General features: G+C 72.0%; 54 protein-coding genes and 1 tRNA gene (2 of these 55 cut by a window edge). 41 read left to right on the forward strand and 14 right to left on the reverse strand.

Translation table 11 applies throughout. The annotated features are described in order from the left end of the window. A protein-coding gene (locus ACIQGZ_RS09280; RefSeq protein WP_402600405.1) for an RICIN domain-containing protein crosses the window boundary here: on the forward strand, positions 1–338 show its end. It extends 1,582 nt beyond the left edge of the window; 338 of the gene's 1,920 nt are visible here — the last part of the coding sequence; its start codon lies off the left edge, out of view; the stop codon is at positions 336–338. Between the two features lie 215 nt (positions 339–553). Further along, positions 554–1,204, forward strand: coding sequence for an HD domain-containing protein (locus ACIQGZ_RS09285; protein WP_402600407.1), 651 nt, complete (start codon positions 554–556; stop codon positions 1,202–1,204). 294 nt (positions 1,205–1,498) lie between these two features. On the opposite strand, the gene ACIQGZ_RS09290 is transcribed toward ACIQGZ_RS09285, so the two are convergent. The 3 genes from ACIQGZ_RS09290 to ACIQGZ_RS09300 all read right to left on the reverse strand — a co-directional run bounded on the left by ACIQGZ_RS09290 (position 1,499) and on the right by ACIQGZ_RS09300 (position 4,598). Further along, positions 1,499–1,765 (reverse strand): hypothetical protein, encoded by a 267-nt coding sequence (locus ACIQGZ_RS09290; protein ID WP_402600408.1) that lies wholly within the window; start codon positions 1,763–1,765, stop codon positions 1,499–1,501. Positions 1,766–1,943: 178 nt separating this feature from the next. After that, positions 1,944–2,999 carry a type III polyketide synthase gene (locus ACIQGZ_RS09295; RefSeq protein WP_402600409.1) on the reverse strand — a complete coding sequence of 352 codons (1,056 nt, stop codon included), beginning with the start codon at positions 2,997–2,999 and terminating at the stop codon, positions 1,944–1,946. Positions 3,000–3,392: 393 nt separating this feature from the next. Beyond that, the gene (locus ACIQGZ_RS09300) at positions 3,393–4,598 is read right to left on the reverse strand and encodes a cytochrome P450 (RefSeq protein ID WP_402600410.1); all 1,206 of its coding nucleotides are present in this window, start codon (positions 4,596–4,598) and stop codon (positions 3,393–3,395) included. Positions 4,599–4,912: 314 nt separating this feature from the next. Here ACIQGZ_RS09300 and ACIQGZ_RS09305 point away from each other — a divergent pair, with 314 nt between their 5' ends. The 18 genes from ACIQGZ_RS09305 to ACIQGZ_RS09390 all read left to right on the forward strand — a co-directional run bounded on the left by ACIQGZ_RS09305 (position 4,913) and on the right by ACIQGZ_RS09390 (position 26,609). Then, complete coding sequence (locus tag ACIQGZ_RS09305; RefSeq protein WP_402600411.1) at positions 4,913–5,470, forward strand: amino acid synthesis family protein; 558 nt, start codon at positions 4,913–4,915, stop codon at positions 5,468–5,470. 126 nt (positions 5,471–5,596) lie between these two features. Further along, positions 5,597–6,952: an aminotransferase class III-fold pyridoxal phosphate-dependent enzyme gene (locus ACIQGZ_RS09310; protein WP_402600412.1), complete on the forward strand. Its 1,356-nt coding sequence runs from the start codon at positions 5,597–5,599 to the stop codon at positions 6,950–6,952. Positions 6,953–6,983: 31 nt separating this feature from the next. After that, entirely contained in the window at positions 6,984–8,402 is a 1,419-nt protein-coding gene (gene hydA / locus ACIQGZ_RS09315; RefSeq protein WP_402600413.1) for a dihydropyrimidinase, read from the forward strand. 63 nt (positions 8,403–8,465) lie between these two features. Then, the gene (locus ACIQGZ_RS09320; RefSeq protein ID WP_402600414.1) at positions 8,466–9,473 is read left to right on the forward strand and encodes an LLM class flavin-dependent oxidoreductase; all 1,008 of its coding nucleotides are present in this window, start codon (positions 8,466–8,468) and stop codon (positions 9,471–9,473) included. A gap of 4 nt (positions 9,474–9,477) precedes the next feature. Further along, positions 9,478–10,212 carry an NADPH-dependent F420 reductase gene (gene npdG / locus ACIQGZ_RS09325; protein ID WP_402600415.1) on the forward strand — a complete coding sequence of 245 codons (735 nt, stop codon included), beginning with the start codon at positions 9,478–9,480 and terminating at the stop codon, positions 10,210–10,212. Further along, positions 10,209–11,042 carry a carbon-nitrogen hydrolase family protein gene (locus ACIQGZ_RS09330; protein ID WP_402600417.1) on the forward strand — a complete coding sequence of 278 codons (834 nt, stop codon included), beginning with the start codon at positions 10,209–10,211 and terminating at the stop codon, positions 11,040–11,042. Before npdG ends, ACIQGZ_RS09330 begins: the two co-directional genes overlap by 4 nt. After that, positions 11,039–11,761 carry an NTP transferase domain-containing protein gene (locus ACIQGZ_RS09335; RefSeq protein ID WP_402600419.1) on the forward strand — a complete coding sequence of 241 codons (723 nt, stop codon included), beginning with the start codon at positions 11,039–11,041 and terminating at the stop codon, positions 11,759–11,761. Before ACIQGZ_RS09330 ends, ACIQGZ_RS09335 begins: the two co-directional genes overlap by 4 nt. A gap of 53 nt (positions 11,762–11,814) precedes the next feature. Continuing rightward, positions 11,815–14,388 carry a bifunctional FO biosynthesis protein CofGH gene (locus tag ACIQGZ_RS09340; protein ID WP_402600737.1) on the forward strand — a complete coding sequence of 858 codons (2,574 nt, stop codon included), beginning with the start codon at positions 11,815–11,817 and terminating at the stop codon, positions 14,386–14,388. A gap of 421 nt (positions 14,389–14,809) precedes the next feature. Further along, entirely contained in the window at positions 14,810–15,757 is a 948-nt protein-coding gene (locus ACIQGZ_RS09345) for an ABC transporter permease (protein WP_402600420.1), read from the forward strand. Positions 15,758–15,807: 50 nt separating this feature from the next. Beyond that, positions 15,808–16,602, forward strand: a complete 795-nt coding sequence (locus ACIQGZ_RS09350) for an ABC transporter ATP-binding protein (RefSeq protein ID WP_402600421.1) — start codon at positions 15,808–15,810, stop codon at positions 16,600–16,602. Next, positions 16,599–17,444 carry an ABC transporter permease gene (locus tag ACIQGZ_RS09355; RefSeq protein WP_402600422.1) on the forward strand — a complete coding sequence of 282 codons (846 nt, stop codon included), beginning with the start codon at positions 16,599–16,601 and terminating at the stop codon, positions 17,442–17,444. The genes ACIQGZ_RS09350 and ACIQGZ_RS09355 overlap by 4 nt, the downstream gene beginning before the upstream one ends. A gap of 121 nt (positions 17,445–17,565) precedes the next feature. Further along, on the forward strand, positions 17,566–18,741 hold the full coding sequence (locus tag ACIQGZ_RS09360; RefSeq protein ID WP_402600424.1) for an ABC transporter substrate-binding protein: 1,176 nt from the start codon (positions 17,566–17,568) through the stop codon (positions 18,739–18,741). A gap of 128 nt (positions 18,742–18,869) precedes the next feature. Continuing rightward, the gene (locus ACIQGZ_RS09365) at positions 18,870–19,661 is read left to right on the forward strand and encodes an IclR family transcriptional regulator (RefSeq protein WP_402600426.1); all 792 of its coding nucleotides are present in this window, start codon (positions 18,870–18,872) and stop codon (positions 19,659–19,661) included. A gap of 65 nt (positions 19,662–19,726) precedes the next feature. Further along, positions 19,727–21,211 carry an NAD-dependent succinate-semialdehyde dehydrogenase gene (locus ACIQGZ_RS09370; RefSeq protein ID WP_402600428.1) on the forward strand — a complete coding sequence of 495 codons (1,485 nt, stop codon included), beginning with the start codon at positions 19,727–19,729 and terminating at the stop codon, positions 21,209–21,211. Then, positions 21,208–22,056, forward strand: a complete 849-nt coding sequence (locus ACIQGZ_RS09375) for a nitrilase family protein (protein WP_402600430.1) — start codon at positions 21,208–21,210, stop codon at positions 22,054–22,056. The genes ACIQGZ_RS09370 and ACIQGZ_RS09375 overlap by 4 nt, the downstream gene beginning before the upstream one ends. A gap of 148 nt (positions 22,057–22,204) precedes the next feature. Continuing rightward, positions 22,205–23,740 (forward strand): NCS1 family nucleobase:cation symporter-1, encoded by a 1,536-nt coding sequence (locus tag ACIQGZ_RS09380; RefSeq protein ID WP_402600432.1) that lies wholly within the window; start codon positions 22,205–22,207, stop codon positions 23,738–23,740. Positions 23,741–23,916: 176 nt separating this feature from the next. Next, positions 23,917–25,038 carry a Zn-dependent alcohol dehydrogenase gene (locus ACIQGZ_RS09385; RefSeq protein ID WP_402600433.1) on the forward strand — a complete coding sequence of 374 codons (1,122 nt, stop codon included), beginning with the start codon at positions 23,917–23,919 and terminating at the stop codon, positions 25,036–25,038. 101 nt (positions 25,039–25,139) lie between these two features. Further along, on the forward strand, positions 25,140–26,609 hold the full coding sequence (locus ACIQGZ_RS09390; RefSeq protein ID WP_402600434.1) for an aldehyde dehydrogenase: 1,470 nt from the start codon (positions 25,140–25,142) through the stop codon (positions 26,607–26,609). A gap of 48 nt (positions 26,610–26,657) precedes the next feature. On the opposite strand, the gene ACIQGZ_RS09395 is transcribed toward ACIQGZ_RS09390, so the two are convergent. Next, entirely contained in the window at positions 26,658–27,683 is a 1,026-nt protein-coding gene (locus ACIQGZ_RS09395) for an alpha/beta hydrolase (protein WP_402600436.1), read from the reverse strand. A gap of 1 nt (position 27,684) precedes the next feature. After that, positions 27,685–28,683: a class I SAM-dependent methyltransferase gene (locus tag ACIQGZ_RS09400; RefSeq protein ID WP_402600438.1), complete on the reverse strand. Its 999-nt coding sequence runs from the start codon at positions 28,681–28,683 to the stop codon at positions 27,685–27,687. 224 nt (positions 28,684–28,907) lie between these two features. Between ACIQGZ_RS09400 and ACIQGZ_RS09405 the strand changes: the two genes are divergently transcribed. From ACIQGZ_RS09405 to ACIQGZ_RS09445, 9 genes are all read left to right on the forward strand, one after another. Continuing rightward, positions 28,908–29,708: a class I SAM-dependent DNA methyltransferase gene (locus ACIQGZ_RS09405; RefSeq protein WP_402600439.1), complete on the forward strand. Its 801-nt coding sequence runs from the start codon at positions 28,908–28,910 to the stop codon at positions 29,706–29,708. A gap of 100 nt (positions 29,709–29,808) precedes the next feature. After that, complete coding sequence (locus tag ACIQGZ_RS09410; RefSeq protein ID WP_402600441.1) at positions 29,809–30,609, forward strand: class I SAM-dependent DNA methyltransferase; 801 nt, start codon at positions 29,809–29,811, stop codon at positions 30,607–30,609. 58 nt (positions 30,610–30,667) lie between these two features. Continuing rightward, positions 30,668–32,344 carry a carbamoyltransferase N-terminal domain-containing protein gene (locus tag ACIQGZ_RS09415; RefSeq protein ID WP_402600442.1) on the forward strand — a complete coding sequence of 559 codons (1,677 nt, stop codon included), beginning with the start codon at positions 30,668–30,670 and terminating at the stop codon, positions 32,342–32,344. Positions 32,345–32,424: 80 nt separating this feature from the next. After that, the gene (locus tag ACIQGZ_RS09420; RefSeq protein ID WP_402600443.1) at positions 32,425–33,126 is read left to right on the forward strand and encodes a GNAT family N-acetyltransferase; all 702 of its coding nucleotides are present in this window, start codon (positions 32,425–32,427) and stop codon (positions 33,124–33,126) included. After that, positions 33,123–34,355: a hypothetical protein gene (locus tag ACIQGZ_RS09425; RefSeq protein ID WP_402600445.1), complete on the forward strand. Its 1,233-nt coding sequence runs from the start codon at positions 33,123–33,125 to the stop codon at positions 34,353–34,355. Before ACIQGZ_RS09420 ends, ACIQGZ_RS09425 begins: the two co-directional genes overlap by 4 nt. Beyond that, the gene (locus tag ACIQGZ_RS09430; protein ID WP_402600738.1) at positions 34,345–35,796 is read left to right on the forward strand and encodes a pyridoxal-dependent decarboxylase; all 1,452 of its coding nucleotides are present in this window, start codon (positions 34,345–34,347) and stop codon (positions 35,794–35,796) included. Before ACIQGZ_RS09425 ends, ACIQGZ_RS09430 begins: the two co-directional genes overlap by 11 nt. A 152-nt stretch (positions 35,797–35,948) precedes the next feature. After that, on the forward strand, positions 35,949–36,023 hold the full coding sequence (locus ACIQGZ_RS09435) for a putative leader peptide (protein WP_402600740.1): 75 nt from the start codon (positions 35,949–35,951) through the stop codon (positions 36,021–36,023). A gap of 133 nt (positions 36,024–36,156) precedes the next feature. Then, positions 36,157–37,182, forward strand: coding sequence for an isopenicillin N synthase family dioxygenase (locus ACIQGZ_RS09440; RefSeq protein WP_402600446.1), 1,026 nt, complete (start codon positions 36,157–36,159; stop codon positions 37,180–37,182). A 127-nt stretch (positions 37,183–37,309) separates the two neighbouring features. Further along, positions 37,310–39,013, forward strand: coding sequence for an alpha-keto acid decarboxylase family protein (locus tag ACIQGZ_RS09445; protein ID WP_402600448.1), 1,704 nt, complete (start codon positions 37,310–37,312; stop codon positions 39,011–39,013). A 321-nt stretch (positions 39,014–39,334) separates the two neighbouring features. Here ACIQGZ_RS09445 and ACIQGZ_RS09450 read toward each other — a convergent pair whose 3' ends face one another. Beyond that, positions 39,335–39,709, reverse strand: coding sequence for a hypothetical protein (locus ACIQGZ_RS09450; RefSeq protein ID WP_402600450.1), 375 nt, complete (start codon positions 39,707–39,709; stop codon positions 39,335–39,337). A gap of 122 nt (positions 39,710–39,831) precedes the next feature. Then, positions 39,832–40,227, reverse strand: a complete 396-nt coding sequence (locus ACIQGZ_RS09455) for a hypothetical protein (RefSeq protein ID WP_402600452.1) — start codon at positions 40,225–40,227, stop codon at positions 39,832–39,834. 820 nt (positions 40,228–41,047) lie between these two features. On the opposite strand from ACIQGZ_RS09455, the gene ACIQGZ_RS09460 reads away from it, so the two are divergent. The 5 genes from ACIQGZ_RS09460 (at position 41,048) to ACIQGZ_RS09480 (ending at position 43,859) form a co-directional block, all read left to right on the forward strand. Next, positions 41,048–41,257, forward strand: coding sequence for a hypothetical protein (locus ACIQGZ_RS09460; protein ID WP_301487753.1), 210 nt, complete (start codon positions 41,048–41,050; stop codon positions 41,255–41,257). Next, the gene (locus tag ACIQGZ_RS09465) at positions 41,241–41,756 is read left to right on the forward strand and encodes a DUF6879 family protein (protein ID WP_402600453.1); all 516 of its coding nucleotides are present in this window, start codon (positions 41,241–41,243) and stop codon (positions 41,754–41,756) included. The genes ACIQGZ_RS09460 and ACIQGZ_RS09465 overlap by 17 nt, the downstream gene beginning before the upstream one ends. 167 nt (positions 41,757–41,923) lie before the next feature. Then, positions 41,924–42,232, forward strand: coding sequence for a Scr1 family TA system antitoxin-like transcriptional regulator (locus ACIQGZ_RS09470; RefSeq protein WP_402600454.1), 309 nt, complete (start codon positions 41,924–41,926; stop codon positions 42,230–42,232). 411 nt (positions 42,233–42,643) lie between these two features. Next, positions 42,644–42,781, forward strand: a complete 138-nt coding sequence (locus ACIQGZ_RS09475) for a hypothetical protein (protein ID WP_169435287.1) — start codon at positions 42,644–42,646, stop codon at positions 42,779–42,781. 223 nt (positions 42,782–43,004) lie between these two features. Continuing rightward, positions 43,005–43,859, forward strand: coding sequence for a hypothetical protein (locus ACIQGZ_RS09480; protein WP_402600455.1), 855 nt, complete (start codon positions 43,005–43,007; stop codon positions 43,857–43,859). A 75-nt stretch (positions 43,860–43,934) separates the two neighbouring features. On the opposite strand, the gene ACIQGZ_RS09485 is transcribed toward ACIQGZ_RS09480, so the two are convergent. Further along, the gene (locus tag ACIQGZ_RS09485) at positions 43,935–44,177 is read right to left on the reverse strand and encodes a recombinase family protein (RefSeq protein WP_402600457.1); all 243 of its coding nucleotides are present in this window, start codon (positions 44,175–44,177) and stop codon (positions 43,935–43,937) included. 167 nt (positions 44,178–44,344) lie between these two features. On the opposite strand from ACIQGZ_RS09485, the gene ACIQGZ_RS09490 reads away from it, so the two are divergent. Then, positions 44,345–44,740, forward strand: a complete 396-nt coding sequence (locus ACIQGZ_RS09490) for a hypothetical protein (protein ID WP_402600459.1) — start codon at positions 44,345–44,347, stop codon at positions 44,738–44,740. Positions 44,741–44,823: 83 nt separating this feature from the next. Here the strand turns inward: ACIQGZ_RS09490 and ACIQGZ_RS09495 are convergent. Next, positions 44,824–44,911: transfer RNA gene (locus tag ACIQGZ_RS09495), tRNA-Leu, on the reverse strand. Positions 44,912–45,153: 242 nt separating this feature from the next. Here ACIQGZ_RS09495 and ACIQGZ_RS09500 point away from each other — a divergent pair. The 3 genes from ACIQGZ_RS09500 (at position 45,154) to ACIQGZ_RS09510 (ending at position 47,908) form a co-directional block, all read left to right on the forward strand. After that, positions 45,154–46,476, forward strand: coding sequence for a M20/M25/M40 family metallo-hydrolase (locus tag ACIQGZ_RS09500; protein WP_402600461.1), 1,323 nt, complete (start codon positions 45,154–45,156; stop codon positions 46,474–46,476). Positions 46,477–46,667: 191 nt separating this feature from the next. After that, positions 46,668–46,910, forward strand: a complete 243-nt coding sequence (locus ACIQGZ_RS09505; RefSeq protein WP_402600462.1) for a chaplin — start codon at positions 46,668–46,670, stop codon at positions 46,908–46,910. 236 nt (positions 46,911–47,146) lie between these two features. Next, a complete protein-coding gene (locus ACIQGZ_RS09510) occupies positions 47,147–47,908 on the forward strand; it encodes a chaplin (protein ID WP_402600463.1) in 762 nt (253 codons plus the stop codon). A gap of 164 nt (positions 47,909–48,072) precedes the next feature. On the opposite strand, the gene ACIQGZ_RS09515 is transcribed toward ACIQGZ_RS09510, so the two are convergent. Continuing rightward, a complete protein-coding gene (locus ACIQGZ_RS09515) occupies positions 48,073–48,279 on the reverse strand; it encodes a DUF5703 family protein (protein ID WP_402600741.1) in 207 nt (68 codons plus the stop codon). Positions 48,280–48,529: 250 nt separating this feature from the next. On the opposite strand from ACIQGZ_RS09515, the gene ACIQGZ_RS09520 reads away from it, so the two are divergent. Then, positions 48,530–49,156 (forward strand): hypothetical protein, encoded by a 627-nt coding sequence (locus ACIQGZ_RS09520; RefSeq protein ID WP_402600464.1) that lies wholly within the window; start codon positions 48,530–48,532, stop codon positions 49,154–49,156. A 69-nt stretch (positions 49,157–49,225) separates the two neighbouring features. On the opposite strand, the gene ACIQGZ_RS09525 is transcribed toward ACIQGZ_RS09520, so the two are convergent. Next, a complete protein-coding gene (locus tag ACIQGZ_RS09525) occupies positions 49,226–51,256 on the reverse strand; it encodes an ATP-binding domain-containing protein (protein WP_402600465.1) in 2,031 nt (676 codons plus the stop codon). 42 nt (positions 51,257–51,298) lie between these two features. Continuing rightward, on the reverse strand, positions 51,299–52,279 hold the full coding sequence (locus tag ACIQGZ_RS09530; protein ID WP_402600466.1) for an aldo/keto reductase: 981 nt from the start codon (positions 52,277–52,279) through the stop codon (positions 51,299–51,301). A gap of 278 nt (positions 52,280–52,557) precedes the next feature. Between ACIQGZ_RS09530 and ACIQGZ_RS09535 the strand changes: the two genes are divergently transcribed. Then, positions 52,558–53,604 carry an LLM class F420-dependent oxidoreductase gene (locus ACIQGZ_RS09535; RefSeq protein WP_402600467.1) on the forward strand — a complete coding sequence of 349 codons (1,047 nt, stop codon included), beginning with the start codon at positions 52,558–52,560 and terminating at the stop codon, positions 53,602–53,604. A gap of 33 nt (positions 53,605–53,637) precedes the next feature. On the opposite strand, the gene ACIQGZ_RS09540 is transcribed toward ACIQGZ_RS09535, so the two are convergent. Further along, positions 53,638–54,267, reverse strand: coding sequence for a hypothetical protein (locus tag ACIQGZ_RS09540; RefSeq protein ID WP_402600743.1), 630 nt, complete (start codon positions 54,265–54,267; stop codon positions 53,638–53,640). Positions 54,268–54,368: 101 nt separating this feature from the next. Further along, positions 54,369–55,367: a magnesium/cobalt transporter CorA gene (corA, locus tag ACIQGZ_RS09545; RefSeq protein ID WP_402600468.1), complete on the reverse strand. Its 999-nt coding sequence runs from the start codon at positions 55,365–55,367 to the stop codon at positions 54,369–54,371. 103 nt (positions 55,368–55,470) lie between these two features. Between corA and ACIQGZ_RS09550 the strand changes: the two genes are divergently transcribed. Then, on the forward strand, positions 55,471–56,017 hold the 5' portion of the coding sequence (locus ACIQGZ_RS09550; RefSeq protein ID WP_402600469.1) for an MSMEG_4193 family putative phosphomutase. The gene runs 161 nt beyond the window's last position; only the first 547 of its 708 coding nucleotides appear in the window; the start codon lies at positions 55,471–55,473; its stop codon lies beyond the right edge, outside the window.

Genomic DNA, 56,017 nt, shown 5'->3' on the forward strand with positions numbered 1-56,017 from the left:
GCGGCACCGGCAGCAACCAGCAGTGGCAGTTCACCGCCACCGACAGCGGTTACTACCGCGTCACCAACCGCAACGCGGCCGCCACCGGCCAGGTCCTGGACGTCACCGACAACTCCACCGCCAACGGCGCCAAGATCCAGACCTGGCAGTGGGGCGGCGGCGCCAACCAGCAGTTCAAGCCCGTCCAGCAGGCCGACGGCAGCTACACCCTCACGGCCCGCAGCAGCGGCAAGTGCCTGGACGTGACCGACGTCTCCACCGCCGACGGCGCGCGCCTCCAGCAGTGGGACTGCACCGGCGGCCCCGCCCAGTCCTTCCGCCTCACCACCGCCGGCTGACCCGGCCGCCGCGCCCCACCACCGCCACCGCGCGCGGTCGGTGGGGCGTGCCTGCCCGGCAGCGGCAGCGGCGGCTCGTACCGTCGTACGGCGGGCGTGTCCGCAGCCATGGGCTTCCCTGTCGTCGCAGCGATGGCCGCACGGCGGCGTCCGGGTCAGTGTGGATGGAGACAGCAGGGCCGGGACAGGCCCTTCGCACCGAGGAGGCCGCCGTCATGGCCGTTCAGGGATCATCCTTCGCCGCCGGGGTGGCTGTGCCGGACACCAAGCTCGCCGCAGCGGCCACCGAGCTGGTCCGCGACACGACCGGCGAGCTGATCTACCACCACTCCCGGCGGGTCTTCTGGTTCGGCAGCCTGCAAGGCCGCCACCGGGACCTGAGCTTCGATCCGGAACTGCTCTACATCGGCGCGATGTTCCACGACCTGGGCCTGGGCGAGCGGTTCCACGGCAGCGGCCGACGCTTCGAGGTGGACAGCGCCGACGAGGCCCGCCGCTTCCTGCATGGCCATGGAGTGCCCGAGGACAGCATCCGCCGGGTGTGGACGGCCATCGCCCTGCACACCACCCCCGGCATCCCCGAGTTCATGGAACCGGAGGTCGCGCTGGTCACAGCCGGTGTCGAGTACGACGTCCTGGGCATCGGCTACCACGACATCAGCGACGGCGACCGCGCCGAGATCACCGCTCTGCACCCCCGTCCGGACTTCAAGCGCCGCATCCTGCAGGCTTTCACCGACGGCATCGCCCCCAAGCCGGAGACCACCTTCGGCAACGTCAAGGCAGACGTCCTACAGCACTTCACCCCCGGCTTCGTCCGTGGCGACTTTGTCGAGGTGGTCCGGAACTCCCCCTGGCCGGAGTGACCGACCCGCCCGGCGTGCCGGACGCACCGGTCCCGGCGACCACACGGATGCGAAACGGCCCACCGGAGCGGTGGGCACGGCGGGGCGACGCACTGCACAGCCGGCTCCGCTGCTTCTCCCCGCCAGCCGGCCTCGTGGGAACCGGTCTCGTAGTCGAAGGGCTGGTCCTGGTCCCACGCGTCACCGGTGACGGCTTGCCAGGCGTCCGGGGCCGCCTCCAGGAGGGCTTCGGCGAGCGCCTGGTCTCCCAGAACTCACTTTCCCGCCCGCCGGTGGCGCCGGGCTCGACCTGCTTCACGCTGATGCTCCGGCAGGCCGCTGAGCTGCCGACTTGCGTTCGAACAGGCTCACGGCCCAGGAGGTCAGCGCGATGAGGGCCGGCAGCCAGCGAAGTGGGAGGGCGGTGGCGTTGACGTGGGTGAGGGCAAGCGAGCAAACCGCGGAAGCTGCCAGCAGCCCCAGGGGGAGCCGGCGGCGCCAGGACGGCAAATGGTGCATCCGTCGTACGGACCAGGCCATCCAGGAAAAAAGCATGATGAGTAAGAAATCGAACACCGTCACTGAGGCTCCGCAGGATCGCAGCCGACCGGAAGCCGAGCGTATCGCCTGTAGCGGGTTCCCTCACTGGGCGTTTCGGCGGCGAGCGGGAGCGGGGCGGGTTTCGGAGACACGGGCCAGGCGGCGGCGGTGGTGGAGATCAGCTCGCGGCGGCCGCCCGGACCGGGTAAGTGTCCGCTGGTCAGCTGCCCGGCGCCGTCCAAGTGCCCAGGGACATTTCGGCGGTGATGCCGGGTCCGAAGCCGGCCAGCATGCCGTGGTGGCCGTCCACGGCCGTCTGCTCGTCGAACAGCCGGGCCAGGGCGTCGAGGACGACCGCGCTGGCGATGTTGCCGTACTCGGTGAGGGTGGCCCGACTGAACCGGAACGCCTCGGACGGCACATCGAGGAAGCGGCTCAGGTCGTCCAGGATGCGCGGACCGCCCGCGTGGATGATGTAGAAGTCCAGCTTGCTGACGTTCCACTGATGCGCCTCCGCCACGGTGCGCAGCGCCGGGCTGAGCGGTTCCATCGTGCCGGGCACCCGCTTGTCGAGCTGGAAGTGGAAGCCGGTGGAGCGGACGGCGTAGGAGATCCACTCCTCGGTGTGCGGGATGAGGTACGAGCTGTTGCGCTCCAGGCTCATCCCGGTGCCCCGCTTGCCCCGGACCACCGCGGCGGCGACCCCGTCACCGAAGAGGCCGTTGGACAGCAGCGAGCCGATGCCCAGGTCGGTGGGCTGGTAGCACAGGGAGCAGAACTCGCAGGCCACGATGAGGACGTTGGCGTCGGGGTAGGCCGTGCAGAAGTCGTGGGCCCGGTTCACGGCCGCCCCGCCCGCCGCGCAGCCGAGCTGGGCGATCGGCAGCTGCCGGGTGTCCGTCCGGAAGCCCAGGGTGTTGATGAGCCACGCGGTCAGCGACGGCATCATGAAGCCGGAGCAGGAGACGTAGATGATCAGGTCGATCTGCTGCGGCTCCAGCTCCGCGTGCTCCAGTGCCCGGAGCACCACGGCGGGCACGCGGGCCTTGGACTCCCGCTCGTAGACGATGCTGCGGGCGTCCAGGCCGGGGTGCTTCAGCACGGTGTCGATGGGCTGGATCAGGTGCCGCTTCTGCACTCCGGTGTGCTTGATCAGGCTGAGAGCCAGGTTCAGTTGCGGATGATCGCCGTGCAGCCTCCGCGCCAGTTCGAGGGTTTCCTCGTTGGTGATGACATGCTCGGGCACCGCTATGGCCGGTTTGCACAGAACTGCCATGGGATCTCTCCTAACGGAGGGCGGCCCCACATGTAGCCTCGCCGGTCCGGGACCCAAACGCTCACCCGTAGGCGGTAGGCACTGCGGACGCAGACATGCGGAGGGGGATTCCCCGAAAGGCCGGTCACAGATCATCACGGATCAGGGAGATTCCCGTTCTGGGACCGGACGGACCACTCGCGAGCTGCTCTTCTAGCCGACTTCATCAATTTACGGCAGGCGTGCCCGCAACGCATGTCGACCCCGGACGTCACTCGGCCCGCGTCACTTGTCCCGGACGTCACTCGGCCCGGACGCGTCCGCCACTGCTGCGGCGCGTCCGGGCCGGCGGGTTGCCCCGATTCACCAACTGACGGGGTTCACCAACTGACGGGGTTCACCGGCTGACGGGGTTCACCAGCTGACGGGCAGCGCCAGGGGATAGCGCCAGATCGATGTCGTGTTCCATTTGATGTCTTCGGCGGGCCGGGCCAGGGCGATCCCGGGGAAGCGGTCCAGGAGCGTCCCGATCGCGGTCTCGATCTCGGCCTGGGCGAGCGGTGCACCGAGGCAGTGGTGCGCGCCCCAGCCGAAGGTCATATGGGGAGGGCTGGTGCGGTCGAGATCCAGCTCGTCCGGGCGGTCGAACTTGCGGCCGTCCCGGTTGGCGGTCAGATACGAGACGTGCACGATGTCGCCCGCCGGGATCGTCACCCCGCTCAGCTCCACATCCTCGGTGGCCACCCGGGGGATGCCGACCCCCTTGCGGAACGGGATGAAGCGCAGCAGCTCATTGATGATCTGCGGGAGCTCCTCGCGGCGCTCACGCAGCGCGGTGTGCACCTCGGGCCGGGTCAGCAGGGTGTACGACAGGTTTCCCAGTTCATAGGTGGTCGTGTCCTGGCCGGTGATCAGCAGGACCATGGCCATGACCGCCAGTTCCCGGTCGTCCAGGATCTCATCGCCGTCACGGGCCGTCGCCAGCACGCTGATCAGGTCCTCGCCGGGGTCGGCCCGGCGCTGCGCCGTCAGGGCCGTGAAGTAGTTCCGCAGGTCGGCCTTGGCCTGTACTGCGGCGGCCCGGTTGTCGATACCGATGTCCATCATCGTCCGAGCGTGGGCGCGCAGCTGTCCCTGGTCGGCCGCCGGGATCTCCAGGACCTCGCAGATCGTGATCAGCGGCAGCGGCCCGGCCAGGTGTTCCATCAGGTCGGCCACGTCCCGCTGCTCCGCCATCCGGTCCAGCAGTTCATTCACGGCGGCTCGGATGCGCGGCCGCATCCGGTCGATCTGGTCCGGGGCGAAGCCCTTGGAGACCAGGCTGCGCAGCCGGCTGCTGGCGGGCGGGTCCATGACGTTGATCGCCTCGTCCTGGACGATCGGCTCGGGTGTCATCCGGGGGAAGTCCCGGCCGACGACGGCATGACGGCTGAAGCGCCGGTCGGTGGTCACCGTCCGTACATCGTCGTAGCCGGTGACCAGCCAGGCATCCCCCTCACCATGCGGCAGCCGGATCCGTGCGACCGGCTCCTCGGTCATCAGACGCCTGAGCACCGGATCGAACTCCAGAGCCTCGGCGTAGTCGAAAGGGCAGTTGTGGACGCTCGAACCGGTGGACATGCGGATCTCCGGGTCTGGAACTCTGAACGAGGCTGATCAGGGGGCGTACGTGCCGGACGGGGCACCGGTACCCGTCCCGTCGACCGTGCACACGGGAATGCTCCGTATGCCACCCCGGATTCATCCGCGCTGCTCGGCCCCTGGACGGCCCGGACGCCGCAGGCGTACCGGCGGCCGCCCCCCTCCGCCTTCGACGCCCGGGTCACCCGTACTGCTGCGTCCGGATCTCTTGACACCCCTGCCACCCGTGCTCAGGATATGAACCAACGGTTCGCTAAATGAACCGCTGGTTCGATCGTCCCCAGGGGAGAGCTGTGAGCATTCGCATCCGCAAGATCATCAAGCATGTGGACGAGACGCGGCTGGAGAACGGCCGCCCGGTCGACCCGGTCCACCGGGTGGCCTTCGTCGGGGCGGTGATCGAGAACCCCTACCCCAGCGGTTACGTCCAGGACCTGGTCACCCTCGCCGACGAGCTGGGCGAGGAGATCGGTCTGCTGGTCGGCCCCCCGTGCGTGGAACTGCTGGGCGGCGAGGTGGAGGCGTTCGGCAAGGCCGCCCTGGTCGGCATCGACGGCGAGGTCGAGCACGGGTCCGCGCTCATCCACAACCTGCGCTTCGGCAATGTCTTCCGCAACGCGGCCGGCGGTACCGAGCTGCTGCCCGCCGCCGAGAAGGTCGGCCTGCCGGGCAGCCCCATCGACATCCCCCTCAAGCACAAGCTCGACGCCAAGACCCGCTCCCACCACCAGACGGTGACGCTCCAGGTCGCCGATGTGCCCCGGCCCCGGGAGATCCTCGTCATCTGCGCCGCCGCCAACGCCGGCCGCCCGCTGGCCCGCCTCGCGACCTTCGGCGCCGAGACCAAGTAGGCGCCCGAGTCGGGCGGCCGTTGCCGGCCGCCGGACTCCGAGGCCCCAGACGACACAACAGGCCAGACGACGCAACAGGCCAGACGACGCAGCAGGCGAGACGACGCACACAGGGAGAGCAGTCCATTGACCGTCACCGACAGCGATACCTGGACCGGCCAGCGGGTCAGGGAGGCCGACCGGGAGTATGTGATCCACTCCTGGTCCGTGCAGGGAGCACTCGACCCGATCCCGGTCGCCGGAGGCGCCGGATCGTGGTTCTGGGACTACGAGGGCCGCAAGTACCTCGACTTCCAGTCCCAGCTGGTCAACCTCAACCTCGGCCACCAGCACCCCCGCCTGGTCGAGGCCATCCGCCAGCAGGCCGAGCAGCTCTGCTACATCGGCCCCGGCTTCGCCGAGCGCTCCCGCGCCGAGCTGGCCGAGATGCTGGCGGAGCTGACCCCGGGCGACCTGAAGATGACCTTCTTCACCACCGGCGGCGCCGCCGCCAACGAGAACGCGATCCGGCTGGCCCGCCATGTGACCGGCCGTCAGAAGGTCATCGCCCGCTACCGCTCGTACCACGGCGCCACCAACGGGGCGATCTCGCTGACCGGCGACCCACGCCGCTGGTCCGCCGAGCCCGGCATGCCGGGCGTGGTGCGCATGCTCGACCCGTACACCTACCGCTGCCCGGCCGGGCACCCCGACCCGTGCCCGGTCTGCACCGGCGGCCCCCACCTGGAGGAGATCCTCCGGTACGAGAACCCCGACACCGTCGCCGCCGTGATCATCGAGCCGGTCACCGGCACCAACGGCCTGATCTACCCGCCGGACGGCTATCTGCGCTCGCTGCGCGAGGTCTGCGACCGCTACGGCATCATGCTGATCTTCGACGAGGTGATGGCGGGCTTCGGCCGCACCGGCACCTGGTTCGCCTGCGACCACTGGGACGTGGTGCCGGACATCGTCACCACCGCCAAGGGCCTGAACTCCGGCTACGTCCCGCTGGGCGCGATGACCGTCTCGTCGCGGATCTCCGACTGGCTCAAGGACAACATGTTCTGGGGCGGCCTGACCTACGCCGGCCACCCGCTGGCCTGCGCCTCCGGGGTCGCCTCGCTGAAGATCATGCAGGACGAGCACGTGGTGGAGAACGCCAAGGCGATGGGCGAGCGGCTGGGCGCCGGCCTGGCCCGGCTGGCGGAGCAGCACCCGAGCATCGGTGAGATCCGCGGCCGTGGCCTCTTCTACGGGGTCGAACTGGTCAAGGACCGGGAGAGCCGCGAACCGCTGGTCCCGTTCAACGCCAAGGGCCCTGCGGCGGCGCCCGTGGGGCGGCTGCTCAAGGCGGCGATGGAGCGCGGGCTCTACCTCACCGCGAACTTCAACGTCCTGCGGCTGACACCGCCGCTCGTCATCCGGGACTCCGAGATCGACCTCGCGCTCGACGTCCTGGACGACGTGCTGAAGCTGGCCGACGAGCAGTACGTAGGGTGAGCGCGACAGGCCACCTGAAGGGGTATCCACGATGTCATCGACACTGATCAGAGGCGGTACGGTCGTCAACGCCGAGGGGGCGGTCCGGGCGGATGTGCTGGTACGGGACGGCGTGGTCGCCGCCCTGGGCACCGACCCCTCCTGGACCGCCGACCGGGTGCTGGACGCCACCGGGATGCTGGTGATCCCGGGCGGCATCGACGCGCACACCCACCTCGAATACCCGATCGACGGATTCACCACCCGCACCGCCGACGACTTCCACAGCGGCACGGTCGCGGCGGCCTACGGCGGTACGACCACCGTGCTGGACTTCGTCAAGAAGGAGCCGGACCGCACCCTGCGCGACACCTATCTGGCCCGGCGCGACACCGCGGCGGCCAAGGCGGTGATCGACTTCGGGCTGCACGCCATCGTGCCGCCGCGCGCCCAGCAGCCCGATGTGCTGGCCGACCTGCGGCAGCTCGCCAAGGAGGGCGCCACCAGCTGGAAGTTCTTCATGGCCTACCCCGGCACCCAGATGGTGGACGACGGCGAGCTGCTCGAAGGCTTCGAACTGGCCCTGGAGAACGGCGTGCTGCCGATGGTGCACGCCGAGAACGGGCACATGATCGACCGGGAGACCCGGCTGCTGCTGGAGTCGGGCCGTACCGCCGAGCCGTTCCATGCCGTCGCCCACGGCCATGACTCCGAGGCGGAGGCGGTGCACCGCGCCGTCGTCCTCGCGGAGTCGGTCGGGACTCCGCTGTACGTCGTCCACGTCTCCAGCGCCGAGGCGGCGGCCGAGATCAGCCGCGCCCGCGCCCAGGGCCACCGGGTCTGGGGCGAGACCTGCCCCCAGTACCTGGCCGTCGCCTTCGAGGACTACCAGGGGCTCGGTGAGCGCGCCGCCGCCTACCTCTGCTCACCGCCCATCCGGGAGCGTGCCAACCAGCAGGGGCTGTGGACCTTCCTGGCCACCGGCGCGCTCTCCACGGTCGCCACGGACCACGCGGGCTTCTGCCTGCACCAGCCCGACGACCTGCCCCCGCAGAAGCTGCGCAGCCCCGGCTACTTCCCCAAGGTCCCCAACGGGGTGCCCGGCATCGAGGACCGGCTGATGGTGCTCTGGGAGACCGGCGTGGCCACCGGCCGGATCGACCCCTGCCGCTTTGTCGACCTGGTCGCCACCCGCCCCGCGAAGCTGTTCGGCCTCTACCCCCGCAAGGGCGCGGTCACGGTGGGCGCCGACGCCGACCTGGTGGTCTGGGACCCGGCGGCCGACCACGTGATCACGGCGGCGGGCAGCCATATGCGTACCGACTACAACCTCTACGAGGGCCTTCGGGTGACCGGCAGGCCGGTCCACGTCCTCTCCCGGGGGGACCACCTGGTCGGCGCCGAAGGAACCTTCACCGGTACGGCCGGCCGCGGGGCCTTCCTCAGCCGCGGCAAGCCGCACCTCTTCTGAGACTTCCGAGTGAGACTTCCGAGAAGCACGGAACGGACAAGCACAGAACGGAGCAGTGGCCCAATGAAGATCCCCCTGGGCATCCACGTCGGCGAACGGCTCAGCCTGGAGCAGACCTACTGGCAGGCCGAACTCGCCGACACCAACGGCTTCGAATCCGTCTGGGTCGCCGAAGGGCGCCTGGCCCGCGACGGCATCGTCCCCGCCGCGATCATCGCCAGCCGGACCAGGAACGTGAAGATCGGTACCGGCGTCGTCAACAACAAGAGCCGCAACGCCGCCCTGATGGCGGTGACCTTCAAGACCCTCGACGAGGTCGCCCCCGGCCGGGCCATCCTCGGCATCGGCGCCTGGTGGGAGCCGCTGGCCACCAAGGTCGGCCAGCCGCTGCGCAAGCCGGTCGCCTCGATGCGCGAGTACATCACCGTCCTCCAGCGCTTCTTCAGCAACGAGGTCGTCACCTTCGACGGCGAGTTCGTCACCATGAACGACGTCCGGTTCGACAGCATGTACCGGGAGAACAAGCCGGTCGACATCCCCATCTACATCGGCGCCGTCGGCCCCCGGATGCTGGAACTGGCCGGCGAGATCAGCGACGGCGTGCACATGGACTTCCTGCTGCCGCCCTCGTACCTGACCGGCGCCCGCGAGGCCATCGACCGGGGTGTCGCCAAGCGGACCGACGGCAGGACCGGCATCGACCTCACCCAGATCGTCGCGTGCAGCGTCAACGACGACGACCCGCAGGAGGCCATCGACGCCTGCAAGGCGTTCCTCACCCTCTACCTCGCCCAGCAGCCGCACATCGCCGAGCACTGCGGCGTCGAACGCGAGCTGGTCGACCGCATCCAGGAGGTGGCGGGCTGGCCGGCCACTCCCGCCGACATCAAGCGGGCCATGCCGCTCGTCCCCAACCACCTGGTGCAGAACGTCACCGCCTGCGGCTCCACCGACGACGCCTTCGAAAAGCTGCTCTCCTACCACGAGGCCGGAGTGCGCTGCCCGATCATCTCCACTCTGGGCGACAAGGAGCGGACCCTCACCCGCCTCGCCCAGGCCGCGAAGGACTGACGCCGTGGCCACCCCCGACAGCCCGCCCCGCACCCCGGTCGCCGTCGTCGGCGGCACCGGGCCGCAGGGCAAGGGAATCGCGTACCGTCTCGCCCGCGCCGGCCACCCCGTGATCCTCGGCTCCCGCGAGGCCGGACGGGCGGCGGCCGCCGCCGCCGAGCTGCGCGTGCTGCCCGGCGTCACCGCGCCGGTCAGCGGCGCGGCCAACGAGGACGCGGCCCGCGCCGCCGGGACCGTCCTGCTCGCCGTCCCCTACCAGGGGCACGCCGAGCTGGTCGGTTCCCTCGCCGCCGCACTGGCCGGCAAGCTGCTGATCTCCTGCGTCAACCCGCTCGGCTTCGACCGCCACGGCCCCTACGGGCTCAGCGTCGAGGCGGGCAGCGCCGCCGAGGAGGCCGCGGCCCTCGTCCCCACCGCGACCGTCGTCGGTGCCTTCCACCACCTGGCGGCGCCGCTGCTGCTCGACCCGGACGCGGACCTCAGCCATGAGGACGTCCTGGTCTGCGGTGACGATGCCGAGGCCAAGGCCCGGGTGGCCGCGCTGGCCGCCGAGGTGACCGGTGGCCGCGCCCTGGACGCCGGACGGCTGCGGCTGGCCCGGCAGCTCGAACCCCTCACCGCCGTCCTGATCTCCGTGAACAAGCGCTACCGGACGAGGTCGGGCGTCTCCCTGACCGGCCTGGCAAGCCTGCCTGACCCGACCGGCCCGACCGCCGCCCCGAAGGAGGCAGTCGCATGAAACTCGCCGCAGTCCAGCTGCGCGCCACCGACGACCGCACCGAGACCATCGCCCGAGCGGCCGACCTGGTGGACGCCGCCGCCGACCAGGGTGCCGGGATCGTCCTGCTGCCCGAGCTGTTCGCCGTCCCCTTCGTCCAGCCCGACCCCGACCCGGAGTACTTCCGGCTCGCGGAGCGCCTGGACGGCCCGTCGAACACCATGGCGGCCGAGCGCTCCCGCCGCGCCGGGATCACCGTCGTCTCCTCGGTCTTCGAGGCCGGCGACACCCCGGGCGTGTACTACAACACCGCCTGCACCTATGTGCGCGGCGAGCTGAAGTCCGTCTACCGCAAGTCGCACCTGCCGTTCTCCAACGGCTTCCCCGAGAAGTACTACTTCCGGCCCGGCGGCACCGAGCCGGAGGTGGTCGACACCGGCGAGACCGGCGTCGGCACCATCATCTGCTACGAACGGCACTTCCCCGAGCTGAGCCGGATCGTGGCGCTGCGCGGCGGCTCCGTGCTCTGCGTCCCCGTGGCGTCGGCCTCCGCCCCCATGCGCGAGGTCTTCCAACTGGAGCTGCGCGCCCACGCCGTCTTCAACGGACTCTTCGTGATCTGCGCCAACCGAGTCGGCACCGAGGGCGCCAAGGAGTACTTCGGACTGAGCGCCGTCTACGGCCCCGACGGCGACATCCTCGCCCAGGCCGCCGACGACCGCGACGACGTGGCCGTGGCCGAGGTCGACCCGGAGCGGGTGGCCGCCACCCGCCGCAGCCGGCCGTTCCTGCGCGACCGCCGACCCGAGCTGTACGAGCGGCTGACCCGGATGGGACCGGCCTCCTCATGACCGGCCGCCTCCCCGCCGACGGCGCGACGGCCGGCCCCGACCCGGCCGGCCCGGTGTGGACCGCCCTGGTGCCGGCCAAGCCGTTCGCGCTGGCCAAGAGCCGCTGCGCGGACCTCACCCCGGCCGCCCGGCGGGCCCTGGCCAGGGCGATGCTCACCGACGTGGTCACCCGCCTGGGCGCGGTCCCCTCGGTGCACGCGGTCGTCGTGGTCGGCGGCGGCCCCGAGGTGGCGGGCACGGCCCTCGCCTCGGGCGCCGCCGCCTTCAGCACCACCTGCGGCCCCGGCCTCAACGCCGAGACCGCCGACGCCCTGGCGGCGCTGGCCGGCCCGGCCCGCAGGTTCGCCGTGGTGATGGGCGACCTGCCGGGCGCGGCCCCCGCCGACTTCGCCGCCGCGCTCGCGGCGGCCGGTCGGCACGGCGGCGCGGCCCTGGTCGCGGACGCCGAGGGCACCGGGACGACCCTGCTGGCCCTGCCCGGTCCGCAGGAGTTCCGGCCCTTCCTCGGCCCGGGGTCGCGCGGGCGCTTCCTCGCCGCGGGCTACCGGGAGCTGGACGTCCCCGCCGCGTCCCCGCTGCGCCGCGACATCGACACCGTGCGGCAGCTGCGCGCGCTGCCGCAGGCCACGCTCGGCCCCGCCACCCGCGCCTGGCTCGCCGCCCGGGAGCCGGACCGTCCGGCGGCCCGGACCCGGATACCGGAGGTCGCGGCCCTGTGAACGCACCGCCTGACGCCCCGTCCACCCCGGTCCCGCCCCCCACCCGCTCCGCGATGAACCGCGCGCTGCGCCGGGCCCGCGACGCCGTCGCCCTGGACGCCGCCGAGGCCGAGGTCCTGCTGCACGCCCGGGGGACCGACCTCGACCGGCTCTGCGAGGCCGCAGGCCGGGTACGGGACGCCGGACTGCTCGCCGCCGGGCGGCCCGGGGTCGTCACCTACTCCCGGAAGGTCTTCGTCCCGCTCACCCGGCTCTGCCGCGACCGCTGCCACTACTGCACCTTCGCCACCGTCCCCGGCCGGCTGCCCGCGCCCTACCTCAGCCCCGACGAGGTGCTGGAGATCGCCCGCGCCGGAGCGGCGGCGGGCTGCAAGGAGGCCCTGTTCACCCTGGGCGACCGGCCGGAGGACCGCTGGCCGCAGGCCCGCGAGTGGCTGGACGCGCGCGGCTACGACGACACGCTCTCCTACGTCCGGGCCATGGCGGTCCTGGTCCTGGAGGAGACCGGCCTGCTGCCGCACCTCAACCCCGGGGTGCTGTCCTGGACCGACCTCCAGCGGCTCAAGCCGGTGGCGCCGTCGATGGGGATGATGCTGGAGACCACGGCCACCCGCCTCTGGTCGGAGCCCGGCGGCCCGCACCACGGATCACCGGACAAGGAGCCCGCCGTCCGGCTGCGGGTGCTGGAGGACGCGGGCCGGTCCAACGTCCCGTTCACCACCGGCGTCCTGGTCGGCATCGGTGAGACCCACCGCGAGCGGGTGGACGCGCTGCTGGCGATCCGCCGGACCGCCCGTGCCTACCAGGGCATCCAAGAGGTGATCGTCCAGAACTTCCGCGCCAAGCCCGACACGGCCATGCGCAACGCCCCGGACACCGAGGCGGCCGAGCTGGCCGCGACGGTCGCGGTGGCGCGGCTGCTGCTCGGCCCCGGCATCCGCCTCCAGGCCCCGCCCAACCTGGTCGGCGCGGACCGCGCGCTGCTGCTGCGGGCCGGGATCGACGACTGGGGCGGGGTCTCCCCGGTGACCCCCGACCACGTCAACCCGGAGCGGCCCTGGCCGCAGATCGAGGAGCTGGCCGCGCAGAGCGCCGCCGCCGGGTTCACCCTGCGCGAGCGCCTGACCATCTACCCCGAGTACATCGCCCGGGGCGAACCCTGGCTCGACCCCCGGCTGCGCGGCCACGTCGAGGCGCTGGCCGAGCCGGGCACCGCACTGGCCGCCGAAGGCACGGCGCCGACCGGGCGGCCGTGGCAGGAACCGGAGACCCCGCTGGCCGACACCGGCCGGACCGACCTCTTCCACACCATCGACTCGGCGGGCCGGACCGCCGACCGCAGGGCGGACTTCGACTCGGTCTACGGGGACTGGGAGGCGGTGGCCGCCGCCGTCCCGGCCGCTGCCACCCGGCGCGGCCGGCGGCGGGACCCGGTGGGCCCCGCCGGGCGGCTGCGCCCCGGGTTCGCCGCCGCGCTGCGCGCGGCCGAGGCCGACCCGGCGGGGCTGGCCGACGGCCAGGCGCTGACCCTGCTGGACGCGGGGCCGGGCGCCGAGATCGAGGCGCTGGCGAGCCTCGCGGACGGCCTGCGGGCCGCCGCCGTCGGTGACGCGGTCACCTATGTCGTCACCAGGAACATCAACTTCACCAATGTCTGCTACACCGGCTGCCGGTTCTGCGCGTTCGCCCAGCGCCGCACCGACGCCGACGCTTACACGCTCTCCCTCGACCAGATCGGGGTCCGGGCGGAGCAGGCGTGGCAGGCCGGCGCGGGGGAGGTGTGCCTCCAGGGCGGTATCCATCCGGACCTGCCGGGGACGGCGTACTTCGACATCGCCGCGGAGGTCAAGCGGCGTACTCCCGGGATGCATGTGCACGCCTTCTCGCCGATGGAGGTGGTCAACGGCGCGACCAGGACGGACCTGTCGATCGCGGACTGGCTGACCGCCGCCCGCGAGGCCGGGGTGGACTCGCTGCCCGGCACCGCCGCCGAGATCCTGGACGACGAGGTGCGCTGGGTGCTCACCAAGGGCAAGCTGCCCGCCGCCGCCTGGATCGAGGTGGTCACCACGGCCCACCGGCTGGGCATCCCCACCACCGCCACGATGATGTACGGGCATGTCGACACCCCGCGCCACTGGGTGGACCACATCCGGCTGATCGGGCGGCTCCAGGAGGAGACGGGCGGCTTCACCGAGTTCGTGCTGCTGCCGTTCGTCCATACCAACTCGCCCGTGTACCTCGCCGGGATCGCCAGGCCCGGCCCGACCGCCCTGGAGAACCGGGCGGTGCACGCCCTGGCCCGCATCCTGCTGCACGGCAGGATCGGCAACATCCAGACCAGCTGGGTCAAGCTCGCCCGCCGCACCGTGGTGGACGTGCTGCGCGGCGGTGTCAATGACGTCGGAGGCACGCTGATGGAGGAGACCATCAGCCGGATGGCGGGCTCGCAGCAGGGCAGCGCCAAGGGCGTCGCCGACCTGGAGCAGCTGGCTGCGGACGCCGGGCGGCCCGCCCGGATGCGCACCACGACCTATGGCGCCGTGGACCCCGGACGGGAGGCGGTGGCGCGGGCGCACGACGGACTCTGGCGCCCCGCGCCGCTTCCGCTGGTCGGCCGCCCCTGAAGGGTGCCGGAGGACAGCCGCCCCGCTGTTCTCCGGCGCTCGCCCGTCCCCGGAGCGGTCCGGGGACGGAAAGGCGGGAAAACCGCCGGTACGCAAATCCCTGCCGCCCGGCCCCTTTCCGCCGGGCGCCGCCTCTTCATGGAATCCGTCCGGCCCGCCGCCGGTTTCGCTCCGTAACCCGGCGGCGCGCTTTGCGTGGCCCCGTACGGCCTTTCTCCGAATGAGCCTGGATGCTTTTCGGATGCGTGCCGGAAACGGCTGCGCAACGTAACCGGAGAAAGTTCTCCCGACCCGTTGACGGGGTCTTGGCCGCCCTCTACCGTGAACCACCAGTTCACTGAGTGATCCGACAGCTGGGCAGGCCGGCAAGAGCCGCCTCCCCCCGGACGACGCTTCCGAAGGATTCGGAGAGTGCCTGAGCATGACAGCGACGAAGATCCCTGCATCGCCGAGACCCCCGACGGCCGACCGGGGCCCGCTCGCTGAGCCCGCCGCGCCCACCACCACCCGCCGGCGCCGCGCGCTCGGCGCGACGACGGTCAACCTGCTCGGGGCGCTGCTGGTGGTGGCCCTGATCGCCGCCCTCTGGGAGGGCTACAAGGCCGTAGGCCGCGCCCTCGGTGACCGCATCGCGGGCTGGAGCCTGCCGGTGGCCACCGACGACCTCTCCATGCCGCACCTGTGGACGGTGCTGCGCTCCCTGGCGGAGCCGGCCCGTCAGGGCGACCCGACCTCGCTGGCCGGCTACCTGGTCGGGGAGACGGTGGTGACCCTGCGGGAGGCGTGCTACGGCCTGGTCGCCGGCTCGGTGCTCGGCCTGGCGCTGGCGGTGCTCTTCCTGCACGCCGCACCGGTCAGCAAGGGTCTGATGCCCTGGCTGGTGGCCTCCCAGACCGTCCCGCTGGTCGCCATCGCGCCCATGATCGTCATCTGGGGCGGCAAGGCGGGCGCCCCGCCGTGGGTCGCCGTCACCGGGATCGCCGCCTATCTGGCGTTCTTCCCGGTGACCATCAACGCGCTGCGCGGCCTGAAGTCGCCGCCCAAGGTCCAGCTGGAGTTCATGCGCAGCGTGGGCGCCAGCCGCCGTCAGGTCCTGCTCTGGCTGCGGGTGCCCGCCGCGCTGCCCTTCGTCTTCGCCGGGCTGCGGCTCGCCGCCACCGCCAGTGTCGTCGGCGCCATCGTCGGCGAGCTGTCGGCCGGCACCGGACGCGGAATCGGCCGAGTGATCCTCTCCTCCGCCTACTACTACTCCAACGGCCCGGAGAAGCTGTACGCCGCGGTGCTGGTCGCCGCCCTGGCCGGAATCGTCTTCGTCCAGCTGCTGGCCCTCGCGGAGCGCTTCGCCCTCCGCCACCGGGCCGCCCGCTGACCCGCCGTCCGACCCCACCCCCTCGACCCTCGAACCACCGGGAGCCACTGATGGGCGAGCCCGCAATCATCTCCGTCCGCAACGTCAGCAAGGTGTTCAACGGCGGCAGCGACCGCTCGGTGACCGCGCTCCAGGACATCGACCTGGACATCGCACGCGGGGAGTTCACCTCGCTGCTCGGCCCCAGCGGCTGCGGCAAGAGCACCCTGCTGCGGGTGATGGCCGACCTCACCGAACCGTCGCGGGGCCAGGTCACGGTCAACGGCAAGACCCCGGGCGCCGCCCGTACCGACCGCGACTACGGGATGGTCTTCCAGCAGGCCGGGCTGCTGGAGTGGCGCAGCGTACGACGCAATGTCGAACTGCCGCTCCAGGTCGCCGGCGCCAGGAAGGAGGTGACCCGGGCCAAGGCGCTGGAGATGCTGGACCTGGTCAGGCTGGCGGACTTCGCCGAGCACTACCCCCGGCAGCTGTCCGGCGGCATGCAGCAGCGGGTGGCCATCGCCCGAGCGCTCTCCGCCGACCCGGAGATCCTCTTCATGGACGAGCCGCTGGGCGCGCTCGACGAGATGAACCGCGAACGCCTCCAGGGCGAGCTGCTGCGCATCTGGTCCGACACCCGCACCACCGTCGTGTTCGTCACGCACAGCATCTCCGAGGCGGTCTTCCTCTCCTCGCGGGTCGTGGTGATGTCGGCGCGGCCCGGCCGGGTGGCCGCCAGCATCGACGTGGACCTGCCCTACCCGCGCACCGCCGAGACCAGGACCACCCCGGAGTTCTTCGCCAAGGTCACCGAGGTCCGCCAGGCGCTGCACTCCGCCCCGGCCGAGCAGGCCGCGGCATGAGCGCCGCCCAGGCCGCACCGCAGGCGCCCCGGACGGCGCGGGGGATGGCGCGGGTCGCCGGCGGCCTGCGGGGCAGGGCCGGCCGGTCGCTGCCGGTCGTACTGACCGCGCTGCTGGTGCTCGGCTGCTGGCAGCTGGCCGTCGCCGTGTTCGACATCCCGGCGTTCATCCTGCCGACGCCCGCCACCATCGCCCAGGCGTTCGGCCACGACTTCACCACGATCATGGCGGCCTCGGTGGTCACCGTGCAGGCGGTCCTGCTCGGCCTGCTGCTGGGCGCCGTCGGCGGGGTCGCGGTCGGCCTGGTGGTGAGCCGCTTCCCGGCCGTCTCCGGACCGGTGCTGAACGCCGCCGTACTGATCAACTGCGCGCCGATCGTGGCGCTGGCACCGATCTTCAACAACTGGTTCGGCGTCACCAGCCTGCTCTCCAAGGCGGGTGTCGCCGCCGTGATGGTCTTCTTCCCGGTCTTCGTCAACACCACCCGGGGCCTGCTCGACGTCTCCCCCCTCCACCTGGAGATCATGGAGTCGCTGGCGGCCCGGCCCCGGCAGGTCGCCCTGATCGTGCGGCTCCCCAACGCGCTGCCGTACATCTTCAACGCGCTGAAGCTCGGTACCACCCTCGCGGTGATCGGCGTGATCGTCAGCGAGTACTTCGGCGGCCCCACCGAGGCGCTCGGCGTCTACATCGCCTATCAGGCGGCCCTGCCGAGATTCGACTACGCATGGGCCGGAATCCTGGTCGCCAGCCTGCTCGGACTCGCCATGTTCGGAGTCGTCACGCTCCTGGAACGGCTGCTCATGCCCTGGCATGAATCGCTCCACGACAGCCAGGCATAACCGTGGGCCCCGGATATCCGACGCGTCACCGCACATCCGCAGACCGCCTTTCGGCGGCGATTGCTTCCCGTACTTTCTCCTTCCCATCCCGGCGGAGGTAACAATGTCCACCAGTAGACCCGTGAATTCCCCGTCCCCCCGGCGGCCCCGCCGCCCCGGCCCCGCCCGCCCGCTGCGGCTGGCCGCCGGACTCGCCGCCACGGCGCTGCTGCTGACCGGCTGCGGCGGGATGTCGTCCGGCGAGACCAGCAAGGCCGCGGCGGAGGCCGGCAAGGACTGCACCGCCAGGACCAAGGTGCGGGTCGTCCTCCAGTGGGTCGCCCAGGCCCAGTTCGCCGGCTACTACGCCGCCAAGGAGAAGGGCTTCTACGACAAGGAGTGCCTGGATGTGACCATCCAGGAGGGCGGGGTGAACATCGTCCCGCAGCAGGTGCTCTCGGCGGGCAACGCCGAGTTCGCCGTCTCCCACGTCACCAAGACCATGGTCACCCGCGAGCAGGGCGCCGACCTGGTCAACATCGGGCAGGTCTTCCAGCGCGGCGCCTACCTCCAGGTCGCCTGGGCCGACTCCGGCATCAAGACCCTGGCCGACCTCAAGGGCAAGCGCGTCGGCAGCTGGGGGTACGGCAATGAGCTGACCCTGTACGCGGCGATGCGCGGCTCGGGCGTCGAACCGGCCAAGGACGCCAAGATCATCCAGCAGCCGTTCGACATGTCCCTGCTGCTCAAGCGGGAGGTCGACGCGGCGCAGGCCAAGACGTTCAACGAGTACGCCCAGCTGCTGGAGAGCACCAACCCCAAGACCGGCAAGCTGTACCAGCCCTCCGACTTCACCACCATCAACCTCCAGGACGCGGGCTACCAGAGCCTGGAGGACGGCATCTACGCCAAGGGCGACTGGCTGGCGAGCAAGGCCAACCAGGAGACGGCCGTGAAGTTCCTCAAGGCCACCTACCAGGGCTGGGGCTACTGCCGGGACGACCTCGACGGCTGCGTGGACATCGTCCTGAAGAACGGCAGCGCCCTCGGCAAGGGACACCAGACCTGGATGCTCAACGAGGTCAACAAGCTGATCTGGCCCGCCAAGGCGGGTGTCGGCATGGTGGACAAGGCCGCCTGGGACCAGACCATCGAGATCGCCGTCAACGCCGGCGTGCTCAAGAAGGACCCCGGCCAGGACGCCTACCGGACCGACCTGACCGAGCGGGCCGACCAGGAGCTCAAGGCCGACGGCTTCGACGTCACCGGCGACTCCTACCAGCCGCAGCAGGTCACCATCACCCCGGGCGGCAAGTAGCATCCGCCGGTCCGCGCCGCCTTCCCCGAACCGCGGCCGGGCAAGGCCCCGCGCCTGCCAGGATTGACCGCGCACCGGTCAGGGGCCCGACGTGACAGACGGAGCCCGATGTGACAGACGGAGGAAGAATGGCACCCAGCGAAGCAGGGCTCGTCCGCAGGACGATCTGGCTGCTACGGACGGTCGCGGCACACCCGGAAGGGGTCGGCCTGAGTGAGATCGCCCGTGAGTCCGGCATCCCCAAGGCCACCTGCTACCGGGTCCTGACCGTCCTGGAACGCGAGAGCTGGCTGACGCTGGACCCCGTCACCCGCCGCTACCGCGTCTCCCTCGGCCTGCTGTCCATCGTCGGCGGCCTGCTCGACGGGGGCGGGGCCTACGGCCACATGCGGGACGTCCTGCGCGACCTGGCCAAGCAGACCGCGGAGACCGCCGGTTTCGACGTGCTGCTGCCGCCCAACGTCATGGTCGTCGCCCAGGTCCCCGGCCCCTCGCTGATCGGGCAGACCCTCAAGCCCGTGCCGCGCACCCAGCCGGTGTGGGCCACCTCCACCGGGAAGGTGCTGCTCAGCGCGCTCGACCCGGAGACCGTACGGGCCGACTTCGGCGAGGAGTTCCGCACCGGCGCCCCCGAGCGCCTCGGCGGCCTGGACGCGTTCATCGACTCGATGAACGCCGTCCGGGAGCAGGGCTACGCCGTCGCCTACGACGAGCTGGAGGTCGGCGCCGCCTCGGTCGCGGCCCCGGTCCGCATCCGTGGCAACACCACCTACGCGGTCTGGATCGGCGGCCCCACCTACCGGCTGACCCGCTCGCGCATCGAGGAGGTGGCCGAGTGCGTGATGAAGGCCGCCCGGCAGCTCGGCGACCTGCTGAGCGTCACCGGCATCGAGCTGCCCAGCGGCTTCAGCGAACAGTAGCGACCACGCCGCACCCCCCCAGCCACGCCGCACCGCCAGCCACGCCACCCACGAGGAGGAGACACATGGCCGCCCTTCAGGAGCGGATCGACACCGCCCGCCAGGCCGCCGGCCGGATACCCAAGGGCCTGTACATCGACGGCGAGTGGCGAGAGCCGCGCGGCGGGGCCGCCATCCCCGTCGAGGACCCGGGCACCGGCACGGTCTTCGCCGAGGTCGCGGACGCCGCCGAGCAGGACGCCCTGGACGCCCTCGACGCCGCCGCCCGCGCCCAGGACTCCTGGGCCCGCACCCCGCCCCGGGACCGTGGCGAACTGCTGCGCCGCGCCTTCGAGGCGATCCTCGCCCGCCAGGACGAGCTGGCCGCCGTGATGACCCTGGAGATGGGCAAGCCCTTCGCGGAGTCCCGGGCGGAGGTCGCCTACGCGGCGGAGTTCCTGCGCTGGTTCGCCGAGGAGGCGGTCCGGATCGACGGCGGCTACCTGGTGGCACCCGGCGGCGGCTCCCGGGTGGTCGTGATGCGCCAGCCGGTCGGCCCCTGCCTGCTGGTCACCCCGTGGAACTTCCCGATGGCCATGGGCACCCGCAAGATCGGCCCCGCCCTGGCGGCCGGCTGCACCGTGGTGGTCAAGCCGGCCAGGCAGACCCCGCTGTCGATGCTCGCCCTGGTCGCCGTGCTGGAGCAGGCCGGGCTGCCCAAGGGCGTGGTCAATGTCTTCACCACCGCCAGGTCGGGCGAGCTGACCGCCCGGCTGATGGCCGATCCCCGGCTGCGCAAGCTCTCCTTCACCGGCTCCACCGAGGTCGGCCGGACCCTGCTGGAGCAGGCGTCCGCGCAGGTGCTGCGCACCTCGATGGAGCTGGGCGGCAACGCCCCCTTCCTGGTCTTCGAGGACGCCGACCTGGACGCGGCCGTGGAGGGCGCGTACCAGGCGAAGATGCGCAACGTGGGGGAGGCGTGCACCGCCGCCAACCGCTTCTATGTGCACCGCCCGGTCGCCGCCGAGTTCGCCCGGCGGCTGGCCGGACGGCTGGGCAACCTGGCCGTCGGCCACGGCCTCGACCCGGCGAGCGAGGTCGGACCGCTGATCGACGCCCGAGCGGTCCGGGGCGTCGCCGCCCTGGTCCACGAGGCGGCCGCGGCGGGTGCCGAGGTGCTGACCGGCGGCGGGCCGCTGGAGCGGGACGGGCACTTCTTCGCGCCGACCGTGCTCGCCTCCGTACCGCGCGGGGCCCGCACCCTGCGCGAGGAGATCTTCGGCCCGGTCGCGCCGATCGTCGCCTTCGACGACGAGGCCGAGGCGCTGGCCCTGGCCAACGCCTCCGAGTACGGGCTCGCCGCCTATGTGTTCACCGAGGGCCTGGCGCGCGGCCTGCGGGTCAGCGAACGCCTGGAGAGCGGTATGGTCGGCCTCAACCAGGGGATCATCTCCAACCCCGCCGCGCCGTTCGGCGGCGTCAAGCAGTCCGGTCTGGGTCGGGAGGGCGGTGCCGTGGGCATCGACGAGTACCTGAACACCAAGTACCTGGCCGTGCGGGCCGAGCCGTGACCGGCTTCCTGCTGGCCGGAGTGCAGTTCGAGCCGGTGCTCGGCGACCCGGCGGCCAATGCCGAGGCGTCCGGGCACTGGGTGCGCGAGGCGGCCCGGCGCGGCGCCCGGCTGGTGGTGCTCCCCGAGGCGTCGTCGGCGGGCTACATGTTCACCGACCGCGCGGAGGCCCTGCGCCACGCCGAGCCGGTGCCCGGCGGCCCGGTGTACTCGGCGTGGGCCGCGCTCGCCGCCGAGCTGGACCTCTGGATCGTCGCGGGCATCACCGAGCTGGCCGGGGAGCGGCTGTACAACTCGGCGGTGCTGATCGGCCCGCACGGGTACATCGGGACGTACCGCAAGGCACACCTGTGGAACGCCGAGCAGGACGTGTACGACCGCCAGCAGGACGGCTTCCCCGTCTTCGACACCCCGCTCGGCCGGATCGCCATCGGCATCTGCTACGACGCCTGGTTCCCCGAGACATTCCGCAGCGCCGCGCTGCGCGGGGCCGACCTGCTGGCGCTGCCGTCCAACTGGGTGCCGGTCCCGGGGCAGCCCGCCGACGCGCCCACGATGGCCAACCTGATGTGCATGACCGGCGCGCACAGCAACCAGTTCTACGTCGCCGGGATCAGCCGCACCGGGGTCGAGCGCGGCCAGCGGTTCATCGGCAGCTCGCTGATCGTGGGACCGGGCGGCTGGCCGCTGGCCGGCCCGGCCGGCGGCACCGGCGAGGAGCTGGTGCTGGCCGAGGTGGACCTGATCGGCTCCCGCGCCGCACGACACGGCAACCCGTTCAACCAGCCGCTGGCGGACCGGCGCCCCGAGCTGTACGAGACCGGCGGCCCCGCCGCGCCGCGCTAGACCCGCCGCGCCGGGCCCGCCGCGCCACCCGCCCGCTGCGGGGAATCGCCGGAATTCATTGACACCTCCCGTCTCCTCAAGGAAACTCACAGCACTCCTGGGCAGAACCAATGGTTCGCTGGATAGACCGCAGAGAGTCATGATGAACATGCGCGTAATTGGCCGCCCCAGCCCGCAGGTGGAACTCAGCGACCCGCGCGGCATCGAATCGAGCCCGCTGTACAGCCGGGACCTGGCGCCCGTACCCGTCGCCGAGCGTACGTGGACGACGTACAACTACGCGGCGCTGTGGATGGGCATCGCTCACGGCATCCCGACCTACTACCTGGCCAGCGGCCTGATCGACCTCGGTATGAGCTGGGTCCAGGCCGTCCTGACCATCGCCCTGGGCAACCTGCTCGTCCTGGTCCCGATCCTGCTGAACAGCCACGTCGGCACCAAGTACGGGATTCCCTACCCGGTGTTCGCCCGCACCGCCTTCGGCACCCTCGGCGCCAACGTCCCGGCGGTGCTGCGCGCGCTCTCCGCCTGCGGCTGGTTCGGCATCCAGACCTGGATCGGCGGCCAGGCCATCCACACCGTCGTCGGCGCCTTCGCGGGCGACGGCTGGACCCACGCCCGTCCGCTGTGGGGGCACCCGGGGACGCTCTGGCTCTCCTTCGCCTTCTTCTGGCTGCTCCAGATCGGCCTGATCGTCCGGGGGATCGAGTCCATCCGCCGCTTCGAGAACTGGGCCGCACCGCTGATCCTGGTCGTCGCGGTCTTCCTGCTGGGGTGGATGGTCAGCAAGGCCGGCGGCCTCGGCCCGCTCGCCACCGAAGGGTCCAAGCTGGGCTGGGGCACCGACTTCTGGCTGCTGTTCGCACCCTCGCTGATGGGGATGGTCGCCTACTTCGCCACCATGTCGGTGAACATCGCGGACTTCACCCGCTTCGCCCGGGGCCAGCGCGAGCAGATCGTCGGCCAGACCCTGGGACTGCCGATCACCATGACCGCGTTCTCCATGATCGGCGCGCTGACCACCTCGGCCACCATCACGGTCTACGGCAAGGCCATCTGGGACCCGATCGACCTGGTCAGCCGCTTCTCCAACCCGGTCGTCATCCTCTTCGCCCTGCTCTGCGTCATCGTCGCCACCGTCGCGGTCAATGTCGCGGCCAACACCGTCGGTCCCGCCTACGACTTCTGCAACCTCTTCCCCCGGCGGGTCAGCTTCCGCGTGGGCGGCGTCATCGCGGGCGTCATCGGCATCCTGATGCAGCCCTGGCGGCTGCTCTCCTCGCCCGAGCTGTACATCTTCACCTGGCTCGGCGTGAGCGGCGCGGTGCTCGGCGGGGTCGCCGGAATCCTCACCGCCGACTACTGGCTGCTGCGCGGGCGCACGCTCGACCTCGCCGGGCTCTACCGGCGCGGGGGCCCCTACGAGTACGCCCGGGGCTTCAACTGGAGGCCGCTGGTCTCGCTGGCCGTCGTCCTGGTGCTCTCCCTCGGCGGGGCCTACTCGGACGGGGGCGCGGGGCCCTTCCCGGCCGACGGCTACCTCCCGCTGCTGCGGCCGCTCTTCGACTACAACTGGGCGGTCGCGTTCCTCGGCGGCATCGTGCTGCACGCCGGACTCAGCAGGCTCTTCCCCGCGCCCGGCGACCGCACCGCAGCGCTCGGCGGCACCCGGCCCGCCCGCTGACCTCCCCCCGTCCAGCCTGCCCGTCTACTCCGACCCCGGCCATCGGGACCGGTACGGGGGCCTATTGACTATCTGTTGAACCGATGGTTCACTCACTGAACCCGATGGCCCGAACGTCGCCCACCCCGCCCGGGGCGCGCCCACCCAAGACGACGTCTCCCCAGGAGGAGCCCCTGATGAAGACCCGTGCCGCCATCATGACCGCCCCCGGCAAGGACTGGGAGGTCACCGAACTCGAACTCGACGCCCCCAGGGCGGGGGAGGTCCTGGTCCGCTTCACCCACGCCGGGCTGTGCTACTCCGACGAGCATGTGCGCACCGGCAACATGGCCACGCTGCCCATCATCGGCGGGCACGAGGGCTCGGGCATCGTCGAGGCCGTCGGGGAAGGGGTCTCCAGGGTCGCCCCCGGCGATCATGTCGCCGCCTCCTTCAAGCCCTCCTGCGGCCACTGCCGCTGGTGCGCCAGCGGCCGGTCCAACCTCTGCGACGCGGCGACGGGCGGCCCCGAGGGCAGGCTGCCCGACGGCACCTTCCGGTTCACCGGCCCCTCGGGCCGCATCGGTGCCAACTGCGCCCTGGGCACCTTCGCCGAGCACTCCGTCGTCTCGCAGAACTCCCTGGTCCGGGTGGATTCCGCCGTACCGCTGTCCGTCGTCGCCCTGGTCAGCTGCGGCGTACTCACCGGCTGGGGCGCGGCGGTCTACGCCGCCGAGCCCCACCCCGGGGACACCGTCATCGTGGTGGGCGCGGGCGGCGTGGGCATCAACGCGGTCCAAGGGGCGCGGTTCTCCGGGGCCGGGAATGTGATCCTGGTCGATCCCAACGAGGCCAAGCACCCGCTCGCCCTGGACCTCGGCGCCTCGCACGCCTGCCGCTCCCTCACGGAGGCGGCGGCCCTCGCCGCCGACCTCAACCCCAGCGCCGCCGGGGCCGACTCCACCATCGTCTGCACCGGCGAGACCACCGCGGAGATCGTGCGCGCCTCCTTCGAGGCCACCGGCAAGGGCGGGACGGTGGTCCTGGCCGGCATGTCGGAGGACGTCCACGACATCAACATCCAGCTCCCCGGCACCCAGCTCGTCTTCGCCGAGAAGCGCATCCAGGGCACCATCTTCGGCTCGTGCAGCCCGACGCGGGACATCCCGCGCGTCCTGTCCCTGTACCGCCAGGGCCTGATCAGGCTCGACGAACTGGTCAGCCGGACCTACGGCCTGGACGAGATCAACCAGGGGTTCGAGGACCTGCGGTGCGGCCGGAACCTGCGCGGAGTGGTCGAGCACCGGCCTGCGCACTGAGCACCGCCGCCCGCCATCCCGGCCGACCCCGGCCGACGCCGTCCCGGAAGACGCCGCACCCGTAGAGCAACGCGCCTGAAGAGCAAGAGGAGCAGACTGCCATGGCCCACCCGACCGACCGTGCGGCGCTGTACATCAACGGAGACTGGCGCAAGCCGTCGACCGCCAGGACGTTCACAGCGGTCAGCGCGGCCACCGGGGAACGCATCGCCGACTTCCCCGAAGCCGACCGCGCCGACGTGGACACCGCAGTCGCCGCCGCGCGCGGCGCCCTGGGCGGCCCTGCGGGGTGGGCGTCCGCACAGCAGCGCGCCGAGGCCATGGAGCGCCTGGCCGTCGCCCTGGAATCCCGTGCCCAGGCCCTGGGCACCCTGATCGCCCACGAGGTCGGCACCCCCCTCGCCCGCGCCATCGACGCCAACGTCGGCGCCGCCGCGGCCCTGCTGCGCTTCTACGCCCCGCTCGCCGGCACCATGGACGCCGAGGACCTGCGCCCCGCCCAGGTGGGCCACAGCCTGGTCCGCCGCGAGCCGGTCGGCGTCGTCGCCATGATCGTGCCGTGGAACTACCCGCTGAGCACCCTCTTCTTCAAGCTCGCGCCCGCCCTGGCGATGGGCTGCACCGCCGTGGTCAAGCCCTCGCCCACCACCGGGCTCGACTCCTTCCTGGTCGCGGACGCGGTCCATGAGGCGGGCTTCCCGCCCGGGGTGGTCAACTTCCTGCCGGCCGAGCGGGAGGTGGGGGAGTACCTGGTCACCCACCCGGGCGTGGACAAGGTCGCCTTCACCGGCTCCACGGCGGCCGGCCGCCGTATCGGCGCGCTCTGCGGCGGGCTGCTGCGCCCGGTCACCCTGGAGCTGGGCGGCAAGTCCGCCGCGATCCTGCTGGAGGACGCCCCGCTGCCCCTCTTCCTCGACCACCTGCTCGACCTCTCGTTCAACAACAACGGGCAGACCTGCACCAACAACACCCGGCTGCTGGTCCCCAGGTCCCGGTACGAAGAGGTGGTGGACGCCGTCACCGAGACGGTCGCGGGCTGGCGGACCGGCGACCCGCTGGACCCGGAGACGGTCATCGGCCCGGTGGCCGGGGCCGCCGCCCGGGACCGGGTCGAGGGCTACATCCGCCGGGGCCGGGAGGAGGGCGCGCGGATCACCACCGGCGGCGGCCGTCCCGCCGGGCTGGACCACGGCTGCTACGTCGAGCCGACGGTCTTCGCCGACGTGGACCCGGCCATGGTGGTGGCCCGTGAGGAGATCTTCGGCCCGGTGGTGACCATCTCGACCCACGGCGGAACCGTCGAGGACGCCGTCGCCCTGGCCAACGACTCCGCGTACGGCCTGGCCGGCAGCGTCTGGACGGCGGACGAGGCACTGGGCCGCCAGGTGGCCCGCGCGGTGGACACCGGCACCTTCAGCGTCAACCACGCCAACTTCGACATCGGCGCGCCCTTCGGCGGGCGGCGGGACAGCGGCCTGGGCTCCGAACTGGGCCGGGAGGGGATCGAGGCGTACCTGCACTACAAGACGATCTTTGTGACCGAGCCGCCCGCAGCGGCGCTGGACCGGTAGCTCCGCGGCCATCGCCCGGCGGACGAACGCGGTCCGCCCCCGGAAGTGTCAGCGGCCCCGCGCCTGCGGTGGGTCGGCGGCCCGGACGGCGGCGAGCCGGCCGGCCCCCCGCAGCGCCGCGTCCGGTGCGTCCGGGACGGCGGTGGCGAAGGCCTCGCGGAGCGCTTCCACCGCGAGCCGGCCGGCCTGGGCGCTGCGCGGGGAGATGCCGTCGAGGTGGAGCGCGCAGTGGATCACGCCGGGGCAGCGGGTGACCCGGACGGGCACGCCGGCCGCTGCCAGCTTCTCCGCGTACGCCTCCCCTTCGTCCCGCAGCGGGTCGTACTCCATGGTGAGCACGGTGGCCGGTGGCAGCCCCGCCAGGTCGGGGGCGCGCATCGGAACGGCCTGCCACGGCGCGTCGGGGAACGACTCCTCGGGCATCGCCAGGTAGGTGCGCCAGCACAGCCGCATCACGGCGAGGGAGCAGCCGTAGCCGTCGCGCAGTTCGCGGTAGGAGCCGGAGTCCATGGCGGTGTCGAGTGCGGGGCAGATCAGGAGCTGGTGCGTGAGCTGCGGGCCGCCCGCGTCGCGGGCGAGCGCGGCCACGACGGTGGCGAGGTTGGCTCCGGCGCTGTCCCCGGCCACCGCCAGCCGGGCGGGGTCGCCGCCGAACGAGGCGGCGTTGGCGGCAGCCCATGCGGTGGCCGCCCAGGCGTCCTGGAGCGCCGCCGGGAACGGGTGCTCGGGGGCGAGCCGGTAGCCGACGTTGAGGACGACGGCCTCCGCCCCCACGGCCAGTCTCCGGCAGACGGGGTCCATGTGGTCGATGCTGCCGGTCATCCAGCCGCCGCCGTGGAAGTAGACGACGACCGGCAGCGCGGTCCCGGGGCGCGGATGGTAGAGCCGGACCGGTACGGGTCCGGCCGGGCCGGGCAGCGCAAGGTCCCGGACCTCCGCCACCGGGCTGGTGGGTGCGCAGTACGCCACCAGGCCCTCGATGGTGGCACGGAACTCCGCGAGGGGCAGCTCATGCACGGCGGGTCCGGGCCCGTGGGCGTCCAGCAGGGCCACGACCTGCGGATCGAGCTCCATCTCAGCGGCTCCCGGCCCGGTGGTCGAGCGGCAGCAGATTGGCCTTGATCCGGGGGACGCAGCGGTCGAGGCTCACGCCGCGCCCGGCGAGGACGCGGAAGCCGGTGGGGCGGAGCCGCAGTTCCAGGGCCCGTACCCGGTCGAGGTTGCCGAGGGCGGAGAGCCGCCGGCGCAGCGGGGCGCTGTCGAAGAGGCTCTCGGGGCGTACGAACAAGTCGCTGTCCGGCTCCAGGCCGTCCAGGTCGATGAACTTCACCCCGTCGCGGTAGTACACCCGGTCGGCGGCGAGCCAGTCCACCCCCAGTCCGTCGAACAGTTCGGGCAGGTCGCCGAAGCGCATCGGCTGGACCACGGGGTTGAGGTAGGCGTCCACGTCGAACACGTCCTGCTCGGCCTGGGTGAGCGCCGTCCCGGTCCAGCCGGCGGGGAAGCCGTACTCGGCGAGGGGCAGGCTGAGTCCGAGCATCCGCACCGTCTCCAGGCCGGCGGCGGTGTCGTCGGCCGGGGCCAGCAGCCGGACCAGCTCCCGGTCCAGCATCCGGCCGTGCTCGCCGAGGGCGTGGTAGAGCCACAGGTGCAGCAGGCCGTCGCTGCCGAGGTGCTCGGTCAGCCAGCGCAGTCCGGCGCGCGGGTCGGGCAGGTGGTGCAGTACGCCGAAGCAGACGACCAGGTCGAAGCGGGTCTCCAGGTCGAGCTGCGGCATGGCGCCGTGGACGAAGTCGACATTGTCGACGCCGTGCCGTTCGGCCAGGCCACGGGCGAGGTCGAGGGAGCGTCGGCAGGCGTCCACCCCGGTGAACCGGGCCCCGGGATGCCGCTGGGCCAGCGCCACCAGCGTGTGCCCCGTGCCGCAGCCCGCGTCGAGCACCCGGCAGCCGTCCAGGGCGGTGTCGCCCAGGACGAGCGGCAGCTCGTCCGCGACGACGCCGATCAGCCCGGAATCCCGCTCCGGGCAGGGAAAGGGAAAGTCCTCGTAGAGTCGTGCAACCTCGGTCGTCATCGCGACAGGACCCCTGTTCTTCCGAAATGGGCGCGTCCAATTCTGCGGCCGGACGGCTCCCGGGGAATTCCTGAGAACTCTAGGGTGCGATCCGTCCACGAACAACCCGGGTGCGCCGAGCGGGTGGCCGACTCATCCAAACCGACCATCGCAAACATTTTCGAGTCGCATCGAGTTCGCACACCAACTACGGTGGTTGACGACCGATCGGCAAGGAGAATCAAATGAAAGGTCAGCCAACCCTGACAGAGGAAAGTCCGGACCTGTACGACGTCATCGCCGACGCCTACGACCGGCTGGACGACTGGATCGTCAGCACCTGGGGGGAGAAGTCCCGACCGGAGCGCGCGGACTTCCTGAAAGGGCTCTGGGAGGGCCGGCCCGGAGGGGTCCGGAGCGTACTGGAGGTGTGCTGCGGCACCGGCCTGATGCTGGAGCAGCTCGCGCAGCGGGGGTTCGAGGTCGCCGGACTCGACCGGTCGGCCCCGATGCTGGGCCACGCCCGGATGCGCCTGGGGGTGGACGTGCCGCTGCTGCATGCCGAGCTCCCGTCGATCCCGGCGGACCGGCGGTTCGACGCGGTGCTCAGCTCCGGGGCGGGGTTCAACTACCTGTCCGGTGAGGAGGACCTGGCCGCGACCTTCCGTGCGGTGGCCGACGTGCTGCGCCCCGGGGGGTCGTTCGTCTTCGACATCCTTTCCCCGGCGATGATCGACGGTCACGCGGGCCGCAGGGTCTGGGCGGCCGATCTGGGAGATCTGGCATTCGTATGGGAATTCAAGAACTCCCCCTCCGGAGATTACTCCGATGCCACCTACACCCAGTTCCTCCGCCATGAGGCAGAACCGGAAGGGCGCTACACCAGGACCAGGGAACTGCACCGGCTGTACGTCCTGGATTCCAAGACGATCCGCCGTGCCGCACACGACTGCGGGTTCGTCGACACGGCCGTCCTGGACAACTACACCGCGGCTCCGGCCCACGAAGGCACGCTCTACGAGACGTGGACCTTCACCCGCGCCTAGCCGGTTCGGCGCACCCCGGCGCACCAGGAACGCACACGGAGCGACCACCGGGAACGCCGAAGGAACGACCACCAGGAACCCCGAGCAACGAGGAGTGCCAATGAAGGGACAGCCGTGCCTGTCCGCCGGATACCCGGAGCCGTACGCGGCCACGGCGGACACCTACGACCGGCTCGTCGGCTGGGCGATCGACCAGTGGGGCGAGCGCCCCCGGCCCCATATGGCGGCCTTCCTCCAGCACCTCTGGTCGGACCGCGCCCAGCCGATCCGCGAGGTACTGGAGATCTGCTGCGGCACCGGCCTGATGCTGGAGCAGCTGGCCCGCCTCGGCTACTCGGTCACCGGGCTCGACCGCTCCGAGGCCATGCTCGGCCAGGCACGCAAGCGCCTCGGGGCGCGGATTCCGCTGGTCCACTCCGAACTGCCGGAGATCCCGCTGGACCGGGAGTTCGACGCGGTGGTGTGCGCCGCGTCGGCGCTCAACTACCTGCCGGACCACGAGAGCCTGGTCAGGACGTTCCACGCGGTGGCCCGCACCGTGCGCACGGGCGGCTCCTTCGTCTTCGACATCCTCTCCGCGCACCGGCTGCGCGGCGACTTCGGCACCCAGGTGTGGGCCGGCGACCTGGACGACCTGGCGTTCATCTGGAAGTTCGAGCACCACCCCGAGGGCCGCTACTCCGACCTGACGTACACGCAGTTCCTCAAGGCCGGCGGTCCGGACGCGGACACCTTCACCGCCACCAGGGAGCTGCACCGGCTCTACGCGCTCGACCACGACACCCTCCGGCAGGCCGCCACGGAGGCCGGGTTCACCGACATCGCGGTCTTCGACAACTACTCGGCCCACCCGGTCGGCGACTCCACCAACTACGAGACGTGGACCCTCACCCGCGCCTGACCGCCGCGACCGGACGACACCCCCGGTCGGAGGACCGGCCACCCGGAAGGATCTGGCAGTGCTTCTGTGCGGACTGAAACTGACCCACGACGGCGGAATCGCCGTGCTCGACGGCTGCGAGCTGCTGTTCAGCGTCGAGATGGAGAAGCTGGACGGCAGCCCGCGCTTCCAGCCGCTGGACCGGCTGGAGATCGTGGAGGAGGTACTGCTGCGCGAGGGGGTGCGCCCGTCGGACATCGACACCTTCGTGGTGGACGGCTGGTTCGCGGCACCCGGGGAGTCCCGCCCGCTGCTGCGGCTGACCCACGAGGGCCGCCCGACGACGGTGGAGGTGGCGCCCTACAGCGAGGTGGAGGCCGGGCCGGGGACCGACCCGCTGCACCGGTACACCTTCGACGGGCTGCCGCTGGGCTCACGGACCGTCCGCTACACCAGCTACCACCACGCCGCCCAGCACCTGATCGGCGCCTACTGCACCAGCCCCTTCGCCGCCCGGCAGGAGGCGGCCCTGGTCCTGGTCTGGGACGGCGGCATGGTGCCCACGCTGTACCGGGTGGACCCGGCGCCGCTGCGGGTGCGCAGCCTGGGCGGGCTGTTCCCGGTCTACGGCAGCGCCTTCGCGGACTTCGCCGCCCAGTTCGAGCCCTTCCGCGCAGCCGACGCCCCGGAGCGGAGCTTCGACCTGCACATCGCCCCGCGCAACCTCGACGTGGCCGGCAAGGCCATGGCGTACGCGGCGCTGGGCCGGGACGAGCCCGACTTCCACCCGGTCCTGGACGCCGAACTCGCCCGACTCCCGCTCGGCTTCGACGCCGCCGTCGAGCTGGGCCGCCGGATCGGCGAGGACCGCGACCGGCTGTGGCCCGGCGCCTCCGACGCCGACCTGATCGCCTCCTTCCAGGGCAGTCTCGGCGCCCGGCTGCTGACCGCACTGCGCGACCGGCTGGCCGGGGCCGCCGAAGGCCCGCCGCCCAACCTCTGCCTGGCCGGAGGCTGCGCCCTCAACATCAAGTGGAACAGCGCCATCCGGTCCAGCGGCCTCTTCCGCGAAGTGTGGGTCCCGCCCTTCCCGAACGACTCCGGAGCGGCGCTGGGCACGGCCACCGTCGAGCTGGTGCACCGGGGCGGGACCCGGCTGGACTGGTCCGTCCACCGTGGACCAGGCGTCATCCCGGCGGCGGACCTGCCGGGGTGGCAGTGCGAGCCGTGCGACGCGGCCAAGCTGGCGACGGTGCTGCACGAGAGCGGGGACCCGGTCGTGGTGCTGCACGGGCGTGCCGAGCTGGGGCCGCGGGCGCTGGGCGGCCGCAGCATCCTCGCGGCGCCCACCGACGCCAAGACGAAGGACGTCCTCAACGACATCAAGGAGCGCGAGCAGTACCGGCCGGTTGCCCCCGTGTGCCTGGAGGACCGCGCCCCGGACATCTTCACCCCGGGCTGCCCCGACCCCTACATGCTCTTCGACCACGCGATGCGGCCGGGCTGGGCGGAGCGGATTCCGGCGGTGGTGCACCTGGACGGCACCGCCCGCCTACAGACCGTCAACCCGCAGCAGGACCCCTTCCTGGCGGACGTACTCACCGCCTACGAGCGGCTCAGCGGCATCCCCGTGCTCTGCAACACCAGCGCCAACCGGAAGGGCCGCGGCTTCTTCCCCTCCGTCGAGGCGGCGGCGCAGTGGGGCCGCACCGGACTCATCTGGTGCGAGGGGCTTCTCTACACGCGCCGTCCGTGACCACGGCGGCCCGGCGGGCGCCCTCGTGGACACCGCCGGGCCGCCTCCCCTCCGGACCGCGCAGGAAGGGACAAGCGCGCATGTACGACAAGGACAGCTCCGGCGCCGGGCGGCCCGCCCGCGCGACCGCACCGAGGACCCGCACCCCCGGGCCGGCCGTCCGGCCCGCCCGCCCGGCCGATGCCGACGCGGCCGTGGCGATACTCGCCCAGGCGTTCCAGGACGACGCCGTCACCGCCTGGGTGTTCCCCGGCGCCGACCGCCGCCGCGCCCTGCTGCCGGGATTCTTCCGCGTCGTCGTCGACGACCTGCTGACCCACGGCGAGATCCACCTGGCCGGCGACGTCGGCGTCACCCTGGTCGCGCCACCGGACGCCCCGGACCCCACCCCCGCCCGGCGCCGCCGCCATGAGGAGCGGCTGCGCGCCGCCACCGCCGAGTGCGCCGACCGGGCGGTGGCCATCGGGCAGCTCCTCGACGAGCACCATCCCCGTGACCGCGCCCACTACCACGTGGTCTTCAACGCGGTGCGCCCCGACTGGCAGGGACGCGGCGTGAGCAGCGCGATCCTGCGTCACGTCGCGGACCGGGCGGACGCGGCGGGGGCGGGCTGCTACGTCGAGTGCAGCAGCCCGGGAAGCCTGGCACTGATGGTCCGCCACGGCTTCACCCCGCTGCCGGCGGTCCCGCTACCCGGCGGCCCGGCGCTGCACCCCGCCTGGCGCGACCCCGCACCGGGAGGGAGACCGGCGGGGCGGTTCCCGGCGAAGGCGGACGTATGAGTACCAGCGAGGGGCGTACGGAGCAGGTGATCCGGGCCTGGTCACATGCCGTGGACGCCGCAGGCCCCGGCGGCCGCGCCCCGGCGTTCCCGTTCGCGGAGGCGACGGCCGCCATCCGGGCACACGGCACCGGAGACCTGCCGGCGGAGCTGGCCGAGGTCCTGGTGGACGCGGCCCAGGTGGCGCGCTCCCGGGCAGGGGAACCGCTGGGCGAGAGCTGGTTCACCGACCGCTGGCTGCGGTCCGCCACCATGACGGCGACCGGGACGGAGTCCTACGAGGCGTACACCATGTGCGGCCTGTTCGACCAGTACTGCCGGTCCGGCGCCGACGACTACCAGCAGCGCGGACGCCTGCTGAGCGCCGTCCTGACCGCCGACCTGATCCGGCACGAACTGGACCTGGACCGCGGCGACCAGCCGCACGGCCGCGCCACCGCCGCGGCCCGCCTGGCGGGCGACCTGTGCCGGGCGGTCCGACCCGGTGGCGGCCCGTCCCGACCGCTCGGCCACGACGCCGCACTGCGACTCTGCACCCGGCTGAGCCGCCGGCTCTGTCGCACCCAGCCGCCCGTACTGCGCCGCATCGTCGACTGCACGCCGCTGCCCGCCACGGCCGAGCCGGACGAGTACCTGTTCACCCGGTCGGTCCAGGTCATGGAGGTGCTGTCGGCGGTGGCGGCCGAGCACGCCACCGAGGCGAAGCGCAGCGCCCCGCACCAGCCCGGCGGCCTGCTGCCCCGGCTGCACGCCGTCGCGGAGACCCTGGGCCACGCCACCCGGATCTTCCACCTCCTCTCCACCCTGGACGCCGACCAGTTCGCCCACATCCGCGCGGCCACCTACGGCACGGGCGCGCTGCAGTCCCCGGCGTTCGCCGCGCTGGAGCGGTGCTGCCGGGGCGAGCAGGCCCTCCGACCGGAGACGCTGGAGGCGGTCCCCCTGGACCGCTCACCGCTGCCCGACATGCCGCTCGGTCAGGCCCTGACCGCGCTGCGCGGCCGGCTGGACCGGGAAGGCGCCGCCCGGCTGGACGAGGCGGTCGCCGCCGTGGACAGCGCGTGGCTGCACTGGAAGCGGACCCATCGCGGGGTGGCCAGACGGATCATCGGGGACGTCCCCGGCACGGGCGGCACGGACGGCCTGGCCTATCTGGGTCGGCACCTGGACACCCCGCTGCTGACCCACCATGAGCAGGAGGAGGCACCGGGTGGACCACATGAGCCCTGAGGAGTTCCGGACACTCGGCCATCGGACGGTCGACTGGGTCGCCGACTACTGGGAGCGCCTCGAATCGCTCCCGGTGGCACCGCAGGTGGAGCCGGGCCAGGTGCGCCGCATGCTCCCCCGGCACCCGCCCGAGCACGGGGAGCCGTTCGAGGCGCTGCTGCGCGACATGGACGGCGTCGTCGTCCCCGGCCTGCTGCACTGGCAGCACCCCCGGTTCCTGGGCTACTTCCCGGCCAACACCTCCGGCGCGGCGGTCCTCGCGGACCTGCTCTCGGCCGGCCTGGGTGTCCAGGGCATGTCCTGGTCCACCAGCCCGGCCTGCACCGAACTGGAGGAGCACGTCCTCGACTGGCTGGTGGAGATCCTGGGACTCCCGGACCGCTTCCGCTCCGACGGCCGGGGCGGCGGCGTCATCCAGGACACCGCCTCCAGCGCCCTGCTCGTCGCGCTCCTCGCCGCACTCCAGCGCGCCGGGAAGGGGGAGATCCGGAAGGAGGGGATCGGCAGCCGGCGGTTCGGCGTCTACGTCACCGGCGAGACGCACTCCTCGGCGGTCAAGGCAGCGATCATCGCCGGACTCGGTGAGCAGGCCGTCCGGCATGTCCGCACCGACCGGGACACCCTCGCGCTCGACGTCGCCCACCTCCAGACCCTGGTCCTGCGGGACCTGGCCGACGGGATCACCCCGCTGCTGGCCGTGGCCACGGTCGGCACCACCTCGACCACCGCGATCGACCCGGTGGCGGCGGTCGGGCAGCTCTGCCGCCGACACGGGGTCTGGCTGCACGTGGACGCCGCCTACGCGGGCGTCGCCGCGGTCTGCCCGGAGCTGCGCTGGCTCAACGACGGCGTCGCCGAGTACGCCGACTCGTACTGCACCAACCCGCACAAGTGGCTGCTGACCACCTTCGACTGCGACACCTTCTGGGTCGCCGACCGGACCTGGCTCACCGAGGCGCTGACCCTCCTGCCCGAGTACCTGCGCAACGCCGCCTCCGAGTCGGGCCGGGTCACCGACTACCGCAACTGGCAGGTCCCGCTGGGGCGCAGGTTCCGCGCGCTCAAGCTCTGGGCGGTCATCCGCTGGTACGGCGTCGAGGGGCTGCGCCGGCACATCCGGCAGGGCGTCGGCCTGGCCGCCGAACTCGCCCGGTGGGTCCGCGCGGACGAGCGCTTCGAACTCGCCGCGGCGCATCCGCTGGCACTGGTGTGCTTCCGGCTGCGCACCCCGCCGGGCGGCGACGCGGACGAGGCCAACGAGCGGCTGCTCCACCGGGTCAACGCCTCCGGAACGACCTTCCTCACCCACAGCCGGATCGACGGCCGGGTGGTGCTGCGGATCGCGGTCGGCGGCACCTTCACCCGGCGGCACCACGTGGAGCAGGCCTGGCAGTGCGTCGGCCGGGAGGCCGATCGGGTCCTCCAGCCCGTCCCGGACTGACCGGCCGCCGCCCGCGCCGGCCCCGGGCGGGCGGCGGCGGTGGTACCGGTCGACCCGCTCGGCAGTGCGCCCCTTCCGACCCGGCGTGCCGGCTACGGCAGGGGCCCGCTCACCATGGCCAGGAGCACCTGCGGTCGCCTATGCTCCAGGCCATGGTCATGCTCGTCAGCCGCCGCCACGTGGATCTGCTCCGCGTTGCCGGCGCCTCCTGTAGCCACGGAGCCTGACGACCGCCGCCGCCTGCCGAGCGGATACCCCTCCCACCAGGACACGGTCCCGTGGCGCGGCACCATCCGCAGCCACGGTGCGCCCGGCCACCGCCGGACACCGCCGGGTCCCCGGACACCGCTGGAAACCACCATGCCCGAGCAGTCCCACCTGTCCGCCCTGCCCGTCATCGATCTCTCCGCGGCAGAGCGCGGCCCGCGACACCGCGAGCGCCTGCACGAGGACCTGCACACCGCCGCCCACGAGGTCGGCTTCTTCCACCTGGTGGGCCATGGCATCGACCCGGCCGAGACCGGCGCGCTGATGCGGGCCGTCCGGGCGTTCTTCGCCCTCCCCGAGGCGGACCGGCTCTCCATCGCCAACCTCCGCTCCCCGCACTTCCGGGGCTACACCCGCACCGGTGACGAGCGCACGGCCGGCCGGCGCGACTGGCGCGATCAGCTCGACATCGGCGCGGAGCGCCCCAGCCGCGCCCCGCAGCCCGGCGAACCGCCGTACTGGTGGCTGGAAGGCCCCAACCAGTGGCCCGCCGCCCTGCCGGAGCTGCGCCCCGCGGCCCTGGGCTGGATCGACCGGCTGGCCGGTGTGGCCGACCGGCTGCTCCGCGAGCTGCTGGCGGCCATCGGCGCACCGGCCGACTTCTACGCCCCGATCTTCGCCGAACGGCCCCAGCTGCACCTGAAGCTGGTCCGCTACCCGGGGCGCGCCCCCGACGGCGCCGACCAGGGCGTGGGCGTCCACAAGGACTACGGCTTCCTCACCCTGCTGCTCCAGGACGAGGTGGGCGGTCTTCAGGTACAGCAGCCGGACGGCACCTTCCTCGACGTGCCGCCGCTGCCCGGAGCGTTCGTGGTCAACCTGGGCGAACTGCTCGAAGTCGCCACCAACGGCTACCTGAAGGCCACCGACCACCGGGTGGTGAGCCCGCCCGGCAGCCGCGAGCGCTTCTCCGTCCCGTTCTTCTACAACCCCCGCCTGGACGCGCGGATCGACCCGCTGCCCTTCGCGCACACCGACCGGGCGCCCGGTGTCACCCAGGACCCCGCGAACCCCTTGTTCACCGAGTACGGCCGCAACGAGCTCAAGGGCTGGCTCCGCGCCCACCCCGAGGTCGCCCGGCGGCACCATCCCGGCCTGGTGGCCTCGGACCGGGCCTGAGGTCAGCCGACGGCGGCCCGCCCCACCCGGTCACTCCGGCGGCTGCCCTGGGTCGCGGGGGTGACCCGGGCGGGTTTGCCTGGGAGAGGCACCAGGGGGCTCCGGAAGTCGCGAGACAGGGAACGACATGACGACCACGACCGCGCGTTCGACCATGACCATCGGCGACTTCCTGCTGCGCCGCCTGCGGGAGGCGGGCATCTCGCACCTGTTCGGAGTGGCCGGCGACTACAACCTCGAATTCCTCCTGCAAATGGAGGACCGCGACGAGTTCACCTGGGTCGGCAACTGCAACGAGCTGAACGCCGCCTACGCGGCCGACGGGTACGCGCGGCTCAACGGCATCTCGGGGCTGGTGGTCACCCACGGCGTCGGCGCCTGGAGCGCCATCAACGGTGTCGCCGGCGCCTACAGCGAGCACGTCCCCGTCGTCTGCGTCTGCGGGTCGCTTCCGCTGAAGGCGCTGGACCGGAAGCTGCTGATGCACCACACCTCGGGCGACACCGAGTACGACGACGTCATGCGCGGCTACGCCCAGGTCACGGTGGCACAGGCCAGGCTGACGCCGCAGAACGCCGTGACGGAGATCGACCGGCTCATCCTCACCGCCTGGCAGCGCAAGCTCCCGGTCTACCTGGAGCTGCCCTCCGACATCGCCTACCTGGATGTCGAGGTCCCGCCGGAGCCGCTGGAGCTCGCCATGCCACGGAGCGATCCCGAACGGCTGAGCGCGTGCAGCGACGCGATCGTCGCCCGGCTCAGCAGTGCGCGCTCGCCCGTGATCCTGGTCGACATCGACGCGGACCGCTTCGATGTGACCGGCGAGCTGTCGGAGCTGGCGGGCAGGATGCGGCTGCCGATCGCCGCCGTCAACACCGTCAAGGGGCTCATCGACGAGACCGGCCCGCACTTCCTCGGCCTCTACGCGGGAGCGGGCAGCAAGCCCGAGATCCGCGAGCTGGTGGAGAACAGCGACTGCCTGCTGGCGATCGGCGTACGGCGGGTGGACACGACGTCCGGGGGTTTCAGCGACGCGCTCCCCGCCGGACGGATCGACGCCCGCGGTGACGCCGTGGACATCGGCTCGGACAACTACCAGGCCGTCTACCTGAAGGAACTGCTCCGCCGGGTCGTCGATCACGCCCCGGCCAGGACGTCGGGATACTCCCGGCAGACCGAGGCACCGCAGAAGCCGAGCGCGGCCGCGCTGTCCGGCCCGCTCACCCAGGCGGCGTACTGGAGCATCGTCCAGGACTTCATCCGCGAGGGCGATGTGCTCATCGCCGAGGACGGCACCTCCGAGGCGGGCTGCTGGGGGCTGCAACTGCCGTCGAAGTGCTCCATCGTCACCCAGGCCGTCTGGGGCTCGATCGGCTACAGCGTGGGCTCGGTCCTCGGTACGCTCCTGGCCGCGCCGCAGCGGCGGCACCTGCTCTTCGTGGGCGATGGGTCCTTCCAGCTCACGGCGCAGGAGGTGTCGACCATCCTGCGGCACGACCTCAAGCCCGTCATCTTTCTGATCAACAACGGCGGCTACACGGTGGAGCGCACCATCTGCGGCAAGCAGGGGCACTTCAACGACATCGCCAACTGGGCCTACGCCGAGCTGCCGAAGGTCCTGCACCCGGGGACGACCGCCCGGACGTTCGTCGTGCGGACGCCGGCCGAACTGAAGGAGGCGCTGGCCGCCCCGCACGACAGCATGATCTTCATCGAGGCGGTCATGGACAAGTACGACGCCCCGCAGCTCGTCATCGACTCCGGCCACGGAATGGCGGAGGTCGACTACGGCCCCCGTGGCCCGCAGCACCGGCCCGGCGTCCAGCTCTGACCAGGAGCCAAGGCCCCGCGCGGCCGGGCGGCAGCTGACCGCCACCGCCTCGAACGGACGACTGCGCCGCGCGGTGCGCCCGCCCAGCCCGCCGCCGGCAGCACCGCCGGCGCGTCCAAGCGATCGCTCGACCCCACACAGCACCCCGGGTCGACGCGGTTCGTCGCCACCGGCGCCCCCCTGTGCCCGGGGGACAGCAAAGGGCGGGCCGAGGTGGACCTCGACCCGCACCGGGAAGCTGGGCCATCGCCCCGTGGGTGATGGTCGGTGCCCTCTCGGGGACGACGGACAGACCGCAGCCGGTCGGTGGCCGGGCGGCCCTCAGCGCCTTGCCCGGCCCCGGGCCGGCTTGGGCGCCCGTGGCGCGCGGCCGACATTCTGCACGCTGTTGTTGCTGTTCGTCTGCGGCCCCTCGTAGCTGCCCGTGCTGTTCAGCGAGCCCACAACGATATTGAGGTTCCCGGTGTTGTTGGCGCCGCCCTTCACGGACACATTCTGGCTGTTCCTGAGGTTTCCGCTGTCCACCGGCCCGTTGGCGCAGACGCGCTCACCCTGTCGGCAGGACAGGCCGGCATCGACGTTCACCGAGTCCCCGAAGTGGTCGACCTCGCCACGGGCCCCGAACGGCCAGTCGAACGAGGAGGCGGAGACCGGTGAGGCCCCTGTCAACAGGAGGCCACCAGCGGCGACAGCCACCACAAAGCTCCCCACCACACGTCTCATCGGCATCTCCGGTCTCCTGCGCCGCCGCCTGCACAGCGGGCTCGGCGACATGCATACCCCCGGGGGCCCTACCAGCAGTGGGCGGTTCGGCGCGTTCACCCGAACGCCGTGTGCTTCCGGCCCCCTGGGCGGGCGGCCACCGCCTGGACGCTGTTGCCGCTGTCCCGGGTGTTGCCGCTGGTGGTGTTGTTGGCGTTGGAGGAGCCGTTGACGCTGGAGAGGTTTCCGCTGTTGTTGGGGTTCCCGTGGTTGACGAAGTTCCCGCTGTTGACGCTGTTGCCGCTGTGGATCGCGCCGTTGACGCACTCGACCGGAGCCTTGTAGCTGACGCCGACGATGGGACCGCAGAGGACCCCCGAGGTGACGCTCGCGAGCGAGCCGAGGTCCGCACCCGCCACCGCGTAGAGCAGGGACTGCGGCGGGGCCGCCGCAGCGGCGTGCGCGGACGGCACCTGCCCTGGGAGCACCAGGACCCCGAAGGCTCCGGCCACGATTACCCCGCCAACCCGGGTGATCCTTCTCATCGCTCTCCCGATTCAGCCGCGCTCTGGACGATGCAGCAGCAGTTATACCGCTCGTCAAAGGCCGGTCACGGCCCCAGCCGACTCCCCGCGCCGGTGTCCCTCCGTAGCCGCCCCCGGCTACGCCGGTCGGCCCAACGGGGTGGAGATCCCGGCCCGCGCAGAGGACCGAAGCCCGGGTGCGTCTCCGTGCAGTCCCGCCACGGACCGCGCCGTCCAAACGCGACATCAGGGCGCTGGGAGACATGGCCGAGGCGCTTCGCGAGGCCGCTGGGGAAGAGAAGGCCGCCAACTACCGCAAACTCGGCACCCGGGCAACCGAAAGTGCGAGCCGAGGTGGACCTCGACCCGCACCGGAACGCTGTGCCATCACCCCGCAGGGTGATGATGTGGTGTCCGAGGGGGGACTTGAACTCTCCACTCGGGCACCAGCCCACAACCGCTCTGACCTGGGGAAACACCCGCTGACAGGCTTCATTTCGGCGGGCGTTTCTCCTGTTCTTTCCTGCTGTTTCAGGCCCTCTCGGGTCCCTGTTGGTCATGCGTTGGTCACGTGACCAACCCTCCTCCGAGGCGGTCCGTCCCTGGTCAGGCTTCCCGGATGGCGCCACAGGGCTTGGCCTAGCCTGCACGGGCGCGTGCGTGACCACGTAAGGGGTGGGCTGGGGCGGTCGGAGACCTGTTTATGCAAGGACACGCATAGTCGCGTTCACGCATAGACGCATGGCGCCACCCCCTCTACTGTCGTTGGCCAGGCGACCCAAACGGGGCCAGAGCAAGGGGGTTTGCCATGTCCGAACGTTCGGCACTCACCCGGCTCACGGGCAACGGCAACGGCGAGTGCGGAGAGAAGGACTGCCCGAACGTGTACCGCACGGCGACTGGATCGTTCGTGGTGCAGGGCGACGTGTCCGACGCCTTCACCCCGCCCGCCGGGGAAGGGCTCGTGGAAATCCCGGAAGCGGTTCTCAGGGAGGCAATCCGTGCACTTGGATGGTGATGCATGGAATGACTGCTTCGATTCCATGGAGCGTGAGGCATGGCGGCTGGAAACGCTGCCCGTTTACACAATGCCCCAGGAAGCGGAGAAGCTGAAGCGCTTCCTCGCCGGGGAGAAATCCCCCGATGATTACACGTCGGCCTGGATGGACGAGGTTCGGCAATGGGCCTCGGAAGGAAAAGGAGTCGGCAGGGTGCACGTCGTGACCCGCCCGCTCTCGGACTACCTTCGGTTCGAGTTCGAGTATTACTACCGGCACCACGTGAAGGTGGGTGAGGATATCAGCATCCTCGACCTCACCGACCGGGAGAACCCGGGACTTCCGGATCAGGATTTCTGGATGTTCGATGAGTCCAAGGTGGTCCTGATGAACTACCGGGAAGACGGGACGCAGATCGACCGGGAACTGTACGAGGGTGACCCGGAGCCGTACCGGCAGTGGAAGCAGATTGCCATTGCCGAATCCGTGCCTTTCCTGGAGTACGTGAGCAGCGGGTGACGTTCGATCCTGAGCAGCTCGGGCAGCCGAAACAGGAACTGGCGGCCCTGCCTTTCCCATTCTCCGGCCGATGTCACAAAGACGATCGCCAGGAAGCTGGAGCGGCAGGAGGTTCTTTACGGCACGAAGAAGCGGTTCACTTTCATTCTCACTGAGCGGGCTGTGAGGTGGCCATTCTTGCCCCGGCTGCGATGGCGATGCAAATTGACCGGCTGGCCTCACTGACTCATCTTACGAACGTGAAGCTCGGTGTCATCCCCATCACGGGGTACAAGCCCATGGCGCCGATGGACACCTTCACCACCTATGACGAGACCCTGGCCACCGTGGACAACACCACCGGTGTCGTGGTTCTGAGAGATCCACGCGACATCGACATGCACTTGGAACTGTTCTCCACTCTGGAGGGTTATGCGCTGTTCGGGAGCGAAGCGCGAGCCTTGTTGGCGGAGTGGTCCGCCGCCTGTCGTTCATGATCTTTAGTCCATGACGGGAAAGAACTACACAGCCGTCACTTTCTAGGCCAATGTTTTCCCCCAAAGCAGCGACCGAGCGAAACGAAAAGTGGGTCCGCTACGGCGTGGGATGGCGGCTGGGGTACCGGCGGAGGTTCGGCCCTGACGCCGGTGTGCGCTGATGACGACCGGGCGCATGACTCTCCGGGTGTCATACGACGGCGGCCGGACGTACGGCCCGGTGCGCACGGTGCAGGTGAACCCGCGCAACGCAGTGATCTTGGGTTCGCCGACCAAGTACCCGCCGTGCGGGTGCCCTCGGTGCACGGGGCGTCCGTCGTCGCCGAGGTCGGCGTCCGCCGCGCTCGTCGCTGTCCCTTTGCTTCCCGCCGGAATCCCGGCGGGAGTCCCCGAGAAGAGAGAGGTAGTCCGATGGTGGAAGAGAACACCGGTTCCGTGGCCCCCGAGGGGGGTGGCCTGCTCGTCGCGAAGCGGAAGATCGTGGCCGCACGCACCCGTGCCGAGCAGGAGTCTGACGTCAGCAGTGGCCGTTCCGACGGCAACGACTGACGGGAGCGCCCACGGTGCTTGATGCAGCCTCGTGGGCGGGGCGTCTGGGCGGGGACACTCATCCGCCCCGGCCTGTCGGCCGCAGCCGCTGCCCTGCTGGCCGCTGGCTCGTGCCCCGGCCTCGATGTCGTCCTCACCTCCGCTAGCACCCGCGAGCACTGGGACGACGTGGCCAAGGCTCTGGCTGCGCCGCTGACGGCCCAGGAACTCAGGAGGGTGACGGATGAACTCGCCTCTGAATGAAGAGGTACAGGCCCTGATGGAGGCCGCCCACGATCGGGCGGCCAAGGCACTGGGCCTCACCTGCACGGGTCCGCTGGCATGGGGCTTCCTCGGTGTCACCCTCGGACGCCGAGCCGGGGACCGGTGGCTACGGGTCAGCCGGGCGGCGAAGAGGAACGCGGGCAGGAAGCAGGGGCAGGGCATCGCCGGGGCTTCTGAGTTGGTGCCTGACGGCGTGCCCCGCCCCCACCTGTACGCGGTGCATGACTGGACTGACGGCGAGTGGGCCTTCGAGTCGGAAGTCCTGGACTACCTCACGCAACCCATCGTGTCCCCGGACCGGGCCGACATCGACCACGACCCGGGGTTGCCTGACGAGTGGTGGGCGGACCTTCGCCAAGCCCTGGCCCTGCTTGCTGAAGCGGAGGGTGTGAAGACGACCGTGCGGGACGGGTGGATCGAACGAGCCTTCCCCCAGTTCCTCGGCATCCCGGCCCCCGCCAAGGTGGAGCGGGTGACCGGTCACGGCGACCTGCACTGGGGCAACCTCAGCGCCGCGCCCCTGTGCCTGCTGGACTGGGAGCGGTGGGGACGGGTGCCCTTCGGCTACGACGCGGGACTCCTCCACGCCAACAGCTTGCTGGTCCCTGACGTGGCCGACCGTATCCGGCAGGAGTTCGCTGCGGTCCTGGACACCCCCGCCGGCCGAATCGGAGAACTCGCGGCCTTGGCGGAGATGCTGCAAGCCGTAGCCCGTGGCTGGTATCCGGACCTTGCGCCACGCCTGCTCACTCGTGCGGAGTCACTCACCGGCGTTCGGCCACCGGTCCCCATACACTCTGAAGTAAGTGCATGATCTCTCCCGCCACGGGCCTCGGCGATCTTCCCCTGACGCCGGGGCCCTACGCGTTCAATGCCCTGTGCGCCCGTCTCAGGCGCTCTCTCCGATGTGCCGGTACAAAGTGGCACGACCGATCCCCAGGGCCTTGGCGATGGCTGTGACACTCTCTCCCGTGGCATGTCGGGCGCGGGCTACGGCTAGCTTGTCGTCGTCCACAACGGAGGGACGCCCACCGTGGTTGCCCTTGCGGGCCGCAGTGTCCAGCCCCTCCAACGTCTGCTCTCGTATGCCTTCCCGTTCGACCTCGGCCGCGACGGCCAGGACGGCGAACACGACACCCGCCCCGTTCGGGTCGTAGACACCCGTGAGCGGGCCGGACAGCAACTCCAGAACGATCAGTCAGGGACGCCCCGCTGGTCGAGGAAGGCCACACGTCCCGGCTGCGGAAGCTCACCAAGGACGGAGACGACAACGCGATCATCTACGGAGACCAAGCCCTGATGAACATCCTCAAGTGGCAGAGGGAGCGCCAGGACGCGGAGCGGGAACGCCTCGGGGATCTCTGGGTGGACCATGACCTTGTGTTCGCCCGTGACGGCTTCAAGCTGTACCGGGGTGAGGCAGGCGGACCGCAGGACCCCGAGAAGGTGTCGGCCCGCTGGCGGACGGCACGCAACCGTCTGCACTTGCCGGAGAACTTCCGGCTGCACGACTGGCGGGCATCGAAGATCACGAACGATCTCGACAACCACGAGAACCCCGTAGAGGTCTCGGCCAACGCCCGGCACCACTCGCCGGGCTACACCATGGCGCGCTACGGCAGGCGCCGCGCTGAGGGAGCGAAGAAGCTGGCCGCTTCGAGTGCCAGCCGACTCGGCCTGTCATCCCTGGTCTGACCAGGAAGTTCGCTCGGCTGTTGGTCAGGTGTCACGCCACAGCCGGAGAAACAGAAAAACCCCAGGTGAACTGGGGTCTCTGCTGGTGTCCGAGGGGGGACTTGAACCCCCACGCCCGATAAAGGGCACTAGCACCTCAAGCTAGCGCGTCTGCCATTCCGCCACCCGGACAGGGTGTGTGCCGTGGTTCACGTGCTGATCACCCCGGCGACATGGAAACCATAGCAAAGACCGGCAGGCGTTCCCAAAATCGCCCGGCGCCGTTCCCAGGGTCCGACCTGGGGTGATCCAGTGGGGAGGGGCCTTGGGGAGGAGCGGGTGGGCGGGGGAGGATGGGCGGTAGTGAGCCCTGTATCCATGGCCCCGGGCGGCCGGGGCGGACCCCCGGTCCTTCCGGGAGAGCAGGAGAGACCGTGAGCGAGTCGAAGCCCGCGCAGGTGACCGCCGAGTCGGAGGTCGCGGACATCTGCCGCGACCTGATCCGCATCGACACCAGCAACTACGGAGACCATTCGGGGCCCGGCGAGCGGGCGGCCGCCGAGTACGTGGCAGAGCAGCTCGCCGAGTTCGGGGTGGAGCCGCAGATCTTCGAGTCGGCCAAGGGCCGGGCCAGCACCGTGGTCCGGATCGAGGGTGAGGACCGCTCCCGTCCCGGCCTGCTGATCCACGGCCACACCGACGTGGTGCCGGCCAACGCCGACGACTGGACCCACCACCCGTTCGCCGGTGAGATCGCCGACGGCTGCGTGTGGGGGCGCGGCGCCGTCGACATGAAGGACATGGACGCGATGACGCTGGCCGTCATCCGTGAGCGGCTGCGCACCGGCCGCAAGCCCCCGCGCGACATCGTGCTCGCCTTCGTCGCGGACGAGGAGGCGGGCGGCGTCTACGGGGCCCGCTACCTGGTCGACAAGCACCCCGGGCTGTTCGAGGGCGTCACCGAGGGGATCGGCGAGGTCGGCGGCTTCTCCTTCACCGTCAACGAGAACCTGCGGCTCTACCTGGTCGAGACGGCCGAGAAGGGCATGCACTGGATGCGGCTGACCGTGGAGGGCACGGCCGGCCACGGGTCGATGGCCAACACCGACAACGCCATCACCGAGCTGTGCGAGGCCGTCGCCCGGCTCGGCCGGCACACCTTCCCGGTGCGGGTGACCAAGACCGTCCGGGCGTTCCTGGACGAGCTGTCGGACGCGCTGGGCGTCGAGCTCGACCCGGAGAACATGGACGAGACCCTCAAGACGCTCGGCGGCATCGCCAAGATGATCGGCACCACCCTGCGCAACACCGCGCAGCCGACCATGCTCGGGGCCGGCTACAAGGTGAACGTGGTCCCCGGCCAGGCCACGGCGCATGTCGACGGCCGGTTCCTGCCGGGTCTGGAAGAGGAGTTCCTCAGCGACCTGGACCGGGTGCTGGGCCCGCGCGTCAAGCGGGAGAGCCTGCATTCGGACCGGGCGGTGGAGACCAGCTTCGACGGCGCCCTGGTCGAGGCGATGCAGTCGGCGCTGCGGGCCGAGGACCCGATCGCCCGCGCCGTGCCGTACTGCCTGTCCGGCGGCACCGACGCCAAGTCCTTCCAGGACCTGGGCATCCGCTGCTTCGGCTTCGCCCCGCTGCGGCTGCCCCCGGAGCTGGACTTCGCCGGGATGTTCCACGGCGTGGACGAGCGGGTGCCGGTGGAGGGCCTGCAGTTCGGCGTCCGGGTGCTGGACCGTTTCATCGACGCCTGCTGACCCGCCTTCGCGAGGCCCGTCCCCCGATACGTACGCCTATCGGGGGACGGGCCTTGTCATTTTCGGACGCCGGTACGAGTCATCACCGCTGGGGGTGAATATCCACACTGCGGCGTACCCCGTTTGCCGCAGTGTCGTTCACCCATATGCAGCCCACGCTTGGGGTTGCGCTGATGACTAGGAGGATTCCAATGAAGGTCAAGAAGATCGCCGCTGTTGTCGCCGCGACCGGTGGTCTGGTGCTGGCCGGTGCCGGCGCCGCCAGTGCGCACGGGGGCTCCGCCGCCGAGGGTGCCGCGATCGGTTCGCCGGGTGTCGTGGCCGGCAACGTGATCCAGGTTCCGGTCCACATCCCGGTGAACGTCTGTGGCAACAGCATCAATGTGATCGGGGTGCTCAACCCGGTGTTCGGCAACAGCTGCGCGAACTTCTGAGCGTGATCCGGCGCGTCCGGAATCTCTGAACGGCCGGTGCGCCCTCCGGAAGGCAGTGTGGCCTTCCGGAGGGCGCACCCCGTACGGCCCTGCGGCTGTTCGGTCCAAAGGTCACCCGGCGGGGTGAAAACGCTGCGAATGGCCCAACCCGACTGCCCGTCCCTCGTTGACCAGTGCGCGGGTGGAGATTTCGAACGCAACATCAACTACACGGATTGAATGAGGTCAGGGGAACAATGCGACAGGCAGCCAAGAGGGGCCTCCTCACGGTCATGGCCACCGGCAGCGTGCTGGCATCGACGGCCGGCTACGCGTACGCCACCGCCGATGCCCAGGGTGCCGCCATCGGCTCCCCGGGGGTCGGCTCAGGGAACACCGTGCAGGTGCCGGTGGACATCCCGATCAACATCTGCGGCAACACGATCGATGTCGTCGGGCTGCTCAACCCCGCGATCGGCAACACCTGCGTGAATGCGTCCGAGCAGCGGTCCGAGGCCCACGGCGTCGGCGCCGACGCGGGCCACGAGGTCGGCGACGGCCACGGGGAGGCGGGGCACAGCCGGGGCGGCGGGGCCACCGCCGAGGGCTCCTCGAACGGGTCGCCCGGCGTCCTGAGCGGTAACACCGTGCAGGTGCCGGTGCATGTGCCGATCAACGCGTGCGGCAATTCGATCGACGTGATCGGGCTGGGCAACATCGCGGCCGGCAACGACTGCGCCAATGTGGAGACGCCGGCCCCGCACGTGACCCCGCCGGTGCACCACCCGTCGAAGCCCCCGGTCCACCACCGCCCGCCGACGCACCACCGGCCCACGCCGGTCCACCACGAGTCGCCGCACCCGACCGCGCCCAGCGGCGGGTCCACCGCGGTGGTGCACCACGCGCCGGAGCTTGCCTCCACGGGCGCCGGTGACGTCGCGCTGGCCGGTACCGTCGCGGCCGGGATGATCCTCGGCGGTGCCGTGCTCTACCGGCGTGGCCGGGTCGGGAGCCGCTGAGGCAGCAGACCGGTGAGGTGACGCGGATCGCATGCGCGACCGAGCGGGAGCCCCTGAGGGGGCTCCCGCTCGGTCGTTCGTCTGCCACGTTCGTCTGCCACGTTCGTCTGCCGCGCCGTTCCGTCAGCTGAGGGCGCTACCCGAGGGGCGTCCTTCCCGGGGAGTCACCAGGCACGCACCTGGCGGATGATCCTGCGCCGGAGCACCACGCTGCGGCTGCCGTCGGGGAACAGGCGCAACCGGTCGAGCTCCCAGTGGCCGTACTCGGCGTGCTCGGTGAGCAGCCGTCGGGCCGCGTTGCGGGTCGTGCCCCTGGGCAGCCGCAGTGACTGGTACTCGTACTCCGGTTGCCGGACCGTCTTCGATGGGATCAAGCTATCCTCCCGCTGGACACTCTCCGGCAAGCCTACTGGCGCTCACCGACAGCCACCGGGGTTCAGCGTCTCACGCTGCACCGGGCCGGGACAGACGGCCGGGCCAGGTCCGTCCGGACGGGGCACCGGAAGCGGGGCGTCCGGTACCGGTTCGGGGGCGCACGCCGGAGCGAAGTTATGCCGAAAACATGCGTCGAGCCGATAACGACGGTGCAGTTCAGCGCCCGGTACGGATAGCGTCTGAGCCATGTCTGATGCAGCGCAGCCCACCGTCTCCGAGGTACGCGCCGCCGCCGAGGCGGTCAAGGCAGCCATCGACCGCCACCTGGCGGCGGTGGAGAGCCGCTCGGGGGAGAACGACCCGGCGGTGTTCGCCGCCTACGAAGCGCTGGCTGCGGCCGCCGACGCCTATGACGAGGTCCTTTACGACGCCTATGACGAGGTGACGCCCTTCGAGGTGCCGGGGGACGAGAGCGCCGCCGCCTACCTGGGGCCGGACGAGCCGGAGGCGATCAGTGTGCTGGTCCGCCGCGACTATGTGATCTCCGACCCGGAGCGGCTGCGCGGCCAGGCCGACCGGGTGGACAGCGGCCTGGCCGCGCCCGCCGCCCCCGGCACGGCGGCGGGCAGCCTCAACGCCGCGATCGGGGTGCTCTTCGGGGAGTACGAGCCGGACGAGATCGCGTCCCGCTGCGAGGAGTTCGGCCTGGAGGAGGGCGACTCCACGCTCTGGGTGTCGGCCGCCGAGCCGTCCGAGCCGGGGGAGTGGCTGCCGGAGCCGTTCGACGACGCGGACCCGCAACTGCTGATCTGCCGGTTCGACGTCAGCGAGGTGTACGACGACGAGCTGGGAGCGCTGGACCCGGAGCGCTGACCGCAGCGGACCGCAGCCGTCCCGGCGGGGGGCGGCCACCCGACGCCGGGTGGCCGCCCCACCGCCGTGTCACGGCTGCGCGGTCTGCTCCGCGAGGATGCCGCGCAGCCGGGTGGTACGCGGCCGCGCGGGCAGCGAGGCCACCGCCTGCGCCAGGGCCGGACCGGCCGCGTGCACCACGGACAGATGGCGCTCGGCCCGCCCGAAGGCCGTGTAGACCAGCTGCCGGGTGAGCGCCCGCGCCGCGTCGTCCGGCAGCACCGCGACCACGCCGGGCCAGCGCCGCCCGACGGCCTGGTGCACGGTGAGCGCCCAGCCGTGGCGGACCTGCGCCACCCGGTCGCGCGGCACCACGACCGGCCGGCCGTCCAGCTCCAGGTGCAGCCCGGCCGCGTCGGCCGAGACCACCGTGCCCGGGGTGCAGCTGCCCGGCACCGGGGAGTGGACCACCCGGTCGCCCGGGTCGAAGCCGCCGAACCGGCCGGGGCCGGGGTTGAGCCGTGCCTTGAGCGCGGCGTTGAGTGCCCGCGTACCGGCGCTGCCGCCGTGCCCGGGGGTCAGCACCGCGACCTGGTCGGCGGGGATGCCCAGCGCGCGCGGGATGGAGTCCAGCACCAGCTGCACCGCCCGATGGGCGGCCTCCCCGCCGTCCTTGGCGGTGACGATGACCACCTCCTTGCCCGGCGCCTCCACCGGCTCCAGCTCACCGACGCCGATCCCGGACACCAGCTCCCCGATCGGCCCGAAGTCGGGCGTACGGGAGGCCACCGCCGGGCACGCCTTGGCGGCCAGCAGGTCCGCGAAGACCCGGCCGGGGCCGGCCGACCACAGCTGGCCCGGGTCGCCGCTGAGCACCAGCCGGGTGCCGTCGGCCAGCGACTCGGCCAGTGTGGCGGCGGTCTCCACGTCCAGCAGCGGCGCGTCGCAGACCACCAGCAGGTCCAGGGCGAGCGAGCCGTCCGCCGACCGGCCGGGCCCCTCGGCCCCGGAGAGCAGCCCGCCCAGGGTCACCGCGACCTCGGCGCCGGGCTCGGCCGCGCCGCCCAGCGCACGGGCGCCCTCGGCCGTCCAGGCGGTGGCCCAGGCCCGCAGCCCCAGCGTCCGCGCGGCGGCGACCAGCGCGGCGGGCTCGGCGCGGGCCGCCTCGCCGCCGGTGTGCAGCACCAGGCCGGCGTCGGCCGCCGCCCGGACCAGCGCCGCGGCGGACGCGGACGGCGCCGCCGCCGCTGCGGCCTCCCAGGCGGCCGGGCCGGGGTGGGCCCGCTCCTCGCCGTCCTCGCCGCCCGCCGCCGGGGGCCCGTCCTCGCCCGGCTCGAAGGTCGACATCAGCCGCACCAGCCCGTCGGCCAGGCTCTCCTCGGCCAGGGCGAGCCGGTCCAGCGCCAGCAGCAGCCGGACCGGGGGCTCCTCGTCGTCGTCCTCGGCGGCCCGGCCGGCGGCCTGCGGCTCCTCCTCCTGGAAGGCCATCACCCGGCCGTCGGTGACGATCCCGCCGAGCGCCTCCTCCGGGCTCGGCACGCCGTGCGTGGCCAGCCCGGACCGCAGCTCGGCCGCCGCGAGCGCGGTGTGGCCCAGCAGCGCGGCCTGCTCCAGCAGCCAGAGCGTCAGCGCCTGCGCCCGGCGCTCGTCACCGGGCCCGGCGGCGGGCCCCAGCAGGCCGCGTGCGAAGCCGTCCGCCTGCTCCGGCCGCACCCCGGGCAGCGCCAGCACCGCCCAGGGGTCGTCCCGCAACGCCTGCGCCGCGCCGTCGCCCAGCGCGGCCACCGCGCCCGCGGCCAGCTCGGCCGGTGCGCCGCCCTCGGCCAGCACCTCGGCGGTCGCGCGCAGCGCCGCCGCCCGCTGCTCGTCGGTGGGCGGCGGCTGGTCGGCGGGGTGGGGCTGGTCGGCGGGCTGGGGCTGGTCGGCGCCGCCGCCCGGCGCTCCGGCCTCGGCGGGCGGCGGCCCGCTGCCGCCCATGGCGCGGATGGCCTCGGCGAGCCGGGCGGTGTCCGGCCGCTCCGCGACCGCCGCCCGCACGCCGGGGGCGCCCTCGGCGCCCTGTTCCTCGCGCCCGGTCGGCCCCGGAAGCCCCTCCGTGCCGGGGGTGTCCTCGTCGCTCACGGCTCACGCTCCCTGGTGCTGGTCGATGTGCGGAGGAGTCGGCTACAACTCGCTCCAGTCCTGGTCGGGATAGCGGTGGACCGGCGCCGAGATGTCGTCGAGCGCACCGCGGATCTCCTCCGGAAGCGTAAGGGCCTCCACCGACAGCGCCGCCTGGAGCTGGGTGGCCGTCCGGGCGCCGACCAGTGCCGCCGCCACGCCGGGCCGGTCCCGTACCCAGCACAGGGCGACCTGTAGCGGGCTGCTGGCCAGCCCGTCGGCGGCGGTGGTCACGGCGTCCACGATCCGCCGCCCCCGGTCGTCCAGGTACGGCAGGACGAAGCCGGAGAGGTAGGGGGAGGCGCCCCGGGAGTCCGGCGGGAGGCCGTGCCGGTACTTGCCGGTGAGCACGCCCCGGCCCAGCGGCGAGGACGCCAGCAGCCCGACGCCCAGGTCGAGCGCGGCGGGCAGCACCTCGCGCTCTATGTTGCGCTGGAGCAGCGAATACTCCATCTGGGTGCCCGCCAGCGGGGTGCGGCCGGGCACCGCCCGCTGCCAGGTGGCGGCCTTGGCCAGCTGCCAGCCGCAGAAGTTGGAGACGCCCACATAGCGGGCCCGTCCGGAGGAGACCGCCAGGTCCAGCGCGTGCAGGGTCTCCTCGGTCGGGGTGGCCGGGTCGAAGGCGTGCACCTGCCACAGGTCCACGTAGTCGGTGCCCAGCCGTTGCAGCGAGGCGTCCAGCGCGGCCAGCAGGTGCCCCCGGGAGGCGTCGAAGCGCCGGTCGGCGTCCGGCACGCTGCCCGCCTTGGTGGCGATCACCAGCTCGGAGCGGGGCACCAGGTCCTCGATGAGCCGGGAGAGCAGGTACTCGGCGCCGCCGTCCGCGTACACGTCGGCGGTGTCGACCAGGTTGCCGCCGGCGTCCAGAAACTCCTTGAGCTGCTCGGCGGCCTCCTGCTCGTCGGTGTCGCGGCCCCATGTCATGGTGCCCAGGCCGAGCCGGGAGACCCGCAGCCCGGTCCGGCCGAGGTGTCGCTGTTCCATGTCCGCCGAGCGTAGTGGGCGGCCTGCGGCGCGTCGCGCAGACCCGCAGGTGGGGGCGTATCCGGGGCGGTACGCGACGGCTGCGGAGCGTGATGCGGCACACAGCTACCCGCCGGTAGCATGCTGTGGGGGCCGGCGGCTACGCTCGCCCCGACGCCCGCGTCCGGCCACACCGCACATCCGGCACCACCTCGACACCCCGCAACACCTCGACACCCCGCAACACACCACACCCTGCAACACCCCGCATCCGGCCACACCACGGAGGCTTGCAGCACATGCGACTCGGTATCAACCTCGGCTACTGGGGCCTCGGCAACGACGCCGACAACGTCGCCGTCGCCCAGGAGGCCGACCGGCTCGGCTACGCGGTGTGCTGGGCGGCGGAGGCGTACGGCTCCGACGCCGCCACCGTGCTCGCCTACGTCGCCGCCAAGACGGAGCGGATCGACGTCGGCTCGGCGATCTTCCAGATCCCGGCCCGCACCCCGGCGATGACCGCGATGACCGCCGCCACCCTGGACACCCTCTCCGGCGGCCGCTTCCGGCTCGGCCTCGGCGTCTCCGGTCCGCAGGTCTCCGAGGGCTGGTACGGGGTCCGCTTCGACAAGCCGCTGGCCCGCACCCGCGAGTATGTGGAGATCATCCGCAAGGCCATGTCCCGCGAGCGCCTGGTCCACCAGGGCGCCAACTGGACGCTGCCGCTGCCCGGCGGCGCCGGCAAGCCGCTCAAGCTCACCGTGCACCCGGTGCGCGAGCACATCCCGCTGTACATCGCCGCGATCGGGCCGAAGAACCTGGAGCAGACCGGCGAGATCGCGGATGGCTGGCTGGGCATCTTCTTCGCCCCCGAGCACGCCGAGCTCTCGCTGGAGCCGCTGCGGGCCGGCCGCGCCAGGGCCGGGCTGACGCTGGACGGCTTCGACCTGGTGCCCACCGTGCCGATCGCCGTCGGCGGCGACATCGCGGCCGCCGCCGACGCCTTCCGCCCGTACACCGCGCTCTACGTCGGCGGCATGGGCAGCAAGGAGCAGAACTTCTACAACCGGCTGGCCCGCCGGATGGGCTACGAGCAGGCCGCCGAGGAGATCCAGCAGCGCTACCTGGCCAGGGACTACGCCGGGGCGGCCGCCGCCGTCCCGCAGGAGCTGATCGACTCCACCGCCCTGATCGGCCCCAAGGAGCGGATCGCCGACCGGATGCAGGCGTACGCCGACGCCGGGGTCACCACGCTGACCCTCTCCCCGGCCGGGCTCACCCTGGCGGAGCGGATCGAGGCGCTGCGCACCGGCGTGGCGGCGCTGGAGCTGGCCGGGCTGGCCTGAGCCGCGCCGGGCGGCCGCCGGTGGGCCCCGGGCCTACCGGCGGCCCTCCGGGACCAGCTGCCCCAGCAGCCGGCCGAAGTCGATCAGCCGGGCGATCTGCCCGGGGCCGCCGTCGTCCAGCGACTTGCTGAACCGGAACGCCTCCGGCCGGAACCGGGCGGTGGCCGAGCCCGCGTCGTCGGCGGGCACCGCGCTCAGCTCCTGCACGGTGCCGGTGGCCACCACCAGGTAGACGCCTCGGTTCATCCGGCCGCCGCGCTCGTCCCGGCCGACCACGGTGCGCATCCCGATGTGCCCGATCGCGCCCAGCGGCAGCACCTGCACCGAGGAGTCCAGCACCGTCCCGCCGGGCGCCTCGTGGTCGGTGACCTCCTCGCTGTGCCACAGGATCAGCCGCTTGCCGTCGCAGACCGCCGCCTCCTGCCAGACCGAGGCGCCGTTCTCGGTGAGGTCCACCACCCGCTCCAGGGTGAACCCCCGCACCCGGCGCCGCCCCAGCACCCCGGCGATGGCGTCCAACGCGACATCGGCGTGCAGGAAGTACGAGTGGGCCGCGTCCCGCAGCCGCGCGTACGGAGCCCAGTCGGTGCCCGCCGCCCCGGGCGGCCCCTCGGCCGGCCTCGGCCGCACCGCCCGCCAGACCCCGCCGCCGCCTCCGAACATGCGCACCGCCTCACTTGTCCGGGACCACCAGCCGATCGGCAGCTACCTACCCACCCACCCGGCGATCTCCACCTCGCCCGCCCGCCACCAGCCGTACGGGCTCACAGCCAGCCGCTGCGCTTGAAGACCTTGTACAGCACCACACAGACAGTCGCCATCAGTGCCAGCGCCGCCGGGTAGCCCCAGATGTACTTCAACTCCGGCATGTGTTCGAAGTTCATCCCGTAGACACCGGCGATCATCGTGGGTACGGCGGCCAGCGCCGCCCAGGCGGAGATCTTGCGCATGTCGTTGTTCTGTTGGACGCTCACCTGCGCCAGATTGGCGCTGAGGATGTCGGTGAGCAGCCGGTCCAACGACTCCACCTGCTCGTTCGCCCGGATCAGGTGGTCGCTCACATCCCGGAAGAACGGCCGCGCGTCGGCGGAGACGAACGGCACGCCGCCGCCGGTCAGCCGGGCCAGCGGGTCCTGGAGCGGTCCGGTGGCCCGGCGGAACTCCACGATCTGCCGCTTGAAGCCGTAGATCCGCTCGGCCATGTTGCCGCTGCTCCCGCGCGGCGCGCCCGCGAGCTGCGGCGAGAAAACGGCCGCCTCCAGCTCCTCCAGGTCCACCTGGAGCTCGCCGGCGATGTCGATGTAGGTGTCCACCACCTCGTCGCAGACCGCGTACAGCACCGAGCTGGGCCCGTGCCGCAGCACCTCGGGCTGCTGCTCCAGGCGCCGCCGCACCTCGGCCAGCGGGCTGCCGGAGCCGTGCCGCACCGAGACCACGAACGCGTCACCGACGAAGAGCATCAGCTCGCCGGTGTGCACCGTGTCGTGCACGTCGTTGTAGTGCACCGTCTTCAGCACCAGGAAGAGCGAGTCGTCGTACGCCTCCAGCTTGGGCCGCTGGTGGGCGCGGACGGCGTCCTCCACCGCCAGCGGGTGCAGGCCGAACTCGTCCGTGACGAGCTCGAACTCCTGCGCGGTCGGTTCGTGCAGTCCGATCCAGACGAACGCGTTCTCCGACTTGCGGGCCTCGTCCACGGCATCGGAGAAGTCCGACGGGCCCTCGGCCCGGCTGCCGTTGCGGTAAATGGCGCAATCCACGATCACCCGTCGATTCTCGCTCCTCCGCCGCGAAGCGGACAGCACCGGGGGCGCGGCCGGGCGCGACGGGCCCCGAGCGCGGCCCCGGGCGGGGCTCTAGGCTGGCCGCATGCCGACCCTGCTGCTCGTCCGCCACGGCCGTTCCACCGCCAACTCCTCCGGGGTGCTCGCGGGCTGGAGTCCGGGCGTCGACCTCGACGCCGAGGGCCGCGCCCAGGCCACCGCCCTCGCCGCCCGGCTGGCCGCCGTCCCGCTGGCCCGGGTGGTCTCCAGCCCGCTGGACCGCTGCCGGCAGACCGTCCAGCCGCTGCTGGCCACCCGGCCCGAACTGGCGTCCGACCTCGACGAGCGGATCGGGGAGTGCCGGTACGGCGAGTGGACCGGCCGCCCGCTGGCCGAGCTCGCCCAGGAGCCGCTGTGGCGCACCGTCCAGGACCACCCCTCCGCCGCCGTCTTCCCCGGCCCGGAGGGCGAGGCGCTGTCCGAGATGAGCCGCCGCGCGGTGGAGGCGGTCCGCGAGTGGGACGGGCGGGTGGCGGCCGAGCACGGCGCCGACGCCGTCTGGCTGGCCTGCGCGCACGGCGACATCATCAAGGCGGTGGTGGCGGACGCGCTGGGCCTGCACCTCGACCTCTTCCAGCGGATCTCCGTCGACC

This window comes from Streptomyces sp. NPDC092296 (assembly GCF_044755465.1).
GTDB lineage: Bacteria > Actinomycetota > Actinomycetes > Streptomycetales > Streptomycetaceae > Peterkaempfera.

What these genes read in the sequence shown, in the direction of transcription:
- ACIQGZ_RS09390 (WP_402600434.1), top strand. Translation starts at nt 25,140, where the DNA reads ATGGCCCACCCGACCGACCGTGCGGCGCTGTACATCAACGGAGACTGG.
- ACIQGZ_RS09395 (WP_402600436.1), bottom strand. Translation starts at nt 27,683, where the DNA reads ATGGAGCTCGATCCGCAGGTCGTGGCCCTGCTGGACGCCCACGGGCCC.
- ACIQGZ_RS09480 (WP_402600455.1), top strand. Translation starts at nt 43,005, where the DNA reads ATGAACTCGCCTCTGAATGAAGAGGTACAGGCCCTGATGGAGGCCGCC.
- ACIQGZ_RS09530 (WP_402600466.1), bottom strand. Translation starts at nt 52,279, where the DNA reads ATGGAACAGCGACACCTCGGCCGGACCGGGCTGCGGGTCTCCCGGCTC.
- ACIQGZ_RS09475 (WP_169435287.1), top strand. Translation starts at nt 42,644, where the DNA reads ATGGTGGAAGAGAACACCGGTTCCGTGGCCCCCGAGGGGGGTGGCCTG.
- ACIQGZ_RS09330 (WP_402600417.1), top strand. Translation starts at nt 10,209, where the DNA reads ATGAAACTCGCCGCAGTCCAGCTGCGCGCCACCGACGACCGCACCGAG.
- ACIQGZ_RS09285 (WP_402600407.1), top strand. Translation starts at nt 554, where the DNA reads ATGGCCGTTCAGGGATCATCCTTCGCCGCCGGGGTGGCTGTGCCGGAC.
- ACIQGZ_RS09300 (WP_402600410.1), bottom strand. Translation starts at nt 4,598, where the DNA reads ATGTCCACCGGTTCGAGCGTCCACAACTGCCCTTTCGACTACGCCGAG.
- ACIQGZ_RS09340 (WP_402600737.1), top strand. Translation starts at nt 11,815, where the DNA reads ATGAACCGCGCGCTGCGCCGGGCCCGCGACGCCGTCGCCCTGGACGCC.
- ACIQGZ_RS09365 (WP_402600426.1), top strand. Translation starts at nt 18,870, where the DNA reads ATGGCACCCAGCGAAGCAGGGCTCGTCCGCAGGACGATCTGGCTGCTA.
- ACIQGZ_RS09505 (WP_402600462.1), top strand. Translation starts at nt 46,668, where the DNA reads ATGAAGGTCAAGAAGATCGCCGCTGTTGTCGCCGCGACCGGTGGTCTG.
- ACIQGZ_RS09440 (WP_402600446.1), top strand. Translation starts at nt 36,157, where the DNA reads ATGCCCGAGCAGTCCCACCTGTCCGCCCTGCCCGTCATCGATCTCTCC.
- ACIQGZ_RS09355 (WP_402600422.1), top strand. Translation starts at nt 16,599, where the DNA reads ATGAGCGCCGCCCAGGCCGCACCGCAGGCGCCCCGGACGGCGCGGGGG.
- ACIQGZ_RS09350 (WP_402600421.1), top strand. Translation starts at nt 15,808, where the DNA reads ATGGGCGAGCCCGCAATCATCTCCGTCCGCAACGTCAGCAAGGTGTTC.
- ACIQGZ_RS09370 (WP_402600428.1), top strand. Translation starts at nt 19,727, where the DNA reads ATGGCCGCCCTTCAGGAGCGGATCGACACCGCCCGCCAGGCCGCCGGC.
- ACIQGZ_RS09510 (WP_402600463.1), top strand. Translation starts at nt 47,147, where the DNA reads ATGCGACAGGCAGCCAAGAGGGGCCTCCTCACGGTCATGGCCACCGGC.
- ACIQGZ_RS09445 (WP_402600448.1), top strand. Translation starts at nt 37,310, where the DNA reads ATGACGACCACGACCGCGCGTTCGACCATGACCATCGGCGACTTCCTG.
- ACIQGZ_RS09385 (WP_402600433.1), top strand. Translation starts at nt 23,917, where the DNA reads ATGAAGACCCGTGCCGCCATCATGACCGCCCCCGGCAAGGACTGGGAG.
- ACIQGZ_RS09320 (WP_402600414.1), top strand. Translation starts at nt 8,466, where the DNA reads ATGAAGATCCCCCTGGGCATCCACGTCGGCGAACGGCTCAGCCTGGAG.
- ACIQGZ_RS09295 (WP_402600409.1), bottom strand. Translation starts at nt 2,999, where the DNA reads ATGGCAGTTCTGTGCAAACCGGCCATAGCGGTGCCCGAGCATGTCATC.
- ACIQGZ_RS09345 (WP_402600420.1), top strand. Translation starts at nt 14,810, where the DNA reads ATGACAGCGACGAAGATCCCTGCATCGCCGAGACCCCCGACGGCCGAC.
- ACIQGZ_RS09535 (WP_402600467.1), top strand. Translation starts at nt 52,558, where the DNA reads ATGCGACTCGGTATCAACCTCGGCTACTGGGGCCTCGGCAACGACGCC.
- ACIQGZ_RS09540 (WP_402600743.1), bottom strand. Translation starts at nt 54,267, where the DNA reads ATGTTCGGAGGCGGCGGCGGGGTCTGGCGGGCGGTGCGGCCGAGGCCG.
- ACIQGZ_RS09380 (WP_402600432.1), top strand. Translation starts at nt 22,205, where the DNA reads ATGCGCGTAATTGGCCGCCCCAGCCCGCAGGTGGAACTCAGCGACCCG.
- ACIQGZ_RS09490 (WP_402600459.1), top strand. Translation starts at nt 44,345, where the DNA reads ATGAACATCCTCAAGTGGCAGAGGGAGCGCCAGGACGCGGAGCGGGAA.
- ACIQGZ_RS09420 (WP_402600443.1), top strand. Translation starts at nt 32,425, where the DNA reads ATGTACGACAAGGACAGCTCCGGCGCCGGGCGGCCCGCCCGCGCGACC.
- ACIQGZ_RS09335 (WP_402600419.1), top strand. Translation starts at nt 11,039, where the DNA reads ATGACCGGCCGCCTCCCCGCCGACGGCGCGACGGCCGGCCCCGACCCG.
- ACIQGZ_RS09430 (WP_402600738.1), top strand. Translation starts at nt 34,345, where the DNA reads ATGAGCCCTGAGGAGTTCCGGACACTCGGCCATCGGACGGTCGACTGG.
- ACIQGZ_RS09400 (WP_402600438.1), bottom strand. Translation starts at nt 28,683, where the DNA reads ATGACGACCGAGGTTGCACGACTCTACGAGGACTTTCCCTTTCCCTGC.
- ACIQGZ_RS09460 (WP_301487753.1), top strand. Translation starts at nt 41,048, where the DNA reads ATGTCCGAACGTTCGGCACTCACCCGGCTCACGGGCAACGGCAACGGC.
- ACIQGZ_RS09425 (WP_402600445.1), top strand. Translation starts at nt 33,123, where the DNA reads ATGAGTACCAGCGAGGGGCGTACGGAGCAGGTGATCCGGGCCTGGTCA.
- hydA (WP_402600413.1), top strand. Translation starts at nt 6,984, where the DNA reads ATGTCATCGACACTGATCAGAGGCGGTACGGTCGTCAACGCCGAGGGG.
- ACIQGZ_RS09520 (WP_402600464.1), top strand. Translation starts at nt 48,530, where the DNA reads ATGTCTGATGCAGCGCAGCCCACCGTCTCCGAGGTACGCGCCGCCGCC.
- ACIQGZ_RS09405 (WP_402600439.1), top strand. Translation starts at nt 28,908, where the DNA reads ATGAAAGGTCAGCCAACCCTGACAGAGGAAAGTCCGGACCTGTACGAC.
- ACIQGZ_RS09410 (WP_402600441.1), top strand. Translation starts at nt 29,809, where the DNA reads ATGAAGGGACAGCCGTGCCTGTCCGCCGGATACCCGGAGCCGTACGCG.